Genomic DNA, 54333 nt, shown 5'->3' with positions numbered 1-54333 from the left:
GACGCACACACTTGGCCTATATCGAACCAACTCCAACAAGGTGGGGTTCCGCTATGGCCAGGTTTCTAACTTACGACCTCAACCCAACGCACTACCCTGACATAATCGCGTTGCTGTTAACATGACATATTGACGTTGCCACGACAGTCTCGAATTCGGTAAGGGGTGAAGGGTAAGGGGTAAGGCGTGAATCGCGGACGCAATTGCGGTAGGTTTAGATCGGAGGTGAATCGACGATGTCAGCGATGTCACAGCGGGTTGCGGGGTTCGGCACGACGGTGTTTGTCGAGATAAATAATCTCGCGCGGCAGTATAATGCCGTGAACTTGGGTCAGGGCGCGCCGGATTTTGACGGGCCGCCAGAAGTTTTGGCTGCCGCCGTCGAGGCGGTAAACAGCGCGCTCAATCAATACGCGCCGGGCATCGGTATGGCGAACGTGCGTCACGCTATCGCCCAGCATGCGGCGTGTTTCTACGACCAGAAATTGAATCCAGACACGGAAGTGCTGGTCACCACCGGCGCCACCGAAGGCGTGTTCGCGGCGATTCTTGGGCTGACCGATCCGGGCGATGAAGCGATCGTCTTCGAACCGGTCTACGATACTTACGTGCCGAACATGATCATGGCCGGCGTGACGCCGCGCTACGTGGCGCTGCGCGGCGATGGTTGGGAATTCGATCCGGATGAATTGGCCAAAGCTTTCAACTCGCGCACCCGGGCGATTATCGTCAACACGCCGCACAATCCCACCGGCAAAGTTTTTTCCCGCGCCGAGCTGCGCGCGATCGCCGCGCTGTGTCAGAAGCATGACGTCGTCGCCATCACCGACGAGGTTTATGAGCATATTCTCTACGATGACGCGGTACACACGCGGCTGGCGACGCTGCCGGGGATGGCCGAGCGCACGCTGACGATCAGTAGCTTGGGCAAGACTTTTAGCGTTACCGGTTGGAAGATTGGCTGGGCGATCGGTCCCGCGGCGCTCGTCAACGCAGTTAACCAAGCGCACCAGTTCATCACTTACGCCGTCGCTTCACCGTTACAAGCTGCCGCGGCGACCGCGCTGAATTTGCCGTTCTCGTTTTTCGAGAATCTTCAGGTGAGCTATCAATCGAGACGCGACCGCATGGTCGATGTACTCAAGACAGTCGGTTTCAAAGTTTTCAAACCGAGTGGAAGCTACTTCGTCATGATCGATTGGCGCGGTGTTGCGCCAAAGCATGTGCAAGACGACATGCAGTTCGCCCAGTGGCTGATTCGCGACGTCGGTGTCGCCTGTATTCCCGCCAGCCCGTTCTACCAGGAAAGCGACAAGCATTTGGGCAAACACTTCGCCCGCTTCGCGGTCTGCAAGAAGGACGAGACGCTGGCGGCGGCGGCGGAACGATTGTCGCGGCTGAGTAAGTTCTAACGCAGGAACACACTTCGGAAGTTCGCATAAACTACAAGTTGTTGCGCTTTCGATGCTCTCGCTTCACGGGAGCTGCAAGAACAGCAGATCTACAGCTTGGGCTTATTCGAAAAAGCGATGCGCTTGGACAGGCCGGGGGCGGAGCGGTTATACAATCTCGTGCGCGATCAGTATAACCCGGAGCTGACGCTGTCCGACGCGGTGACCAGCGATCTGCTCGCCGTTGGTACGTTTCGCTCCAAGGGAAATACGGCAATCAATTTGCAGACGGTGCGCGATTGGTCGTTCGCGGAAAAAGCGAAGCGGTAGGCAACAAAGAGTAAGTCAGCGATGGGCGCCTTCACCTCTGTCGCTCCCGCCGCGAGACAGTGTCGCAATACCGTTCATGGTTCGAGAGCCTCACCACGAACGGTATTGCTTGATCGCGAATTGAATTACTTATCCGTTCGCCCTGAGCGTGTCGAAGGGCTCCGAGCGAATTGCGACACGGTAACCCGTAGGATGTGGTGAGTCCGCGAACCGCATCAGGGACTTCGAATTACCAAAGATGCGGTTCCCTCCGGTCACCACATCCTACAAACTGAGAAGTCGTCGGCTCGCGCACGGATGTCATGCTGAGCAACGCGAAGCATCTCGTCTTGATTGTCGCCGACGAAGGCGAGATCCTTCGCTGGCGCTCAGGACGACAGTCAACGCCGGCTTACGCCGCCAAAGGCAAGCCGACGATTTTCGCCGGGTTGTCGCAGCTGACGGTTTTGATTTCTTCCGTGCTGAGTCCGAAGGCTTCCATGTAGGCGCGCATTTGGCGGATGCCTTCCACCGAGTTGGGGAAGAGCGGCTCGCCGCAGTCGCTCGACAATGTCACATGTTCGACGCCGATGCTGCGGATCGCTTTGTACATGTCGAAGGGATCGACGCCGAGGAGCGGCGAGATTTCGCCGTAGGTGAAATTCAAATAAACACCGCTTTTGCCGAGCTCGGTCATTTGCTCGATGCTCAAGTTGACGAAGGGACTGAAGGGATGATCGATGACGGCGCGGGTCTGGCCGGCATTCCGGCACTCTTCGGCGAGAGCGTAAATTTCTGGATGGGTGGCGTGGCCGAAGAACAGCGGCTTGCCGCGCTCGACAAGTAATTTGATGATGTCTTTGATTTCTTGCTTCAATTTGCCGTGTGCATCGAGGGCGTAGTGGCCGACCTTGAGCGCATCTTCCCAGCTCATTGCCGGCGTCAGCTCACCGCGGCCGGCGCTGGCGTCCCACCAGGATTTGCGCCCGCCGATTTTACTCAGCGTGTTGGCGTGCATCGCCACCGGCATCCACACGGCGTCGATGCCGTTGTCCAACTGCTCGCGGATTTTTGCCACCGTCGCCGGCGCCGAGCGGTTGGCGACGTTGCAGCCGGACCAGCACTTAATCGGTTGAATCTTTTCTTCGTCGCACCAGCGTTGTAGTTCTTAGCGCACTTTGCGCACCGACTCGGCGCGCTGCTTCCCGGCGATGGATTTGAACAATATGCCGCGCATGCCGTTTTTCGAAGCCAGTTTGGCCACCGACAACGCATCTTGATGCGCCGCATCGGCGTGGCAATGGATATCGATGGCGCCGGCGACGCCGCCGACCGCCGGCGGATATTACACGCCGCCTTGATAGGCGCGGCGGATCTCATAGGATTTCACGAAGCGGGCTAGGGTGGTGGCGTTGGCGCTTATGGGTTTCTCGCTTTCTTGCTTTGGAAAATCATTACTGACCGGCGAACTACATCATGGGGCTGAATGCTCTGTCAACAATTGGCGATCGCGCACGTGGCTACGGAGGCGCAGCATTTGACCGGGTCGCCGGAATTCACCGCATCGCCGATGTTTCTATGCGGCGTGTTGTCGGAACTGCGGTCGACGATCAGGCGCAACGTTGTCAATTTTTCCAAAAGATTTCCATGTACTGTTTGTTGATCTCGTCGAAGCGCGCCATCATTCTGGGATTCACCGGATGGAGGCGGTAGCCAGCGGTCTTTTTGCGCAGCTCGGAATCGACCTCGGGATTGGCCGGGTAAGTGCCAATGACGTTTGCCGTCAAGCTCTGGCCTTCGCGAGAAAGCAAAAAATCCACGAACAGCTTGGCCGCGTTGGGATGACGCGCCTGGGCGTAGATGCCAAGCAAATGGGTTGACGCCGGGATCGGATTTCTGCCCGGCACCCATTCGATGGGCGCGCCGGCTTTCTGGATCTTCGCGAAGGTTTCCAAATAAGTATTGGCCAGCACCGGGAATTCGCCGGCGGCGAGCAGTTGGGTGAGCAAGTTTTTATTCTCGCGCATGTAGAGATCTTTGGCTGCGAGCTTTTTCATGAAGGCGAGTCCTTCGGCTTCGCCCATGATCTCCAACATCACCGCCATCCAAGAACTGTCGCGGTAGTCCATGGCGATCTGTTTGGGCCGCCAGCGCGGGTGTAGCAGGTCTTCATATTTTTTCGGCGCCGCATCCGGAGAGACTAATTTAGTATTGTAAGCCATGCCCTGGACGCCCAAGTGCAAAATATTCCAGTAGCCGTCTGAGTCCTTGAGCGCTTCGGGATATTTGGCGCGCTCCGGCGAATCGTATTTCATGATCAACTTGGCGCGGGTCAACTCATTCCAAATCGTGAAGGTCGCGCTGATGACGTCGGCTTCATGCTGTTGGGTGCGCGCTTCGAGCTGAATTTTCGGCAAGAGTCGCTGGGTGTTGGCGCGGTACAGCGAGGTTTCGATGAAGGGATATTTTTTCCTGAACTCGGCAAGCAACGCCGTGGCATTCTCCGTCAGCATGCTGACATAGGCGACCAGTTTGCCTTCTTTGCGCGCGGCGTCGATGATTTTCGCGTCGGCAGCCGCGGCCGTGCGTGTGCTCAGCAGTGGGATTGCTATGAAAGCTAGAAAAAATAATTGGCGTTGCCATGATTTCATGGGCGATCCTCTTTTATCGGCTGATTGTTTAGCCGATGGCGCGGAACTGTCAAGGCGATTTTTGAATTATGCTCAACTGCTCATGAAACGGCAATTTCTCATGTCCCCCTCTTTGGAAAAGAGGGGTTAGGGGAGATTTTCTTTTTGGGGTGAAACGCCAAAATTGCAGAGTCTGCGCGATCGGCCGCGAAACGCCCGCACCGCACCGCAACCAAATCCCCCTTGATCCCCCTTTTCCAAAGGGGGAATGGTCCGAATCGACGCTCTGAATCGATCCACAGTCCCGCGAGTCCGAACGTTAGCGAATCAAGCGCGCGCGCGGCAGGGCGAAATAAATTCCTACCATGCTGAGTGCGCCGGCAAGACTTAGCGAAGCGGTGGCCCACTGAGCGCCGATCCACGAGGCCAGGGCGCCGATGAAGATACCGCCGAGGAGCAGGATCACATGAGTCATGTGATAGAGCGCCATGGTGCGGCCGCGAAATTCTTTGGGCGAGTAGGTTTGGATGACAGTTTGCGCCAGAGCGTGGGAGGTGACGTGGACGACGCCGACCAGTCCCATCAACACCACCGAGAGTTTGAACCAAGGCGAGAGCGCGAAGGCGACGATGATAAAGCCGTAGATCGTCACGCCCACCAACATGATGTTGACCCGCGGCACGCGGTCGCCGAAGGAGGCGATCAAGACGGAACTAAACAGCGCGCCGAGGCCCATGGCGCTCAGCAGCAGTCCTTGGCCGGTGGCGCCGACGTGGAGCACGTCGCGGGCGAAGACCGGCAACAGCGTCATGAACGGAATGATAAAGATCGACGCGCAGATGACGATCAACAAACTGGCGCGCACCGCTTCGTTGTGCCAGCTGAATTTCCAGCCCTCGATGATGCTACGGCCGAAGGACTCCTCATGGCCATCTTTGCCGCGGGCTTGCTGCGGCGAGTGCTGCTGGCCGCGCAATTGCCAGGTCCAGATGGTGGCGAGGAAGTAGCAAAGCGCTTGGGCGGTGTAGGCGCCGCCGGTGCCGACCAGCGCGATCAGAAAGCCGGCCACCGCCGGGCCGGCGCTGCGCGCGACGTTAAATATTATCGAGTTGAGACCGATCGCGTTGGTCAAATGCTCGTTGGGCACGGCGTCGCCGACCATAGCGGCGCGCGCCGGCTGCTGAAACGATTGGACGATCGACATGCCGAAGGCCGTGACAAAAACATGCCAGGGTTCGATGCGCTCGGTGAAAATTAAAATCGCGATGATGACGTAGAGCAGGCCGTCGACGATTTGCGCGACCAGTATTTGATTTTTGCGCGAGTAACGATCGGCGGCGCTGCCCGCCAGCGGCGAGAGTAACAGGATGGGAATCGCCTGGACGCCGCGCACCAGACCCAGCTGCAAACTCGAATTGGTCAGCTCGTAAAGCAACCAGCCGCGCGCGACTTGGTCCATCCAAGTCGCCATCGAAGCGAAGATCTGGCCGAACCAGATCAAACGATACTCGCGGTAATGCAGCGCGTCGAAGATGCGCAGCGCGCCTAACAATTGAAAAGCGCTCTTTGGCTGTTCGGCTTGGACCGCGGTTGGCGCCGATTCGTCGAGTGTCGGTTCGATCGCGGGCGGAGAAGTTGATTCGTCGCTCATGCTGGAGTACCGCCCCAGCTATAGCACGCCGAAAAAGAAGCCGTCCAACGATGCCGGCGAAGGTTTTTTCTTCAAGCCCGGGTCAACGGGCGATACTTGATCCGATGCGGATTGTCGGCGTCGGCGCCCAGGCGTGCTTTGCGGTCGGCTTCGTATTCCGAATAGTTGCCGTCGAACCAGACCACTTTGCTGTCACCCTCGAAGGCGAGGATATGGGTGGCGACGCGGCAGAGGTTACTTACGGACCTGGATGAACATTTCAGGCCAGGAGGGAGCTGAATCGAGAATCAGACTCCATTCACTGGGGCAGTTATTATCACAACGATCGCCCCTAGATGTGAACCAGCGGAGCGCTTCATGGTACGAAACCGATATACATGCGTCGCTATCGCCGACCCAATACTGATCGTAGTTCGCAGCGAGCTTGATGAAGTGAAGCCGTGACGGGCCGCCGCCGAGTCGAGAACCTACGGATCGCAGCAAGCGGACCTGGTGCGAATACAAGTTGATAAAAGCGTTCGAATCGGTAATGGGAATCATTGTTTTCTTGATCTTGCCCCAAATACCGAAGTCCCTGAACGGCCGCACTCGATGTCCTTGGGCGGCGTATTGATCGACGTCGTAGGCAACATGGAGCAAAATATAACCGCCAGGTTTGACCACCCGGCGCATTTCCAACAACGCTCGTTCGGGATTGGGGATATGTTCGAGCACGCGGAATGACCAAAGCGCGTCGAAGGTATTATCGGCAAACGGCATGTTGGTTGCGGAGGCTTCGACAAACGGCTTGTGAAAAAATCGACGTGCCGCCCCCGCAATCTCGAGTGCCGTGTAATCCTCGACGATATCCTGGAGCAGTCCACTGCCGGCGCCGACTTCTAAGACCTTCTTATTCGCCAGTCCATACTTCGCAACAAAATGTCGTACTAGCTTAGGAGTCTCCGAAATCAGCGTCGCGCGTTCCGCCGACTCGTTGTACACCGCGTCTTTAGCGCTTTTGGGGTCGTTTATGTAAGCCCTGTCGTAGAAACTTCGTGCTGCCGGATGAAATGATTCGTCGCCCTGCGGGTCGACACTCCAGGGAAACATGATGGCCGTTGCGCTGGTTGTGGCAATCAATAGTGCAGAATAGCTTATGATTAAAAGGCGCCGGATAGGGATCATCTCTCGACCTGAAATATGTCCTCGATCAATCATTGTCCGATTCAGATCTTAGTACATGTCGCAACAATCTTTTCTGTAAATCCCGAGCAACAATCACGCCGTCATCGCGATCAAACACGACGAGCCGTTGGCCCAGTGAAAGTTAGGTAATCCATCCTACGCGCGTGTCAGCGGCCGATACTTGATCCGATGCGGATTGTCGGCGTCGGCGCCCAGGCGCGCTTTGCGGTCGGCTTCGTATTCCGAATAGTTGCCGTCGAACCAGACCACTTTACTGTCGCCTTCGAAGGCGAGGATATGGGTGGCGACGCGGTCGAGGAACCAGCGGTCATGGGAGATGACGACCGCGCAGCCGGCGAAATTTTCCAGCGCTTCTTCCAGCGCCCGCAGCGTGTTCACATCCAAGTCGTTGGTCGGTTCGTCGAGCAGCAAAACATTGGCGCCTTCTTTCAGCATCTTTGCTAAATGCACGCGGTTACGTTCGCCGCCGGACAGGCTGCCGACTTTTTTCTGCTGATCGGTGCCGGAAAAGTTGAAGCGCGCGACGTAGGCTCGCGAATTGACTTCACGGGCGCCGATTTTTAACAAGTCGGCGCCGCCGGTGATTTCTTCCCAAATGTTTTTATTGGCATCGAGGCTGCGGCTCTGATCGATGTAGGCCAGAACGACGGTTTCACCGATGCGGATTTTGCCGCGGTCGGGCTTCTCTTGGCCGGTGACCATGCGAAATAGAGTCGTCTTGCCGGCGCCGTTGGGGCCGATGATGCCGACAATGCCGCCGGGCGGAAGCTTGAAGGTCATGTCTTCGACGAGAAGGTTGTCGCCGTAGGCTTTGCTGACGCCGTCCGCTTCGATCACCACATTGCCCAGGCGTGGGCCGGGCGGAATCGGAATCTCCAAATCTTCGCGGCGCTTCTGCGATTCCTGATCGAGCAGCGCTTCATAGGCCGTGATGCGCGCCTTGCCTTTGGCGCGGCGCGCCGTCGGCGTCATGCGAATCCATTCCAACTCGCGCTGCAAAGTTCTCTGCCGTTCGCTTTCGGACTTTTCTTGTTGACGCAGCCGTTCTTGCTTTTGTTCCAACCACGAAGTGTAGTTGCCTTTGAACGGAATCCCCTGGCCACGATCGAGTTCGAGAATCCAGCCGGCGACGTTGTCCAAGAAATATCGATCATGGGTCACGGCGATGATCGTGCCGGGATAACTTTGCAAATGATGTTCGAGCCAGGCCACCGATTCGGCATCGAGATGGTTGGTCGGTTCGTCGAGCAGAAGAATGTCCGGCTTCTGCAAGAGTAATCGGCACAGCGCGACGCGGCGGCGCTCGCCGCCAGAGAGAATCTTCACCGGCGTGTCCGACGGCGGACAGCGCAACGCGTCCATCGCCATCTCCAACCGCGCGTCTAAATCCCAGGCGTCCAAATGGTCGAGCTTCTCCTGCACTTCGCCTTGGCGCTCAAGCAGCTTGTTCATGTCGTCATCCGACATCTCTTCGGCGAACTTGGCGTTGATCTCTTCGAATTCTTTTAGCAGATTGACGGTTTCTCGCACCGCCTCTTCGACAACCTCGCGCACGGTGCGCGATTCGTCGATTAACGGTTCCTGCTGGAGATAGCCGATCGTATAGCCTGGTGAGAGCATAGCCTCGCCATTAATCTCTTTGTCGACCCCGGCCATGATGCGCAGGAGCGACGACTTGCCTGAGCCATTCAAGCCGATGACGCCGATCTTGGCGCCGTAGAAATAGGAAAGATAAATGTCTTTGAGCACGGCGCGCTTGTCGTAAAACTTGCTGACGCCGACCATCGAATAGATAATTTTATTGGGTTCCGTAGTAGCCATGGATTGAAACGTTTACCTCGAAATAGATTTCCATCCTGCTAACTTGTCAGGTTCGATCAGGTACTGCAAGATTGGCAGCGGTCTGGGAAGAAATAGAACTCTCGCGGCACAGGGAAGAGAATAAGCTATCGGCTTGGTTTCGCGGATGTTGCAACGATCCGGCTGATCGTCGAGTAGTGCAGGTCCAAGTGGCTCGCCAGCTCGGCTTGACTGTAGCCGTGCTCAGTGACGGCTTTCGCGATCAATTGATTCCTGGATTTTTTCTGGCGAGCGCTCTGCGAGAAAATCTTCGCCAAAGCCGGCCGTCCGGCGAATCTTTGCCCCTTGGGAATCTCGCGGATCTTGCGCTTTCCGGTGACGTGATGACGCAGCCCCTCGGCGAAGCCTTCGACGCCGAGCAGGCTCTGCGCTTCGAGATCGTCCCAGATCGATGGACTGCCGATGCCCGCTTGTACGAATTCGCCAAATTTATTTTGCGCGGCGGCTTTTCTCTGACCGAAATGGCTGAGAATCTCATCGATGGTGAGACAACCGTCCGGCTGGCTGTTGCCCGCCGTCGCGCGGTAGCTGGTCCATTTCCACTGGCGCGGCTGGCCGACCATCTTCGCTCGCACCGGGTTGAGCACGACGTAGCGGCACACTTCGAGAAAGTGGCTGTCTTTTTGGACGAGGATGCCTTTGAACCGTCCTTGAAAGATATGGCCGGCGCGTCGATGCCGCTTGTTGAATGCCTGGGTATAAACGCCGTTCAACTGTCTCATGCCCTTGGATAAGTTGCCGTCCGGTGTTTCGATGACCAGATGGTAGTGATTATTCATCAAGCAATAGGCATGGCAAATCCAGTGAAAGCGTTCGTTCACTTGTGCGAGCGTGTTGAGAAACAGTTCTCGGTCAGCGTCGTCTTTATAAATCGCTTTACGGTCGTTGCCGCGGGAAGTGACATGATAAAGCGCGCCGTCGAATTCGATGCGTAAGGGTCGCGCCATGAAGCGAAGTTAGTATAGATTTAAGAAAAAGTCAAAAACAAAGACCTGACCCTGATAGTGCATTCGGTTATCGGTGCAATAACTCAATACTCAAGACCCCGCCGTTTCCTCCTGTGAACGCCTGCCTGGTGTTCAACGGTCCGCTCGCCGAACCGTGTGGCGGCATCTTCATGCGCTACGCGACGCTCGCGTTCGAATTGTCGGCTCGAGGTTGAACGAGCTTGGTCGGGATTCCAATTGTCAGATACGGAATGTTGGCCGCACCCTTCGATAGTGCTCAGGGCGATCGGGCCGCAAAGTACTCAAAAATTTAACTACCGATAGACCGTGTCGATATACCCGCTCCGTTCCAGCTGGTCGAGGATCGAGGTGTCGACGAACATTTCCGGCTTGAACGGTTTTTCTTTGAACTGGCCGTCGATGATGAACTGAATCGCTTTGCTCGACGGTCGCGGCACGCGCAGGAGATTGGGCGCGACATCTTTCCAGCTCGCTTCGAGAACTTCGTTGTCGCTGCTGCGAAAGTATTTCGCCAAAACCTTTTTGCTGTACTCTTTGTCGCTGCCGTAGCGCTGCATGCCGCGGATCAGGGCGCGGACGAAGCGGGTGGCTTGATCGCGGTTCTGCGCGAGATACGACCGCGTGCTGACCAATGCGGCATTCACTGCTTCGAAACCGATCTCGGAAAAATTTATCAATTCCTTCATGTCCATTTTCAAGGCGTGGAGGTAGGCGGGATAGGCCAAGGCGGCGACCTGGACGCTGCCGGCCTGCAAGGCGGCGAAGACTTCCGAGTCGCCGCCGGCGGGCAAGAGCGCTACGTCCTTGCCTGGCTCCAAACCAAATCTGCGCAAGCCCAGCCGCACGAGAAAATCGGAAGTCGCGCCGAAGGCGCTGATGGCGGCGCGCTTGCCTTTGAGATCGCTCGGCTGCTTGATCTCCGGCCGAGCGATCAGATGAAACGGCGACTTGGTGCTCATGCAACCGATGATCACCGAATCGCTACCGGCGACGGTTGCGGCCATGCTTGCCGATGCGCCGGCGTGGATGATCGGCGCGCTGCCGCCGAGCATGGAGGCGACGATGCGCGTGCTGCCGCCGACGCGAATCAGTTCAACATCGAGATTCTCCGCGGCGAAGTAGCCCGCCTCCTTGGCGATCCAGCTCGCCGCGAAGGTGCCGCTCAAACTCGGATAGAGAAAGCGCATGGACTGCGGCGCGCTGGGTGCTTGCCCGGCGTTGACTGTGTTCGCCAACAACCCGATTAACAGCGCCGGAAATATTTTTCTCATCATCATCGGTTACCTTCGTTGCAACTAAGCGCTCGCCTGATTCCAGGGCAGTCTGGCAAGAATCATCGACATGCCGCAGCTGTTGGTTATTCCCGCGAAGACCAGGCCGGCGCCGATCAGCGCCGACAATACGTAACCAGCTGGATGGATTGACGCACCGACGATGACGCCGAGCGCGACGAGCAGCCCCGCGGCAATGCGCACTTGGCGCTCGAGCGAAATCACGCTGCGCTCGCCGCGCACGAGGGGAAGCTTCGCCGATGTCCAGGCGTTGGTGCCGCCATCGACATGGACGACGTAGGTGAAGCCGGCGGCGCGCAGCCGATCGGCGGCTAACTGGCTGCGTGTGCCGGTCTGGCAAATGCAATAGAGCGGCGCGTCGACGCCAAATCGTGTCAGCAGCGCTACCGGATCGAGCCGTTCGAATGGAACGTTGATCGATCCGGCGATGCGCAGACTGGCGAACTCGCCGGGCGTGCGCACGTCGAGGAGAGATAATTTTTCCGAGGCGGCGAGCACGGCCAGTTGCTGCGCCGACACACTGCGCAAATGCGCCGCGCCATCGCTGGCAACTTGCTTGCGGGCGCCGTCCGACCGCGGCAGCGGTGCGCCGCCGGCGAGATTGGCCGGCACCGCTTCTTGGATGCGCGCGTTGAACTGTTTTTCCTCGCCGATGCTGCTGATCCTGCGGCCTTTGTAATCGTGGCCGGGATACACCAACACTTGATCGTCGAGACGAAATAATTTTTCGCCGATGCTCTGCCAGAGATCCTCGGCGCTGCCCATCTGAAAATCGGTCCGGCCGCAGCCACCGATTAGCAGCGTGTCGCCAGTCAACACGCGATCGCGCCACAGATAAGAAACGCTGCCGGAGGTGTGGCCGGGCGTGGCGATGACGAGAATCTCTTCGCGGCCGAAGAGAATGACGTTGCCGTCTTCGAGCATGCGGTCGTAGCCTTGGGCGTGACAATCTTGGGACACCGCGGTTTGCGCGCCCGTGGCCTCTTTGAGCGCCCGCGACGCGGTGATGTGATCGGCGTGGACGTGGGTTTCCAAAACATATTTCAAGGCGAGGTCGTGCTCGCGGATCAGTTTCAGATCGCGTTCGAGCTGCTCGATGACCGGATCGATGACCACCGCCTCGTGGGTCTCGTCGTCGGCGATGAGATAAGTATATGTTGATGAGGTCGGGTCGAACAATTGTTTAAAAAACATGGGCGCCTCCAGCTTTGGAAACTGTCACTGAGGTCATTGGCTGTCAAGCTTGGGTTGGCAGTTTCGAATGTTGTTTGCGCGGCGACATAAGCGTGGATAATTGGCGCGCATTTGATATGAATAGTGAGCGGTTTGGCGTTCGGCAAAAACCGCGGAATGGAATTGGAGGTTAGTTCTCATGCCCATTAGAAGAGGGGCGGATTATATCAAGGCGCTGCGCGACGGCCGGGAAGTTTGGCATGGCGGCAAGCGCATCGACGATGTTACCGTGCATTCGGGATTCACCGGCACGATCAAGACGCTCGCCGATATGTACGACAAGCAGCACACGGCTGAGTATCGCGATGTCATGACTTGTGAGTACGAAGGTGAGCGGATTTCCTATAGCTACCTGCCGCCGAAAAATCATGACGAACTGCTGCGCAAGCGGCGCAATATCGAGTTCTGGGCGCAACAGACCTTCGGCCAGATGGGACGCTATCCTGAGTTCGTCGCCGAACTGATCGTCGGTCTTTTAGATTGGACGCATCTGATCGAGAAGAGCAGCAAACAGTGGGCCGACAACGCGCGCGCTTATCATCGCTATGTCAGCCGCAACGATCTTTGTTTGACCCACGCGCTCACCGATCAATACTACGACCGCACCAAGCCGGTGGGCAAGCAGGAAGATCCCGATCTGATTCTGCACATCGTCGGCGAGACTAAAGAAGGTCCGGTGGTGCGCGGCTTGCGCACGCTGGCGACGTTGGCGCCGATCGCCGATGAGGTGATCGTCTATCCGAACCGGCCGCGGGAGCCGGACGAGCAGGATTACGCCATCGCCTTCGCGATCCCGATGAACACCAAGGGTTTAAAAATTCTCTGCCGCGATCTTTACGCGGAACATGCCGATCCCGAGCGCCAGCCGCTGACCACGCGCTTCGACGAAGTCGACGCGGCGTTGATTTTCGACGACGTGGTTGTGCCGTGGGATCACGTGTTCGTTTACAAAGATCCTAAGCTGCTCGCCGGCATCAACTACATTCACACTTGGGGACAGTATTCGACGATGCTGCGCCTGGTCACCAAGCTCGAAGCGTTTCTCGGCGTGGCGCAAATTCTCACCCAATACGCCAAGCGCAATACCAGCGCGCCATCGCAAATTCTTCTGGCAAGCCTGATTCAAGACATCGAGATTCTGCGCTCGTGCATTCAAGTCGGCGAGTCGCGCGGTTATCGCGCCGGCGGCGGTACCTGGGCGCCGCAGTTGAGTCCGGCCTATCGGGTGCACAGCATCGAAGCCTCGGACCGCGCCGAGCGCACCATGGAAAATCTTTTGACCAGCACGCTGATGCTCAGCGGCGGCGCGTCGGATTTGAAAAACGCCGATCTCGGCCCCTTCGTCGAACGCTACTTTCGCGGTGGCGCGCCGGATACCAAAGAGCATCTGCGCTTGATGGCGGTGGCGGCGGACATGGTGATGACACCCTTCGGCAAGCGCAGCCAACTCTATGAGAGATTGCAAAGCGGCGAAGTCGACCGCATGCGCCAACGGCTCTACGGCCAATATCAAGACAAAGCGCCGGCCGAGCGCATGATGCAATTCGTCAAAGCGATGGACAAGGATTAACCGGGGATTCGAGTCAAAAATTAGGATTATGAAAAAAGCCAATAGCAAAAAAGTTCGACGGCGAATCGTCGTGCGCAACTCGCCGATCCATGGCCGGGGCGTATTCGCCTTGCGGCCGATCACGAAGGGCACGCGGATTCTCGAGTATAAGGGCAAGCTGATCACCGACAAAGAGGCGGACCGGCGTTTCGGCCGGCTGCACGAGAACTCGTCGCACACCATGCTGTTTTCGGTGGACGATGAGTTGGTGATCGATGCGACCCGCGGCGGTAATTCGGCGCGCTGGATCAACCACTGCTGCGCGCCCAACTGCGAGATCGAGGAAAAAAATCATCGGGTGTTTATCGAAGCGCGGCGCGATATCCGTCCCGGCGAAGAGCTTGCTTACGATTACAATCTACAAATCGGCGAGAAGCACACCAAGAAAGCCAAGCGCGAGCATGCTTGTTTGTGTGGCGCCAAGCGCTGCCGAGGCACCATGCTCGGCGAAGAAGAATGAGTTAACCACAAAGAGCACAAAGTTCACAAAATTAGAAGAAATTCGGATTCGGAGCATTAACCGCAAAAGCGTAAAAGACGCAAAAAAAACCAAGAAGAAGTCCAACCGTAGGGGCGCGATTCATCGCGCCCGCCCGCCTCGCAGCAATGAAAATCACCGTAATCGACGACTATCAGGACGCCTTCCGGCGCATGTCATGTTTCGCCCAGCTCGCGGGTCATGAGATAAAAATTTTCACCGACACGGTGAAAGATCCGGCTAAGCTCGCCGAGCGGCTCTACGACGCCGAATGTGTCGTGTTGACGCAGCAGCGTTCGTGGCTGCGCCGGCCGTTGCTTGAGGCGCTGCCGAATTTGCGCTTGATCAGCCAGACGGGAAGAGTGACCGCGCATATCGATCTCAAAGCTTGCAGCGAACGCGGCGTGATGGTTTGCGCCGGCGGCAAGGGGCGGCCGCACTCGACCGCTGAACTAACTTGGGCGTTGATTCTCGCGGCGCTGCGTCATGTGCCGCAGGAAGTGCACGAGCTGCGCGCCGGACGCTGGCAGACGACGTTGGGAGTCGACATTTTTGGCAAGACCTTGGGGGTTTACGCGCTGGGCGGTATCGGTTCCATCGTCGCCAATATCGGTAAAGCTTTCGGCGCGCGGATTCTCTGCTTCGGCCGCGGCGCGTCGTTAGAGCGGGCACGGCTTGCCGGCTACGACGTTGCTATCGGCCGGGAAGAATTTTTTGCTGAGTCGGATATTTTAAGTTTACACTTGCCGATGGTGCGCGAGACCCGCGGCATCATCACGCGGGCGGATTTGGCGCGCATGAAACCGAGCGCGTTGTTGGTTAACACCAGCCGCGCCAAACTGATTGAAGACGGCGCATTGGTTCAAGCTCTGAAAGCGGGCCGGCCGGGATTTGCCGCCGTCGATGTCTACGAAGACGAGCCGATCTTCGACGGCAATCATCCGCTGCTCAAACTAGACAATGCGATTTGCACGCCGCATCTCGGCTTCGTCACCGCCGAGACCTACGAGATTCACTACGGTTTGGCGGTCGAGCAAATCTTGGCGTATGCCGCCGGCAAGCCGATTCATGTTGCCAATCCTGATGTGCTTGTGCGGGGTTGAACTGTCGCGTTCATTTCGTCCACATGGCACCCAATTACCGCCCTGTTTCACCATCACATTTTCGAATGGGCTTCGAACTTCCCCCTTTGGAAAAGGGGGACTGAGGGGGATTTATGTTCCGCGCGCATAAGAAAATCCCCCCTCGTCCCTCCTTTTTTAAAGGGGGGATCACCGGAACCGATGCTTGGATTGGATCAGTTTACTGCGGCGCCATGACACTAGCCATCAGCGATACAACTTGTCTTCCGCCAAGCCGTTGTTGAACCACTGAATGTAGGCTTTGAGTTTGTTTTCGAGCTGGGCTTGGATCTCCGGTTTGTCGCTGACCGGTGTGTCGAGTTGCGCTTGGGCGAAGAGTTGGCTCGGCGCGCCGAGGCGAAATTCTAAATAATAATTTTTGTCGGCGATCCAATAATTACCGCCCTTCTGGCCCAGCGCCAATCCTTCGTAGGCGGTGTCGAAAATCGTGTGGCCGAAGGGCAGCTGCTTGCTGGTCACGATCCCTAGGTAATCTAAAATGCTCGGCGCGATATCGACGTGTTGAACGATGCGGTCGCGGCGCACCGGCGGCAGCTGTCGGCTCGGATGAAAAAACACAATGGGCACGCGGTAGCTATCGATCATGCGCGGCATGATGGATTTCGGCGGGCCGATGTGATCGCCGGTGACAATGAAGAGCGTATTTTTGTACCAGTCCATTTTTTCGGCGGTGGCAAAAAAGTTTTTTAGCGCCAGATCGAAGTAGGCGACGGTTTGCAGAATCGGCTGATCGCCGGTGGGCAGAACGTCGGCGTATTTATCCGGCACTTTGTACGGGTTGTGGGTGCTCAGCGTGAACAGCGCGCTAGCGAACGGCTGGCGGCGCTGCGCCAATTGCTGGGCGAAGTGCTGCATGAAGGGTTCGTCATAGATGCCCCAGATGCCGTCCGAGTCTTGCGGTTTGGGATACTCGTTGAGGCCGTAGTAAGTATCGAAGCCCATGCGCAGCGAGAAGGTATCGAAGGACATGGTGCCGTTCTTGCCGCCGTGAAAAAAACTGGTGTTGTAGCCTTGCTCCTTTAATATCGAACCGAGGCCGTGCAGCCGCTTGGACTGGGTGCAGAAAAAAGTTTCGTCCTTGAGATGGGGCAAGCCGGCGAGGATCGACGGCGGCGCGTCGATGGAGCGTCGGCCGTCGGCGAAGCCGTTGCGAAAGTACACACCGCGCTGCGCTAGGGAATCTAAAAATGGTGTAAAGCTTCGACCGGAGATGCCGGTGCCGGTGAATTCAGCGGATAAACTTTCGACGATAATGATCACGACATTGTCATAGACTTGCGCCGCTCGCTCCGATCGGCGCGGTAGAAAATTTGCTTTAGGAAATTGTTTTCTAAGTTCTTCATCGTTGGCGAAGTAGTGAACCTTGGTCGAACTGCCGGTGTCGCATTTGCGCTGGCTGTTGATGAACGTGTAGGTGGAGTTGAGCGCCAGTTGCGACAAGTTGTCTTTGTCGCCGACCTGGGCCAGCGCCGTGGTGAGCCGGCGTCGCTGCCAGCCGCCACGCCCGCCGATGACGGCGACCGTAAGCACGAGCACTAAGATCAGCCAACTTTTAGCTCGCGAAAAAGCGTCCGACGAATTCGTGACGATGGGCCGCGCCGGTTGCAAATACCAAAGCGCGAGGCCGACCAAGATGCTGATCGCGGTGAGATACCAATAGTGAAACGACAGCTGGCCGATTTGATTAGAGATGTCGTTGCCCATGTCGAGCAGACTTAACGACGCGCGTTGGCCGGTGAACTTATGGTATTCGTAGTCGACGACGTTGAGAATCAGAAACGGCAAGTTGGAAATCACCAACAGCCACTTGAGAAACGTTTGGTAGCCGCGCTTTTCAACCCAGAGGAACGGCAGCATCGACAACACGATAAAAATCGCGTTGGTGCGGCAGATCGCCGCGATGTCGTAGCGCGCGCCGATGAGGAACGCGGTGACTACGTGGTTGATGTCCGACTGGTGAAACAAAGTATAGTTGAAAAGGAGAAAGAGTAATCGGGACACCGTGTAGAGTCCGAACACCAGGCCGAGTCGTAGCGATAATTGTTTGAGTTTAGCGGCGATCACGATTCTGTGCTTCTCTACTTGAGTGTAGGCGTCTTAGCGGCTTGGTTCACGATGACATTTGGCATTGGCTAAGTCAAAGTTTGTTGCGACGGTGGAACAAGTCATTGTCGCGTAGTAGTTATGCCGTAGCGCGCGATTTATACCGTACGGCTCAAGGTCGAGGCGTTCGGCTTCAACGGCTCGTTATCTGCATTCGCGCTGTTCTGATTCAATATTTGGAATTGGCCGATGGCCACTTCGTAGTCGGTTGCGGCTAAGCTGGCATCCGTGGGCACCACGACGGTGTAACCGTGCAGCGTCGCTCCGAGCGGTCGGGGAAAGGGGGTTCTGAGTTTTTTCTTGACGCGTGCGTGCCTGGCGCCAGCCAAAAGTTACTCTGAAGCCGCATGCTGATGTGCCAATCGTAGGCAAACTATCGCCGCAGTCCGCAACCGCCGTCCACCGCCGGTTGCATCGTTAACTATGCGCCGGGCTCGACGGCGCTCCGTCCGGTTACTCTGCTGCCCGGTTCGCCGTTTGCCCGGTTTTGTGGCATATGAAAACGCATGTACTTCGAGATCATCGGAGAGATCGAGAGTATCGAGCCCATCGCCATTGGAACATCGATTCGCGATATTGCGCGACTTCGTAAACGCTACGGCACTGGTCGTTGGCGAAAACTGAAGGGATCAGCCACTGTTCGCCTGAGAAGTGGCGCCGTGCATCGAGCTGAGATACACTGGTACGAAGCCCACGGGATCGGGAAAGTGAAATTTAAGATTAAGCAATTCTTGGATTAGGACATATGAAGCACCAGAAAAAACAGTTTGCGATCTGCGTTCGGAACGAAGGGGCTGAAGATCTAGAGATCAGGAAGATTTACCAAATTCTTCCCGATGCGCGCGCTGCCAAGGATAAGCACATCAGGGTTATTGACGAGTCCGGCGAGGACTACCTCTATCCCGCAGATTGTTTCGTCCCGCTGACGCTTCCACGTGAGGTGGAGCGTGCCCTTTCAGCTCCTACACGTTAAAGCCGAGAGAACGGCTAACCTTCGGGTTGAAAGGACGCGGCGGACCGGGTCTCTCACCCAAAACGTTATGGCTAAGATCAGTGAAGTATTTATGAATGCGAGGGTCTCTAAGCGAGTTAACCAAAGTACGAACTCTCATCGCACTAGCCGGTTTACTGAAACGTGATCATATCCGTACGGCTCAAGGTCGAGGCGTTCGGCTTCAACGGCTGGTTGTCGGCGTTGGCGCTATTTTGATTCAGTATTTGGAATTGGCCGATTGCCACCTCGTAGTCGGTTGCGGCTAAGCTGGCATCCGTGGGCACCACGACGGTGTAACCTCGCAGCGTCGCTCCGACCGACGTATAGACCACCGAGCCGCTGACCTTCCAGCCGGTAAGGATCACGGTCGCAATCCCCTTGGCCTTCAACATCTTGTCTAGGTCTGTGTTGTAGAATCTGTCCTGTCCAATGGACTCAACGATCGGTTCGCCCGGAGCGGGAGCAACCTCAGGCAGCCATTTGGAAACGTTGGGAGCGCGAGTCGAGTACAAGACGAGCACGCCGGCATTTCTCGCCCGCTTCAGCAGCGAGACAATCGCCGGAACCATTACTTCGGTGCAAATCGGTTGTTTTGCGCAAATCGGATCGACGACATCGAAAATCAACAACGCGGTGGTCGCGGGTTTGAGAACAACTCGGACCGGCTCGGGTAGTGCGGGCATCTGTAATGTTATCGTTGCCATATCGTTCCTCCATTGCGCGTAGTTTCAGATGATGGGTTTCGCGGACGCTCAACCCATCCTACTGGCTGACTTTGAATCACGGGTTGTCGGGCGATAAGAAGCAAATCCCCCCATCCCCCCTTTTTCAAAGGGGGGTAATTAAATTCAGAACGTCTTGGTTCCCGCCGCTGGGCGCACGTCGAACATTCTTATCACCGTGCCGATGGTGATGTAGTGGCCGAGCAGGCCGACGCACTCGATGAACTTGGGGTGGCCGAGTTCTTTTTCCATCCTGTTGAGTAGCGAATCCGACAGGAAGTGATCGGTCATCAGCGTGCGGGTGAATTCGACCAAGAGCGCGGTGTGGCCGGTGAATTTGTCGATGGGCGCATGGGCACGGATGGCTTCGATGACTTCGCCGGGCAAGCACTGCTTGGCGCGGATCTCGTGGCGGCTCCAGGCGTAGTGGGCTTCGACTTCTCTGGCGGCGGTGAGGATGATGGTCTCGCGGTCGGCGTCGGGCAAACGAGAATTAAAACGGAAGTAGTCCTCGGTGGCAGCGAAGTGCTGCGCCATCTCCGGCGCGTGCAACAACATCGAGTAGGGACCGCCGCCACCGGTTTTGCCTTCGTGAACTTTGTCCCAGATTTTCTGTTGATCGGCGGTCATGGCTTCGCGCGTGGCGTTGGGTAGTTTGCTCATTGTTTTAACCTTTCGGAATCCAGACTCTGTGGTTTCTGTACTACTATAGCCGACAGTTTGCGCGGCTCGCGCTGCTGTTAGAACACGCGAACCAACTCGGAATCGGATATTCCTCTCGCCAAGGCGTAGAGATGCCAAGTTCGGAAGGCAAAAGATAATATCATAAACCGTGATTGCAATTCCGATTCTCCGACCTTTGCGATCTTGGCGCCTTTGCGAGAGATATTTCGAATCTTGGTTGCGGCGACGCTGCGCTAGAGCCTCTGTGGTGAAATTATTTTGTCATTTGGCGCTAAACTGACAATCCCAACATCTTCAACGCCGCCCGGCCGCCGATGCCGTAAGGGTTACCGAGGGTTTCTTGCATCTCGAAGTGGTTCAAGCTTTCGCCGACCAAGATCTCCACCGGTTTGCCCGCCGCTTTCACCGCGGCGGCGAAGTCGCGGCTCTGGCGCTGGAACTCGGGGGTCTCGCAGGTGCCGTAGCAGACGGTGATGGGCGCGTGCAGCTTGTCGAGGTGGCGAATGGAGCTCAACTTTTCTTCCACCTCGTCGGTGAATTTCACATAATCGCTGCGTTTGGATAACCGCACCGGTTTCAAATCGTACATGCCGCAGAGCAGCACGGCGCCTTTGATGATATCGGGCGGCAGGCCGAAATCTTTTTCCCAATCGGTGACCAAAGCGCAGCCGCTCAAGTGCGAGCCGGAGGAATGGCTGGTGAGGTAAAGGCGATTGGGATCGGCGCCGAAGCTCGGAGCATTTTTATAAACCCAGGCGATGGCGTTGCGCACTTGTTGCGCCATCGGCAGCAAATCGCCGCCGGCCTCGGCGATCTGGATGAAATCGAGCACGACATAGTTGCTGCCGGCGTTGACGAACATCTCGGCGGGAGCGGCGAAGTCTTTGGCCGTGCCGTTGCGCCAGGCGCCGCCGTGGACGTAGACCGTCACCGGCGCGTTGGGCTTCTTGGTTCGGTAGACGTCGAGTTTTTCATGTTCGCTCGGACCGTAGGCGAAGCGCTCGGATGGAAAGCGCTGCACTACCGAAGCCGCGGCGGTGGCGCGCCGTTTGGCGAGTAGCGGTTGGTTGGGCGCGTAAACGGTTTGATCGTAGGCGTCATCGAGTTCTTTCTGATCCAGGTCGAGCCAGACGATGGGGCCTTTGGTGCGTTGAGTTTCAGCTGTCACGGTATTTGTAGCCATTTTTCAATCTCCCGGTTTGCGGTCGGATGCATTCACCACGAAGGCGCGAAGGACGCGAAAGAATCGGAAGAAGGGCAAGGCACGCCTTGCCCCTACGCCGACGTGGATTTCTCTACTGTTGCCTATTGCCTTGTGCCTGTTGCCTACTAATTCACGCCGTAAAATGTTTTGGCATTCTTTCCGAGGATTGCTTCTTTGTCGGCCAGCGTCAGATCTTCACGGCTCATTATATGTTGTAGTTCGACGCGGCAGGATTTGGCGTCGAAACTCTCGTGCGGGAAATCGGTGGCGAAGACGAAAGATTCATTGCCCGCTTCCTTGACCGCGTAACCAAGGCCGTGATCGTCGCCGTCGAAGCCGACGAATATCTTGCCGGCTTTGGCTTGGCGGCGGAAATATTCGCTGGCCATCACGTCGGGTTGCGAGCTGGCCAAGAATTCGCCGTTGATGTCGACTTGCAGATGGTGCGGATAGGAGCGGTCGAGGCGGTCCATGAAGAACGGCACCCAAGTGGCGCCGCCTTCGAGAAAGCCGACGCGCAGCTTGGGAAAGCGATCGAATATACCATAGGACAACATCGCGGCTGCTTGGGCCATGATGCCGAACGGATGGCCGAGGGCATGCACCGGATAGTAAACGCCGATGCTATCCATTCCCAAATGATGTAGCGCGCCGACGTGGACGGCCAACGGTACGTTGAGCTTTTCCGCTTCCTCGTAAATCGGCCAGTAAATTTTCGAGCCGAAGTGGCCTTTGATGCCTTCGCCATTGGACGGCAGCATGGCGCCGGCCATGCCCAGCTCTTTGACCGCGCGGCGCAGTTCTTCGCAGGCGGCTTGGCTGTCTTGGATCGGGATCAGCGCCATGCCTTTGATGCGCGGCGTCACCTTGGTGAATTTTTCATAGAGCCAGTTGTTGTAAGCGCGGCAGGCGGCGATGGCCCAGTCTTCGGCGATTATCCGGCCGACGGCTAAACCGGCGGTGGGATAGACGACGGTCCAATCGATTTCGGTTTCGTCGAGAAAGTCGAGCCATTCTTTGGGACCGACGTCGCCGGTGCGCGAGCGTTTCTCGCCGCCTTCCAAATAGTGAAAGTGAATGTGATCGAAGGCGGGAAAGACTTGGGTGCGATTGCCCGCCGGCATGAATTTGGAAATCTCATCCATACAGGGGCGGTCATTGACATGGCCGTCGGCGTCGATGATTTGCATTAAAATAATTTCCTTTCGCGCGCTGACACAGGCTATAACAAGTTGGCTTTGGCGGTGTCAACGAGAGCGCCTAATAGTTTTGAGTTTTTAGTGTTTAGTTTTTAGTTCCTCGACTCGAAACTAAACAATGATAACTAACAACTGTGAATGGCGTTGACCGGAAAATTGTTCCCGTGATAGTTGAAACGGAGTGATGCGGAGGAGATACCGATGTTTTTGCGTCGATTGTTGATTATTGCCGTTGTTTTCAATGCTACGCAGTCATTCTGCCAAGATGCCAAGCTCATCGACGCGGCGAAAAAAGAGGGCGGCAAAGTCGTCATCTACGGTTCGCTGGAAACGCCGGTGCTGGAAGGCGTGATGCAAGCGTTCCGCAAGAAGACCGGGCTCCAGGCCGAGTATTGGCGCGCCTCGGCGATGAGCGTGATGAACCGGGCGATGACCGAGTACCGCGCCGGCAATCCGCTCTTCGATGTCGTGCTCAACAATTCCGATCCGCTGGTGATTATGGCTCAGGACGGCATGTTGGCGAAATACGATTCGCCGACGGCGAAAAAATATTCCGCCGACCAAATCGATCCACGCTTCGGTCCGGTCACGCGCTACGGCATCGTCGGCGTGGTTTACAACAAGAGTTTAGTTAAACCGGAAGATGCGCCGAAATCAATTGAGGATCTGGTCAACCCGAAATACAAGGGTAAGCTGGTGATGGCCGATCCGACACTGCATGTGACGACGATTCAATGGCTCAGTAGTTTGCACAAGATCATGGCCAAGGAGAAGACGGAAAAATTCATCCGCGACTTGGCCGCTATGAAGCCGGTTCTCGTGGAGTCTATGTTGCCGGCGTCCGAGCGGGTCGCCACCGGCGAAATCCCCATCGGCCTGACCTTCGTCAAGTTTGCCTACAGCGCCGCGCAAAGCGGCGCGCCGCTGGATTACGTGCGGGTCGACAAAATGCTCGGCGATTCGCATTTCGTCGTGTTGAGCAACAAGGCGCCCCATTCAAATGCCGGCAAAGCATTCGTCGATTTTTATTTGGACGACGAGACCATGAAGATTCTCGCCCAGAGCGGCGAGTTCGTGAACCGCAAGGGTATCTATCCGCCGCTGCCCGGCGCGGACAAGATTCAATACGTGCAAATGGAAGTGTTGGAGTCCAAGGCGTTCGAAGAAAAGAAAAAAGAGTTCGGCAAGATCTTTCTGAAATAGGTTGCTTCACGCTTTTGTGTGAATAATGTGCCATGTTCAATCTGTCTTTTTCACCACGAAGGACACGAAGAGCACGAAGGTCGGAATATTATTTATCCGAAACCTTCGTGTCCTTCGTGCTCTTCGTGGTGATAATAGCTTTACGGTATTCCCAGAAGGGCTAAATAATTTACGGAGGCATTTATGGCAGACGCAGTACTCAAGGAAAAAGACGGCGACGTAACCACAATCACACTCAACCGGCCGGAAGACGGCAATCGCCAGACCGACGAAGTTTGGGCGCAGGTGACCGAGATGTTCAACGCCGCGTCGAAGGACTCGCGCGCGGTGGTTTTCAAAGGCGCCGGCGATGACTTCTGCCTCGGCCGCGCGTCGATGGGGGCGCCGACGCCGGTGCTCGAAGCTTACGCCGTGCGCGAGCGTGCCGACACGATATTTAATCTCTACGGCGCGTTTCGTAACTGCAAAGCGCCGATCGTCGGCGTGGTGCAAGGCCGCGCCGCCGGTCTCGGTTGCGCGCTGGCGGCGCTGTGCGACATCACCATCGCCAGCGACAAGGCGAAGTTTTCCTTTCCTGAGATGGCGCACCGGATCATGCCGACCATTGCTTTCTCCGCGTTGGTCGATCGGCTCTCACGCAAGGCTGCGACCTACATGATTTACTCGACCGAGGAGGTCGACGCGCAAACTGCGTTGGCCTACGGTTTAGTCAGCAGCATCGCACCGGCGAGCGAATTAAATGCCAGCGTCGCCAAACTGATCGGCCAGTTTAAGAAGACGCCGCTGCCGGCGATGCTCGCGGCCAAAGAATACGCCAAGACCGCCTTCGAGATGAGCCCGCAAGCGGCCACCGACTTCGCGCGCAACTTGCATGCGACGGTGAATAGTTATTCGAAGATGAAAGAATGAGGGACGGTTAGGGGTGAACAGTAAGGGGTGAGGCGTGTTCGGAGAATTTTAGTTAGCCGATTCTTTTCAGCGTCGCCTTGTACATTTCCTGCCTTCTGACATAGCCCGGAGCGGCGCGGTGCATTTTGGCGATGTCTTCGTCGCTGAGTTCGCGGACGACTCTTGCCGGGGCGCCGACGATGAGTTTGCGCTCGCCAAAGATTTTTCCTTCGGGAACTAACGCGCCGGCGCCGACTAGGCAGTCTTTGCCGATGACGGCGCCGTTCATTACCACAGCTTGAATGCCGATCAGCGCGCCGTCGCCGATAGTGCAACCGTGCAGCATGACCTGGTGGCCGATGGCGACGTTGTCGCCGACCGTCAGAGGAAAGCCGCGGTCGGTGTGCATGACCGCGCCGTCTTGGACGTTGCTGCCGTTGCCGATGGTAATCGAATCGTTGTCGCCGCGAATGACGACGCCGGGCCAGACGCTGGCGTGCTCGCCTAAAATCACTTTGCCAATGATGGTGGCTTCCGCAGCGACGTAGGCCGATGCGGGAATTTGCGGGATGTCGTCGCCCAGTTGGTAAATGGCCATTGGTTCTTCTTATAAAAGTTGACTCAGGAGTTCAAAGCGTTGAAGAACCCCGCGATGCGCGACCATAGGTCGCTACTCGGGGAAACGGGACTCTTCTTTGCCGATTTCCCGAGTAGCCCGAAGGGCTGTATCGCGGGAATCCTGTTACACTCATGTCAAACCAAAAAATTTTCGCCCCAACTTCGCTAAGACTTGCTTTCTCAATTCTGGGCTGGTCTCCGCCACTTCGGGAAATTTATTCATCCATTCGTAAGGACGGCAGGCGTCGATGACGGCGCGGGAATTTAAAAACACTTTCGAGTCGGGGTGAATCATCGGGTCCAGTGCGCTCGACCAACTGCGCTGTTGGATGTCGATGTCTTCGCCGGGATCGCAGCGGGTTGAAAGCGCCCATACGACATCGTCTATTCTCGTCGGGTCGATGTCGTCGTCGACGACGATCGTGAAGCGGTTTTGATAGCCGCCGGAAAAACATTGCGATGCGATCATGCCGGCTTGTTTGACATGACCGGGATAGCGCTGCTTGATCGCCACCACGGTGAATTGTCTCGGTCCCGGCTCGTGGGACCAGACGCCGCGGATTTCCGGCACGCCGGCTTTCTCCAACTCTTCCCAGACATGGGCCGAGCGCGTGATCGCGCGCAGTAGCGTCAACGTGTGCGGCGGGCGCGCCGGGTTGGCGCAGGAGAGGATCGGATTATTTCGGTGCAGGATGTGTTTGACCCGGATGAACGGTTCCATGCTTCTCGGACTGGCGTAGTAGCCGGGCCATTCGCCGAAAGGTCCTTCTTCCTTCAACTCGCCCGGTCGTATCTCGCCTTCCAAAACGATTTCCGCATCGGCTGGATACGGCAAGCCAGTGATGTCGCTGCGGATGACTTTGGTCGGCGTTCCTCTTAATCCGCCGGCGTAATCGAATTCACAGATGCCCGCCGGCACGGGGCAGGCGGCGGCGAACCAATCGAGGGGATCGCCGCCGAGCACAACATTCACCGGCATCGCTTGGTTCTTCTCGAAATATTTCTGCTTGTGGATGAATGCATGCTTGCCGGGGCCGATATAAATGCTCAGCGTGTTCTCATCTTGGGACATGATGCGATAAGTGCCGACGTTGATCCAATCGGAATCGGGATCCTTAGTGATGACCAGATGGCCGGTGCCGATGTAGCGGCCGCCATCTTTTTCGTGGATCAACGGCGCGGGAAATTGCCGTAGATTGACTTGATCGCCGCTCTGAACATTTTCATGCACCGTACCCGTCTTCACTTCCTCCATCGCCAGAGGCTTGGAGTGTTTCATGCGCTCGTGATAGATGCGCGTGAACTGCAAGACATGGTCGAATTCTTCAGTCACGCCGAGGGTGAGCGCGATCCGTTTGGGCGACGCGAAGTGGCCGAACAGCGCGCGATAGCCGGGCGGGTGATCTTTGATCTTGTCGAATACCAGCGCCGGCGCATAGGGCGGATGCTCGCGGTAGAGCACGTCGACGATGGCGCCCATTTCCAAATTCCAATCGATGTTGTCCAGTGTGGTGAGTTCGCCCATGGCGTCGACTTTGTCGAGCCAATCGCGCAGGCCGTCGTAGTTCATTCAAGCTCCTCAAGAGAGGAAAATTAGCCGCAAAGAGCGCAAAGGGCGCAAAGAAAGAGGGCGTATGCAATACGCCCCTACGAGTTCCGTGTTCATTGCATCAAATCGGTTTAACCGTGCCGCGCCGATTCGGTTGATCTTGCCAACGTCAGCGCCACGCCGTCTCGGCGGATGTAGATGTGATAACAGTCTTTTTTTTGGTCAACTCTGCGAGCAAGTTTAACAGCGGCTGTTTGGCATCGAGCTGCGGTTTCGGCGCGCCATTTTGCATCAGCGCGTCGACGGCGTCGGGGCCGGCGTAGACGCGCAGCAAGAGTTCTTCGTCTGAAATGGTCGCGCCGAGTTTTTGCCGGACCTGATGCAAGCTCAGATCGGGCGGCGTCCAGTTTTCCCAGTCCTTGGCGCGCCGGCGCTTCAAAATTTTATCCTTGGCGTTGGCTTCGAGCAGCGCCGGCGCTTCTTTACCCCAGATACCGAGCGCGTATTGAATCACTTGATCGGTGACTTCTTTATAGAGCTCGCCGACAATCACATTGATCGCCGCCTGGCTGACGACGAATTGCGACAGCGGCGTGACCATGATCGGATAGCCGAAGTCGGCGCGCACCCGGGCGGCTTCTTCGAGGGTTTCCGCCAGCTGGTTTTCTTTACCGACCAGTTTGAGTTGGTGGCGCAGATTGGAAATCACGCCGCCGGGAACTTGGTGGCGATACTGCGACTCGTCGTAGGCGAAGGGTTTGCCGATCGCCAAACCTTCGCGCTCGGCCACCGCGGTGAAATGTTTTTCCACCGGCTTGACGGCGTCTTCGTCAACCATCGGCGTGTAGCCCAAGGCGCGCAAATTCTTCGCCATGTTCAAGATCGACGGCTGCGACGAGCCGTTGGCCAGCGGCGGGATCGCGGTGTGCAAAGAAGTGATGCCATGTTTGATCGCTTCGAGATAACACAGCGGCGCTAGGCCGTTGTTGCAGTGGGCGTGGTATTCCACCGGAACTTTGCCGGCGTTTTGCATGATCGCCGGAATCAGCGTTCGCGCCCGTTCCGGCGTGAGTAATCCGCCGACGTCTTTGAAACAGATGCGATAAGGATCGATCGCCACGGCGTCGCGAGTTTTCTGCGCGTAGTAGTCGTCGGTGTGGCGCGGCGAGACCGAGTAAATTAAATTAACCGCCGTGTCCATGCCGATCTGGCGCAGATCGATGACTTCGCCGCGCAGCTCTTCGAAGTCGTTCCAGCAGTTAGACGTGCGCGTCAGCGTGACGCCATACGCGACGACGCGCTCGGCGAATAATTTCATCGCCGACTGCGGCAGCTTTTCCATGGCGCCGGAGCCGTGCAGGCCGCCGTGGTTGCGCAGCCGGGTATTGCGAAATAGTTTGGCGCCCTCGCGCAGCCAGGTCCAGGGATTTTCCTTGTGCTCGCGGACGTATTTTTTCAGGAAGATCGAAACGAAGAATTCGATCGATTCGAAACCGATGCGGTCCATGTCCGCCGCCGCGCCGAGCATGGCGTCGGTTTTCATGTTGAGGGCCCACAGGCTTTGCTGGCCGTCGCGCAGAGTGGTGTCGATGAAGGATATCTCGCTCATAGGGGACAAAGTTGGAGTGTTGGAGTACTGGAGTGGTGGAGTGATGGGTTTCCGATCCCAACACTCCAGTACTCCATCATTCCAACACTCCATTCTTCCACGCTCCATCACTCCATTCTTTCACTTTTTCTCCGGCAGTTGTCTGGTCGCCGCTAGTTCTTTGAGGATCGAATAGTCGACCAGCTTGCTGCGATCGACCGACGGCGCGCGTTTGTCGACGTAGGCGACCATTTTGATGAGATTTTCCAGCGCCGCCTCGGGCGCGACCAGATCGACGGTGGCGCGCTGGCGCATCTGCTCGTAGGCATAGTCCAAAGTTTCGCGCTCGTCGGTGCCAAGAATTCGCTTGAGGACATCCACGGAACCGTCTTTGACTGTGACCATGTACTGAGTCGCTTCCAAGTAGGCTTTGACAAATCGCACCCATTTACCGCGGTTAGCCTTCAATGACGCCGCGGTGACCGTGATCGGTCCGTTCATGAAGGGAGTTTTTTTACCGGTGACTAGATGAAAACCTAGCTGCTTCATTTTCGGTTCGAAGGCGAAGTCCACCGGCGCGGCGTCGATGCCGCCGCGCACCAGCGCCGACAATCTTTCTTGCGAGCCGCCCAGTTGCAGCAAGGTGACATCCTTCGAAGTGTTCAAGCCGGCATCTTCGAGCATGACGCGGAGTATGAGCGAAGACTTGCCGCCGATCCGGTTGATGCCGACTTTTTTGCCGCGTAGCTGCGACAAATCGTCGATGCGCTCTTTGGTCATGATCGTATACGACACCAAATTATCCCAACTGCCGAGAGAAACCACCGGCACGCCCTGTAAATTGGCTTGCACCAAACCGGTGGGGGCGCCGGACGTGGCGTCGATGTCGCCGGAGATCAAGGCTTGATAAGTTGTTGGCTCGCTGTTGATGCGGATGATCTCGGCTTTGAGGCCATTTTTTTCGAAGAAGCCTCGTTCATGGGCGATGAACACCGGATAGGAGACCGTCGGCAAGAGCGGCACGCCGATACGTATGCGATCCTGGGCGAAGGCGGCGGTGCCGATGAGCAAGACGAATAAACCGGTGAGAGCAAAATATTTCTTCATGGCGCTCCTAACATTCCCTGACACTTCCAACCTGTCTCTTGTAGCATGAGCAACGGTTGCCAGCCTATTATTATCGCAGTGCGGCGGCAACGTCGGCGTAACGCGAAGTTGCGCTGCGGCGAGTGCCATTGACATTACGACCCTTAAGCTCTAGGGTGAAACATCTTCATCAGTATACGGCCTTCTGATAGAGGACATTGAAGCATGAAGGCCCCTGTCAGTCTCTCCTTGCGAACAATATCTAAAGGAAAATCCGATCAGCGAGCAGTTTAGCAGTTAGCCCATGTTCGGTAGCCATTTAGCGGTTCAATTCTCAGGGTCAAAGACCAATAACATTCTCTTAGGAGGAGAACATGGGTAACAAATTATATGTCGGCGGCTTACCGTATTCGGTAACCGGCGACCGGCTGCAAGAAATCTTCGCGGAACATGGCACGGTGGAATCCGCCAGCGTGGTGTCCGATAAGTTCACTGGCCAATCGCGCGGCTTCGGCTTCGTCGAGATGAGCTCCAGCGGCGAAGCGCAGAAGGCGATCGAAAGCCTCAACGGCACCCAGCTCGACGGCCGCACCTTGACGGTCAACGAAGCCAAACCGATGGCGAAGCGTGAAGGCTTCGGCGCCGGCGGCGGCAATCGTGGCGGCGGCGGCGGTGGACGCGGCGGCCGCGAGGGTGGCGGCGGCGGACGCAACCGCTGGTAGTTTTTTCTTAATCGAACGAACTAAAAAAAGGGCAACCAGTAGGGTTGCCCTTTTTTATTGCTGGCTAAATGCCATTATTAAATTATTCTCATGGAAAAATTCTTCGCTACCTGCCCGCGCGGTTTGGAATTGCTGCTCGTCGACGAGCTGCGCCAATTGGGCGCCGATAAAGTTCACGCCGTCGGCGGCGGCGTGCAGTTCGCCGGCGAGTTCGTCCTGTGCTATCGCGTCAATCTCGAAAGCCGCATCGCCAGCCGGGTGCTCTGGCAGGTCGCCAGCGGCGCTTATCGCGGCGAAGAGGATGTTTATCGCACTGCTTACGCGCCGGCGTGGACCGATTGGTTGGATCCGGCGCTGACGATTCGCGTCGATGTCTCGGCGACCAAAAGCCCGCTTACCAGTCTCAACTTCATTACGCTTAAAATCAAAGACGCGGTGTGCGATAAAATTCGCGCTCTTTCGAATCGCCGCCCGAGTGTCGACACCCGGGCGCCGGATGTGTCGCTGCAAGGTCATCTGAGCGATCGCGAGTTTACGCTCTATCTCGACACCACGGGCGAGCCGTTGTTCAAACGCGGTCAACGGATCGCCACCGGCGAAGCGCCGCTCAGAGAAAATCTCGCCGCGGGAATTCTTCGCCTAGCGGGTTGGACTCCCGGTGTGCCGCTGCTCGACCCGATGTGCGGCAGCGCAACCATTTTGATGGAAGCGGCGTCCATGGCGCTCGACATCGCGCCGGGATTGGGCCGCCATTTCGCGTTTGAAAAATTCAAGAACTTCGATGCGCCGCACTGGCGCGAGTTGACTCACAAGCGCGGCGCGCGCCGCAAGCCGCGTACTGCCCAGCCGATTTATGGCAGCGATCTTTCCGCCGACGTGCTACGCGCCGCCGGTGCTAACCTCGCTGGCGCGGGTTTGGAGCAAGTCGTCAGTTTGAAATGCGCCAATATCCTTGACATCACGGCGCCGGCCGCCGAAGGCGTCATCGTCACCAACCCGCCCTACGGCGTGCGGCTCGGCGAGCAGCAAGGGTTAGCCGAGCTCTATCCCAAGATCGGCGACGTTTTTAAAAAACAGTTCACCGGCTGGCGCGCTTATCTGCTCAGCGCCGATATGATGTTGCCCAAGCTCATCCGTCTGGCGGTCTCCAAACGTATACCGCTGTTCAACGGCGCGCTCGATTGCCGTTTGTTCGAGTACAAGATGGTGGCTGGCGGGATGCGGAAGAAAAAATCTGAGGAATCGTCGGACCCGACTTGATGCCGAGTCTTTCGCGCTAAATCACCATGCCATCTGGAATGGTCGCGTTCTTGATCACCACGACGATGCCGCTACGGATAACGAAGCCTAGTTCTTCGCGGGTGGCTTCTTGGACGTGGTCTTGGTTGACGATTCGCACGTTGCGGCCGATGCGGGCGTTTTTGTCGACGATCGCTTTTTGTATGGTGCTGTTGGCGCCGACGCCCAGCGGTACTTTGCCGCTCTCCAAAGCTTTCGCCCGTTCGAGCGGCGATTCATAGTAGTCCGCGCCCATTAACAACGCGTTGTCGATGACGCAGCCGGTTTCGATGCGCGAGCGGATGCCGATCACTGAGCGTTTCACCGTGCATTCTTTGATAATGCTGCCCTCGCCGATCATCGATTCGATGACGTGGCTGTCGAGCAATTTGGTCGGCGGCAGATGACGCGAGCGAGTATAGATCGGCGCCTTCTCGTCGTAAAAGCTGAACGGCGGATCGGGCTGGTAGGTGAGCGCTAGGTTGGCATTGTAAAATCCTTCGATGGTGCCGATGTCTTCCCAGTAATCTTTGAAGAGATAGGCCTGGACGTTGCGATCCTTCGCCGCCGCGGGAATAATTTCTCTGCCGAAGTCGGTGCGGTTGGGCGCGTCGTGGAGCAGATCGAGCATCACTTGTTTGTCGAAAACATAAATACCCATGGAGGCGATGTACGGCGATTACTGCGCTTCCGCGGGTGACAGGCCGAGCACCGTGGTGTCGACCGCCATCGCCTTGAGCGCCGCGCCAAGGGGCTTCTCGCTAAACGACAGCACTCGGCCGTCTTGGGCCACGTTCATCAAGCCGAACTCGGACGCACGGTTCTCTTCCACCGGCACCACCGAGAGCGTGATGTCGGCCTTGGTGTCGCGATGGCGCTGGATGAACTCGGCGTAGTTCATGCGGTACAGGTGATCGCCGGACAGAATCAAATATTGATCGACATCCCACTCGGCGAATAGCCAGCGGTATTTGCGCACGGCGTCGGCGGTGCCTTCGAACCAATTGGGGCTCTCCGGAGTTTGCTGGGCGGCCAGGACTTCGACAAACCCTGGCGAGAATCCGGCGCTGGCGCCGGCGTAGGTGCGCGCGATATGGCGGTTGAGCGAAGCGGAGTTGAACTGGGTCAAAACATAGATGCGCTGGATCTCCGAGTTGATGCAGTTGCTGATCGGAATATCGATCAAGCGATACTTGGCGCCCAACGGCACCGCCGGTTTGGCGCGCAGTTTGGTCAGCGGATAAAGCCGGGTTCCCGCGCCGCCGCCCAAAATAATCGCTAAAACTCTTTTCACGTTGAATCTATTTCTAATTCAGTGCTGCGCTGGATTTTTTCTCCGCCACGGTTCGCTTGGCGACGAGAGTAATCAACCGGGCGCGCCGCTGTCAACCAGAGCCGCTGATTTTACCGCCCGTCGATTGTTGTAGAAGGAAATGCTCGCACTCTTTAGCAACGATACTTTGGTGGCGAAGGCGAGGGAAGCGAGCAGGCAAACGATGCCGCCGATCAGCAAGGTGTCCGGCGTGCCGAAATTGTCCGCCAGCACGCCGGCCAACAAACTGCCAAAGGCTTCGACGCCGCGGCGCGCCATGACAAATAGACTGATCACGCGGCCGCGCTTGGCCGAAAAAATAGATGCGATAGTTTCTTGAAGCTAACGAACGCAGGAGTAAATTGACACCGGTCTTTTTAGACGCCAAGTGACCTACTTTCGATCTTTCCGATATTCGCCCTGTGCTGCCAAATGGTTCTCGCTGGCTTTTCTGCGTCACCCTTGCGCCACGTCGTCAAAATCAGGCGGCGATCCGCGCTTGGCAAGCGGCCGTTTCCTGGACCCGATTAGAAAAAGCTGCCGATGGTCCGGAAGCCGTAGCCCGAGTCGAACTAGCAATGGTTGGAAATCAAAAACGAATTCTGCGCAGATACGATGCGAGTGGTCTTTGCTGCTCTAACCAGACCCGGACTCGAACACAATATGAAGGGCATAATAAGCCGGCCCATTGAATCATCTAGCCCACTTTACTTGTTGAGCTCGCGGCCGAGCAGACGGAGTATTTCACTGAATTGGCGCTGCATGGCGATCATTTGCTCGCGCATGTTGAGCGCGACTTCGGCGCCTTCGAGATTGACGCCCATTTCTTCGATGAGTAGGCGGGCGATACGAACGCGGTCGACCTGGTTGAGCGGATAAAACTTTTCGCTGTGGCGGATGATTGGGTAGATGACTTTTTCCTGCTCCAGGCGCTTGACGAACTTGACGTCAACGCCGCAGATTTTTGTCACTTCGGTAATGCGCAGATATTTTCGCGGCATCTTGGCTTCCTCCGCTAAAGTCGCAGATCTTTGCGCACGTCCTCGCCGTAGGCTTGGTCGATCCGGTCGATTACTTCTTGGGCAAGTTCGTCCTTCGGCACACGCACCATCAGCCGCAGATATAAATCGCCGGCGGGAGTTTGGCCGTGGGCGGCGACTCCTTTACCTTTGATGCGCAGTTGTTGGCCGCTCTGTGCGCCGGCGGGAATTTTCACGTTGATCGCTCCAATGGCGGTAGGCACCTCGACGCCGGCGCCGCGCACGGCTTCGCCGACCGTGATCGGCAAGTCCATGGATAAATCTCGACCGGCGCGCGTCAGGATCGGATGGGGCCGAATGCGCGGAGTGATATAGAGATCGCCCGCCGGCCCGCCGCGAATTCCCGCTTCGCCTTTGCCGCGCAAGCGAATGCGCTTGCCGGGATCGGCGCCGGGCGGAATATTGACGCGAATCGTTTCGGAACGGGTGACGCGGCCGCTGCCGCGGCAAACGGCGCACGGGTCGCCAGGGAGTTTGCCGCTTCCCGAGCAGCGCGGACAAGGTTGGCGAAACTGTAACGGCCCGTGGCCGACGGCGACGCTGCCGCTGCCGCCGCATTGCGGACAAGCGGTGGGTGCTGTTCCAGCTTTAGTTCCAGAGCCGAGGCAGGTATCGCAGGCGACCGGCCGTTCGAGCGTGATCGCGGTTTGAAAGCCGCGCACGGCATCGAGGAAGTCGATCTCCATGCGCGATTCGATGTCGGCGCCGCGCTGCGGTCCGGTTTGCGCGCGGGCGCCCTGCCGGAACATACCACCGAAAATATCGCCGAGATCGTCGACGTTGAATTCATGGACACCACCGGCACGCTCCGACTGCTGGCGCCATTGGTCGTAGCTGCGCGCCTTCTCGGCGTCGAATCCAGCGGCCAATCCGGCTTCGCCGAATTCGTCATAAAGCTTGCGCTTTTTTTCGTCGCTCAGGACGTCGTAGGCAACCGATAACTCTTTAAACTTGTTTTCCGCCTCTTTGTTGCCGGGGTTGATATCGGGATGATACTTGCGCGCGAGTTTGCGGTACGCCTTGCGCACATCGTCTTTCGATGCGCCGCGCGGCACGCCGAGTGTTTTGTAATAATCTTGATCCGCCATGGTCGACTACAACTTAACCACAAAGCGACAACTTGCAATGGGCGTAATCGTGTTCGTGCTCGTTAAGATTCGGATCGCGGGTATTGTCGACGAGCTTGGAGCAGCGCTCTGAAGACTGACACGGCAGCGGCCGAGCTCGTGTCGAGGCTGCACCACTCGTACTCTTCGGCGAACAGGCGCACGGTTGGTATAATCTAATATTCCCCGCTGCTTGCGGCGGGCACAACTAAATGGGGTTTTCAAAGGGGGCGAGCATCCCCTTTGGTCGCGAGCGGGGTTCATACCCCGATCGCGAAATGCCGAGTTGATTGCCGTGGATTAGCGGCACCAAATCTCTCAGCGTGTCGTACCAGGCGCGCCGTTCGTCGCGGTCGAAGGGTTGATCGTCTTTGGCGTCAATATCGCGTCGAAGTTCTTGCCAGCGTGACCGAGAGAAGCCGAGCGGAAAGTATTCCGGATAGGTTGCCAGTGTCAAAAATCACGCCCGCGAAAAGTGTTTGCTCTCATCAAATTCTACGATAAAAGGCGGGTCTGAAATGCAGTGGCCGGAGTGTTCAGTCATCATCGAGTCATGAATCGCAACTTTCAGCTAACCTAACATAACAAAACGAAAGTAGGATCACGCATGGCAAATCCAACTTCAATCATCGGTAAGGGTTTAGATCAAGCGCAGGGAGCCGAAAAAGTTAGTGGTCAAGCAGTCTATGGCGCGGACGTTCATTTAACCCGGCGCCGGTTTCTCAGAATTAGCGCCGTTGCATCGGCTGGACTGCTGGGAGGTTTTGCCTCATCGCCCCTGCGTCAGGTCTTCGGTCAAGCTGAAAGATCTCGACTGCCCATTGAGCATGTGATCCTGATCTTTCGCGAGAATCACAGTTACGATAATTATTTTGGCACCTTTCCCGGCGGCAATGGCAAAACCACCAGCTCGCGCTGCGATGACGAAACGCTGGATCCTCCGCATGGACGCCGCGATGCATTGTACGGAGTGATCCGCGGCCCGCGCGGTAACTGTCATTATGTAGAGCAGGACATTCCCAATTACTTTGCCTACGCTCGCGAGTTTGTTTTGTGCGACAATTATTTCGCCGACATTCGCGGTCCATCGCATCCGAACTATTTCATGCTGATGGCGGCGCAGACTCCGAGCCTCGACAATATCTTGGGCGAGCTCAAAGGCAAATATGAAATGACGACCATCGCCGATCGGCTGAGCGACAAAGGCGTGTCCTGGAAGAACTACAACGGCGGCATACCTTTGGTGGCGCTGTTTAAAAATGCCGAGGCGAGCGGCAATATCGTGCCGCTTTCCGGTTTCACTGCGGATGCTTTGGGCGGCAAGCTTCCCGCCATGTCATGGGTAACGCCGAGCCTGCGCGATAGCGAGCATCCGCCGTACAGCGTAAAGCGCGGCGAAAACTGGACCGTGGCGAAGGTCAACGCGGTGATGCAAGGGCCATTATGGCCAAAATGCGCGATCTTTATCGTCTACGACGAGTGGGGCGGCTTCTGGGATCACGTCACGCCGCCCGCCGTGGAAGGAAACGTAAGATACGGCTATCGGATTCCCTGCTTGATACTTAGCCCCTACGCCAAGCGCGGCTATGTTTCCCATACGTTGTATTCGCACATGAGCGTGCTGCGCACGATCGAACGGCTTTTCAACGTGGCGCCGCTTAACGATCTTGATGCCAAGGCCAACGATCTGCTCGACTGCTTCGACTTCCAGCAAGAGCCGCGCGCGCCGTTGATTCTAAAAGAACGACCCGGATGATTGCCTCGGACGCCATCAATATTTCGCTAGCATGACGCCGGTCGCTTAGGCGATTTTATCGAGCCGCGCCGATTCGCGGTCCGGTGCGCTTGGAGAATTTCCCGGAAAATTTCTCGATCCCGCGCCGACGCGCTGTTCAAAGAACACCATTCAAACTCTTCGGCGTAGAGCCGAACAGTTGGCTTGAAACCGTGAACTTTCGGAACTAAATCGCGCAGCGTGTCGTACCAGGCGCGCCGTTCGTCGCGGTCGAAGGGCGTGTCGTCTTTGGCGTCAATGTTGCGGCAGAGTTCTTGCCACTGCGTGATTGGAAAGCCGACTTCGATGCCCTTGGGATAATTGTCGAGGGTCACTAGCCGTGGGCGCGAAAAGTGTTGGCTCTCGTCGAATTCTACGATAAAAGGCGGATCAGAAAGAAAGTAGTCGCAGGACGGCATCTGCGCGCTCTTGATGAAGTCGCGGTGACCGCGCAGATTACCGAGGGCGGCGCGAATTCGTTCCAACGGATTGCCGATGGCTGTGTTCGCGTAGTCCTGCGGGTGGGCCGACCAGGGAAATTGAACATTGGCGTGGCAGCTGCCGTAAACGGCGCTTAACAGTTCGCGCACGCGCTCTTTGCAGGCGCGGCAGTGGGCGGAGTGATCGATGTTCACGGCTCGACGATACTCAGTCAGGGATTTAGATTGAATCACTTCTAACATAGAACGAATCAAACTCTCATCCATGACCACTATCTATCTTTCCTCCACCTACTCAGACCTCAAGGAATATCGTGAGGTCGTTTATCAGGCGCTGCGGCAGAGCGGCTACGACGTGATCGCGATGGAAGACTACGTCGCCACCGACCAGCGCCCCGTGGAAAAGTGTCTCAAGGACGTCGAGAAGGCGGATATTTATGTTGGGCTGCTGGCATTTCGTTACGGTTACATCCCGCCGGCGGGTCACAATAATCCAGACGGGCTGTCGATCACCGAGCTTGAGTTTCGCCACGCCCAAGCGTCAACCAAGCCCTGCCTGTTATTTATCGCTAAAGAAGATGCCGGCATAGCGCTGACCTTGGTCGACAGCTACACCGGCGAGGGCGATAAAGGCGAGCTGATCGGCAAATTCCGCCGCCATGCGCTGACGGCGAAGAGCAGCCGTCTTTTTTCGTCGCCGTACCGATTGGCGAGCTTAGTCCAGGCGGCGCTGGCTGCCCATCTCCGCGACCGCGACAATGGCAACGAACCGGCGCTATCCGCGCCGCCGACTTGGGACGTTGAGAAAAATGGTTCTCCCTATCCCGGTCTGATGCACTTCACGCGCAATTACGCGCCGGTGTTCTTCGGGCGGGAACCGGAAGTAACCGACATACTCGATCGCATGCGCTCGTCCGAAGGCCGATTCATCGTCATCAGCGGCGACTTGGGCGTGGGCAAGTCTTCCCTCGTCGACGCCGGCATTCTGCCGCGCTTGGAACAGTTCGGTCTTAGCGACGGCAAGACTTGCCTGTGCGAACGCATCTTGCCGAGCCAGGGCGACGATCCCTTCGCGGCGTTGATCAACCTGTTGCATCCCTATGCCACCCGCGCCGGTTTGACACCGAAGGACCTATTGATGGAGTGGAAGAACTCGCCGGACTCGCTCCTGCCCCAGCTCCGCAAGATCATTTCCCAAGGCACGGGCCGTGACACGCTGGTGCTGTTCTTGGACCAGATGGAAGAGTTGTTTACGGCTCATGATGCGCAGCTATCGAAGCGATTCTTGACGGCCCTTTACAATGCCGCGTTGGAAGATAACGGGCTTTGGGTGGTGGCGACGATCCGCAGCGATTTTCTCCACTATCTGCACGGCCACGGCGAAATGTTGAAAGTCCTCAACGGCCGCGGCCGTGTCGCCCTCGGTCAGCCTGAGGAGTTCATGATTCGCGATATGATCGTCAAGCCTGCCGAACGCGCCGGGCTCACCTTTACGCCGGGACTGGCGAATCGTTTGGCGCGCGAGGCGGAGAGCAACCCAGGGAGTCTGCCGTTGCTCGCATTCGCACTGCAGCGCCTATTCGAGCGCCGCCAGGGGGGCGAGCTGAGCGAGTCGGTTTATCGGGAATTGGGCGGATTGACCGGCGCCATCTGGGATCACATAGACGAGGTCGAAAAAAAGTTGGCTGACAATTTCGCCGATGGTTTGCCGGCGCTGCTGGGCAAAATTTTTCTTTCTCTGGTTGCGGTGAACGTCGATGGACAGCCGACCCGCCGCCGCGCACTTAAGACGAGCTTTGCCGGCGCTCTCGGAACCATCGTCGATACCCTGATCGATCGCATGTTGCTCCATGCCGAGGGCGAAGGACCGAGCCGCATGGTTTTTGTCGCCCATGAAAAGCTGTTCGACGCTTGGCCTTCCCTGGCTCGTTGGATCGCCGAGAACCGCGACGATTTGGCGATTTTGCGCCAGGCGGAAATCGCCGCCCGTGAGTGGGAGAAACATGGCTACGCGCTCAAGTATCTATGGCATGGCGACCGGCTCAAGCGGCTGCGCCAAAAAGCCGATCGTTTCGGCGCCGAGCAGATAAAAAATTCGGTTAAGACTTTCGCCGCGCCGCAACAAAAGTTGCTGCAACGGTTGGACGACAATTCGCTTTCCCATCAGGAGCGCTTGAGTGTCGGAACTTATCTCGCTGAGTTCGGCGATCCGCGCCCCGGCGTCGGACTTCGTGCCGATGGGCTACCGAACATCGAGTGGATCGATATTCCGCCGGGTAAACTCCAGATCGGGGATGTCAGGCGCGCGTTTGAAGTGAAGCCTTTCCGAATTTCAAAATTCATCGTTACCAACAAACAGTTCGAAACCTTCGTAGACGCCGCAGACGGATATAAAAATAAGCTGTGGTGGAAAGGCATTAAGCAATCCGAGACCCCGGTACCGCCGAGATGGACGGAGAATAACGGCCCACGAGAGACCGTCTCGTGGTACGAGGCCGTAGCGTTTTGTCGTTGGTTGAGCGCTCGGCTCGAATTGAAAATTCGTTTGCCGACCGAGTGGGAGTGGCAGCAAGCGGCGACCAGCGGCGATGCTAAACTTGTCTATCCTTGGCCGGGCGGTTTTGACTCGCGGCGATGTAACAGTTTTGAAAGCGGTCTGAATCGCACCACCGCGGTGGGTGTCTACCCGCATGGGGCAACGGCACAGGGCGTGCTCGATATGGCCGGCAACGTCTGGGAGTGGTGCCTCAATAAGCTTGAACAACCGGGATTCCCGAATGCCGTTTACATCGACGATACGGATGCCCGGCGGGTGATCCACGGCGGTTCCTGGGTCAACGATCCGGGAAGCTTGCGCACGTCGTTCCGCTTCGGCGACAATGCCGGCTTCAGGTTTCGTAACATCGGCTTTCGTCTCGCTCAGGAACTTGAATAATCGCCGCCTGCGGCCAAGTTGTTCCAATCGAGCAATCGAAATGTCCACGCCGGTTGTATCGGCATATGCAATCGATTCGACGCCCCTCGGTTGCTTGGCGAGAATCATTAGAGCTATAATCCGCAAAAATTCGAAATCATTTTAGGAGAATTCAACATGGCAAAATCAACTTCAATCATCGGCGCCGGCGTCGGGCGCGTCGAAGGCGTGGAGAAAGTTAACGGCTCGGCTATCTACGGCGCGGATGTCCATTTGCCCGCCACCTTGTGGGGGAAAATTTTGCGCAGTCCATATCCCCACGCGCGCATCAAGAGCATCGATGTTTCGAAGGCGTGGAAAGTTCCGGGCGTGAAAGCGATCGTTACCGGTAAAGACGAGCCGGATCATTATCAGGGGAAAAGCATTCGGGATATTCCAGTTCTTTGTTGGGATAAAGTTCGTTTCGTCGGCGATCGGGTCGCGGCGGTGGCGGCGGAAGACAAGGACGCGGCCGAAGAGGCGGTGAGTTTGATCGATGTCGAGTACGAACAGCTACCGGGCGTATTCGATGTTCTCGAAGCGATCCAGCCTGGCGCGCCGGTCATTCATGACAACGCGCCGGCCTACGATGGCGCGCCGGCGGATATCATGGCGCCGGCCGGCGGCAATATCGTCAATAAATTAACTTGGGGCAAGGGCGATATCGAGAAAGGCTTCGCCGCCGCGGACATCGTGCTCGAACATACTTTTCGCATGCCGATCCATCATCAAGGCTATCTCGAGCCGCAATCGTTTTTAGTTAAGATCGACGACGACGGCACGGTGAACGCCTGGGCTTCGACCAAGGGACCGTTTGGCACGCGCGGGCAATTCGCCAAAGCGGTCGGCATTCCGCCCAAACAGATTCGCATTCAGGCTGTGCATGTGGGCGCCGACTTTGGCGGCAAGAGCGGCGCCGGTGAGTTGCCGATTTGTTACTTTCTCGCCAAGCGGGCCAAGCGGCCGGTGAAAATCGTTTTGACCCACAGCGAAGAATTGACGGCGATGAATCCCGATCATTACACGGTGATCAAAGTGAAGACCGGCGTGACTCGCGCCGGGCGGATGACCGCGCGCTACTTGCAAGCGATTCACGGCACCGGCGCTTACGCCGGCATGAAGCCGGGGCGCGCCAGCATTGGCGGCGCCGGCGGCGCGACGCCGTATAAAATCGACAACACTTACATGGAAGCGCTGCAAGTTTACACCAACACCGTGCCTTGCGGTTTTTGGCGCGCGCCGGGCGCGATCCAAGCGGTGTTCGCCTCCGAGTCGCACATGGATTTGCTCGCCAAGGAATTAAAAATGGACCCGGCGAAATTTCGCATGATCAATCTGGTCGGCGAAGGCGAAGAAAACGGTTTGGGCAAATCATGGTCCGGCGTCAAGGCGAAGGAAACTTTGAAAGCGGCACTCGACGCGGCGTCGTGGAAATCGCCCAAGCGGCCCAACGTCGGCCGCGGCGTGGCGATGTACGAGCGCGGCACCGGCGCCGGTAAAGTGTGGGTTAACTTAACAGCGGAACTCGATGGCAGCTTGACAGTCTTTACCGTCGCCGGCGATCAGGGCACGGGATTGCAAACCATCCTCTGTCAAACCGTCGCGGCGGAAATGCAGGTGCCCTACGAAAATGTCCGTTGCCGCATCGGCAATACCGCGGATGTTTCTTACAGCGTCGATGTTGGCTTTGGCGGCAGCCGCTCGACCAACATCAATAGCGCCGCGGCGTTTCAAGCGTCGGCTGAGCTGCGCAAAAAACTCAACGCCCAGGCGGCGATCTTGCTCGGTTGCACAGAAGATCAAGTGGCCTACAAGTCGGGGCAGTTTTCCGGCAAGGGCAGCAAGCGCAAGGCGTTGACCTTGAGCGAGGTGGTCAATTCGACCAACGCGCCGATTGCCGTCAGCGTGGAAACCGAAGTGCCGCGCAAAGGTTCGTCGACCTCATTCATCGCGCAGGTGGCGGAGGTAGAAGTCGATCCAGAAACCGGCCGAGTGAAGTTGACGAAATTCGTCAGCGCGCACGACGTCGGCACGATCATCAATCCGCTCGGCCATCAGGGACAGATCGACGGCGAAGCGATCATGGCGATCGGTTCGGGTTTGATGGAGGAACTTCTCGACGACCAAGGTAAGGTGACGACGACCAATCTCGGCGAGTACAAAATTCCCAACATCTTCGACATTCCCAAATTCACCACCGTGCTGGTCAAAGGCAAAAACGGCCCCGGCCCCTACGAAGCCAAAGGCATCGGCGAACACGCCAACGTGACACCGCCGGCGGCGATCGCCAACGCCGTGCAGGACGCTTGCGGTGTGCGGATATTCGACACGCCGGTGTCGGCGGAGAAGGTGTATGGGGCGCTGCGGAAGAAGGCGTGAGGCTTGAGGCGAAACCCCCTCCTTCATCCTCCCCCGCAAGCGGGGGAGGAAAGAGGTGGGGGTGCGGTGTTACACGGGAGCCATCATGATCGATTTGTATTATTGGACCACGCCGAATGGTCACAAGCTGACGATCTTTCTCGAAGAGACTGGCCTGCCTTACAACATCAAGCCGATCAACATCGGTAAAGGCGAGCAGTTCGCGCCGGAGTTTTTGAAAATCTCGCCGAACAACCGGATTCCGGCGATTGTCGATCATGCGCCGGCGGACGAAGGCGAGCCGCTGAGCATTTTTGAATCCGGCGCGATCCTCGAATATCTCGCGACGAAAGCAAGCGCCTATTTGCCGAGCGACGTGCGCCGGCGCGCGGACGTGATGCAGTGGCTGTTCTGGCAAATGGGCGGGCTCGGGCCGATGCTCGGGCAGAATCATCATTTTCGCGGTTACGCGGCTGAGAAAATTACTTACGCCATCGAGCGCTACACGAAAGAAACCGAACGGCTTTACGGCGTGCTCGACGAGCGCTTGGAAGATCGCGAGTTCGTCGCCAGAGATTATTCCATCGCCGACATGGCCTGCTATCCGTGGATTGTTTTGCACGAACGGCAGGGGCAGGACTTGAAGGACTTTCCAAATTTGCAGCGCTGGTTCGAAACGATTCAGAAGCGCCCTGCGGTGGTGCGCGCTTACGCGCTCGCCAAGACGATCAATGTCGGTTCGGCGGGGATGACTGAAGAAGGCAAGAAGATTTTGTTTGGCCAGGGGCGGCGGCAGAAGGCTTAGGCTGAACTCGTTCAAGCCCTTTGGTACGGCCCATTGGGCCTACTCAGGACGGACGGGTTATCTAACTTAGTTCAAGCCGTTTAGGATTCAGAGGGAATCCGTATGAAGCTACGGTGGCTCACGTTGGTGTATGTTTGCTGCATGATTTCCGCGCTTGCCCGCGCCGCGGAACCGCCGGCCAAGTTTCTCTTCGCTTACGGCGCCATCGGTGGCAACGCCATGCCGTTGTGGATCGCCAAGGAGCAAGGGATCTTTCGCAAGTACAATCTTGAGCCGCAGTTGATTTACATCATCGCTGGGCGGGCGATGCAGTCGATGCTCGCCGGCGATATTCAGTTCGGCTTGCTCGGTGCTTCCCACGTGACCAACGCCGTGACCGCCGGCGGCGATATGACCATGCTGCTCGGCATGGAAGACAAATTAAATTATTTTCTGAACGTCCGTCCGGGCATCAAGAGCGCGGAGGATTTAAAGGGTAAGAAAGTCGGCATCGGCACGCCGTCCGGCTCGTTGGCGATGGCTACTTACGTGGGCCTCGATCAAATCGGCTTGGTGCCGCGGCGCGACCGCATCACGCTGTTAAATACCGGCAGCACGCCGGAGCGCATGAGCTCGCTGTTTGCCGGCGCTATCGACGCGGCGTTTTTCAATCCCGAGGTCGAGAAGATGGTGCTCGATCAGGGCTTCCCGATGCTGTTCGATCTCGGTAAAGCGAACGTGCCGTACCAGGCATCGGGTTTGGTGACCTCGCGCAAATATATGCGCGCCAATCCGCTGATCGTGGAAAATCTCGCCAAGGTGGTAGTCGAGGGCGCGGCGTTCGTGCAGAATCCGGCGAACAAAAAAACCGTCGTCGACAGCATCGCGCGCAATCTGCGGCTCGACCGGCCCGATCGCGTGGAGATCGCCTATCGCACCATCGCCGAGACAATTCCACGCAAACCTTGCCCGAGTCTGGCGGGCATCGCTTCGGTATTAAAATTGATGGCCCAACATGGCATCAATCCCAAAGCCGCCGAGCTCAAGCCGGAGGACATCGCCGATATGAGTCTGTGCAAAAAATTTGACGATAGCGGTTTCTTCGCGCGGCTGCAGTAGAAAATTCGGATTCGGAGATTTAACCGCAAAGAACGCAAAGAGCGCAAAAAAGGATATCGGAAGATTTCGCGCCAAGCACGCCAAGATCGCCAAGTCGGAATTTCATTTTTTTCTTCCTTTGCGCCCTTTGCGTGCTTGGCGCGAGAAAAATCCGAATCCCAAATTTGATTCCCGAAAACTGTCACTCGGTTTCCTCACTTCAACTTCGCCCAATGTTTCCAGATTAGCAAAAAGCCGCTGGCGCAGATGATGCCGGCGATGGTGAACATCCAGCGGTAGCCGGCGAGTTCGACGACGATGCCGTTGATTAACGCGCCGGTGCCGTTGCTGAGCGGGAAGGCGGTGGAGAAACTCGCCATGGCGCGGCCGCGCCGTTCGGCTGGCGCGGACTCCATCGCCAATCCAACAATGCAGGCGCTGCCGATGGCGGCGCCCATGTGCCAAAGCGCGCCGCTCACTATGAGCCCGACAAGATTGTTGGCGAACGTCATGGTCAGTAACCCGGCGGTTTCCAGGCCGAAGGCGATGATCAACGAGCGGCCGGCGCCGAGTCTGTCCGAGAAGCGTCCCAAGAGCGGCCGGCTCAAGGCGCTGGTGATACCGACGGCGACGTAGTACCAGGCGAAATGGCTGACGCCGAGTTCGCGGGCGTAGAGCACCACGAAGCTGAAAAAACAGGGCAGGGACAAGTTCAACGTAAAGATCAGCAACGCCGCGGTGAGAATGTGGCGATCGACGACGGTCAAAATTTCGCGCCACCAAGGTTCCGACACGTCTAGTCGCGCTTTGAGAGGGCGGGCTGGCGTGGCACGGGACAGCGCCCAAGCCGCCGCGGCGCCGCTCAACACTAACGTCATGGCGAAGAAAAACACCGCGTGATAACCGCCCAGGGGCGCGTCGATGATCGCCAGGGCGATGGCGGGAAAAATAATCGTCGCGCTCGATTGCACGCCGCCGAAATAGCCGTTGGCTTCGCCGCGCCTGGCCGGCGGCGCCGCGGTGGCCAAGAGCGTGTAGCCGGCGGCGGTCATGCCCGACCAGGCGATGCCGCGCAGGGCGTTGGAAAATAAAATTGCCGCGTTAAACGGCACGAAGCAAAACAGCACGCTCAGCGCTTGGCCGACCATGCCGAGCACCATCACGCCGGTTTCGCTCCAGCGGTCGACCCAGTAGCCGATGATCGGCCGGGAAATCACGCTGGTGACGCCGAAGGCGGCGATCACCAGACCGACGATGAACGGCGAGCCGCCGAGCTGGGTGATGTAAAGCGGCAGTGTCGGTAGCAAAGCAAAGTGCTGGGCGTAACCGAGAAACTCCGCTAAGCAGAGCAGCGCGAAGGGGCGGGTCCAGATGGAATCGGATGGCGGTGCCGTGCGCATTGCCGATTGGTAACACGCCGGAGAGAAAAACTCATGGGCTGGGGAACAATTGGAGTACTGGAGTAATGGAGTATTGGGTTTTCAGAGCGCCCATCACTCCACCACTCCAGTACTCCATCACTCCAATTCTTTACAGTTTGGCGCGTTGTCCAAGGGCAAAAAACAATCCTGCTCCCTGCAGTGCGGCGAGCAGGAGAAACATGCCGACGTAGCCGGCGATGTCGATGGCGCCGCCGGTGATCAGCGAGCCGACGCCGTAGCTAAGCGGATAGGCGATGGAGAAGGTCGCCATTTGTTTGCCGCGCCGTTTGGGATCGGCGCGCTCGACCGCCAACGCCAAGGTCGTCGAACTGCCGATGGCGTTGCCGAGCATATAAATCGCGCCGCAGAAAATCACGCCGATCAAATTCGTCATCATGGCGATCAGCAACAAGGCGATTGTTTGGCAAGCGAAACCGGCGGCAACCGAGCGGGCGCGGCCGATTTTATCGGACAAGCGACCGAGCAGCGGCCGGGCGAACATGCTGATGGCGCCGATGCAGACGAAGTAGGGCGCGAAATTGGCGATGCCCAACTCCTTGGCATAAAGAATGATGAAGTTGGTGAGCGCCGGCAGCGAGATGTTGAGCGAGAGTAATAAGATCGACGGCAGTAATATTTCCGGCTCGATGAAGTGAAAAATTTCTCGCCACCATGGCATCTCCGCTTCAGCAATTTGCGTTGAAATTGGCCGCGCCACCGCCGGCGCCAAGAGCAAGCCCATGAGCGCGCCGGCGACGGAGAACAGCGCTGTGACGATGAAGACCGCGCCGTAACCGCCGAAGGAAGCGTGGAGCAGCCAGAGCGCCAGCGGCGGAAAAAGAATCTGCGCCGAACTTTGCACGCCGCTGTAAAGCCCCGACGCCGCGCCGCGCCGGGCCGCAGGAGCGATGCGCGCCAACAGCGAGTAACCGCCGGTATTCAAACCCGCCCAGCCGACGCCGCGGGCGCCGTTGGCCAGCGCAGCGGCCGGGATCAATGGGATGAAACAGGGAAACACGCTCACGGCTTGAAACAGCAAACCGGCGATCATGACCAGCGATTCGCTGCGCCGGTCGGCCCAACCGCCGGCCAGCGGCCGAACGAGCACGCTTGTAATAGCGAAACATGACAACACGATGCCGACGACGAACGGCGAGCCGCCCAGTTGCGTGACGTAAAGCGGCAGCACCGGCGCGAGCATGAAATGCTGCGCATAGCCGAGCAACTGCGCGGCGCACAGTAACAGGAATGTTTTTGTCCAGATCGTGTCGGAATCGGTCATCGTTGTTCGTGTTCGTGACTCGTGCTCGTTCAGATCGGCTTATTTACCACCAAGGACACGAAGAGCACGAAGGTTGTTTGTAGGGGCGAAAAAGTTTTCGCTCTTACGATGATCGCCGATCCCTTCGTTTGTTTCGTGTAAAGAAAAAAAGCCTCAAACGAACTCATTTCTTCATTTCCGAACTTTGCGTCTTTGCGCCTTTGCGAGAGATATTCCGAGACCGACCGGTGCGCGAAGCGCACCCTACGAAAACCTTCGCGCCCTTCGTGGTGAAAATGTCCTTACCGTTCGTATCATTTCAGCCGCGCCCGATTGACGATCGTAATCAACAAACCGCCGGCGGCGATCGCGGCGCAAACCGCGTACATCGCGAAATAACCGCCCCATTGCACCAAACTGCCGCAGACGAGCGCGCCGACGCCGTTGCTGAGCGGTAACGCAATGGAGAAAGTTGCCATGGCGCGGCCGCGCCGTTCGGGTTTGGCGAGTTCCATGGCGATGGCCAGCGTGGTCGAGCTGCTCATCGCCAAGCCGACCATGTAGAGCATGCCAGAAATTATCAGCGCGATTAAATTCGTCGCGTAGCCGAGCGTAAATAGCGCCAGCGCTTGCAGGATAAAGCAGGCGAGCAGGGCGCGGCCGCGGCCGATGCGATCGGAAACTTTGCCGAGCAACGGCCGGGCGAGAATACTCGTCGTCCCGCTGGCGGCGTAGAACCAGCCGATGTTGTCGATGCCGATGTCGCGGGCGTAGAGCACGAGAAAACTCGCCACCGCGGGAAAGGTGACGTGGGAAAAAAATGACAACACCGAGGCGAGGATAATATCGCGGTCCAAGACATTGAGAATCTCGCGCCACCAGGGCGGCGCGTCGGCGGGCTCGGCATGATGGATTTTTTTCGGCATGTGGCGCTTCAGCATCGTGCTTATGCCGGCGCCGAATGCCGCTAACGCGATGGCGACGGCGAAGACAACATTGAATCCGCCGAACGGTTGGGCGATCAGCCAGAGCGCCACCGCCGGCAATAAGATCGTGCCGCTCGCCTGGACGCCGCTGTAATAACCGGACGCTTCGCCGCGGCGCGCCGGCGGCGCGCTCAAGGCCAACATCGAATAACCCGCCGCGCTCATCGCCGCCCAGCCGAGACCGCGCAGCGCGCTGGCGAACATCAGCGCCGAGATGAAGGGGATGAAACAAAAAAACACCGCGGCGGATAATAATGACGAACCGCAAATCGACACGCCCGGTTCGGACCAGCGGTCGGCCCAGGCGCCAATCAGCGGACGAAACACCACGCTGGTGACGGCGAAGCAGGCGAGCACCAGGCCGACTTGAAACGGCGTGCCGCCCAACGATGTGATGTAGAGCGGAAAAGTCGGTTGCAAGAGGGCATGCTGCGACGAGCCCAAAAATTGCGCGCAGCAAAGCAAGATAAAAGAGCGCGTCCAGAGTGATTGCGATTGAGGTGTGGTCATTGGGCGCAAATGCAATTTAAATTTTCACCACGAAGGCATGGTTCGGCGGGGCTCACCACAGGCTCCGGACGCGAAGGGTTTCGTAGGGTGCGCTTCGCGCACCGGTCGGTCTCGGAATATATCTCGCAAAGACGCCAAGGTACGGAAGTCTTAGGATGTGGTGACCGCAGGGAACCGCATCATTGGTGGCAAATTGCCGTCGCTCGATGATGCGGTTCGCGGATTCACCGCATCCTACCAATCTATGAGCGATTTCCTCTCGTGCTCTTCGTGGTGAGATAAATGTTTTGATCATTTCAAGCTTGCGCGGTTTTTGTAGACGACGATCAGGCCGGGAATGTTTAGCGCGGCGGCGAAGAGAAACATCCAATAATAGCCGGCGAGCTGAATCGCCGCGCCGGTGAGCAGCGAGCCGACGCCGGCGCTGAGCGGGTATGCCATCGAATAAGTCGCGATCACTTGGCCGCGCCGCTCGGGATTGGCGTGTTCGAGAGCTAGGGCCAACGTCGCGGCGGTGCCGATGGCGGAACCGGTCATGTAGAGCGCGCCGGAGACGAGCATGCCGCTCAGTGTCGTGGCGTTGACGACGACGCAAAGCGCCAGCGCTTCGAGGCCCAAGCCGACGGCGATGGCGGCGCCGCGGCCGATCTTGTCCGATGCCCAGCCGAGTAGCGGACGGGCGATCAAACTGGTGGCGCCGCTGACGACGTAGTACCAGCCGAAATGTTCGATACCGAGCTGACGCGCGTAGAGAACGAGAAAACCGGCGACGGCGGGCAATGTCACGTGCAAACCGAACAGTAATCCGGAGGCGAGCAAAATGTCTTTCTCGGGAATTCTGACGATCTTGCGCCACCAAGGTCCGGCGTGATGGTTGCGTTGTTGGCGCGCGGCGTTGCTCGTTCCCTCGCGCAGCATGAGGCCGAGGGCGGCGCCGCAAACGGCGATGGTCATGGAAACCGCGAAGACGACGCGAAAGCCGCCGAAGGGCGCGTCGATCAACCACAGCGCCAGCGCCGGAAGAATAATTGTCGCGCTGCCTTGCGCGCCGCTGTAGTAACCCGAGGCTTCGCCACGGCGCGCCGCCGGCGCCCGTTGGGCGAGCAGCGCGTAACCGCCGGAGTTGACGCTCGCCCAACCGACGCCACGGCAGCTATTGGCGAGCATGGTCGTGCCGACAAAGGGCAGATAGCAGAGCAGCACGCTGGCGCCTTGGATCAGCAGTCCCGAGATCATCACGCCCGCTTCGCTCCAGCGGTCGGACCAGTAGCCGACCAAAGGCCGCAGCAACATGCTGGTGGCGGCGAAGGAAGCCATCACCAGGCCGACAACGAAGGGCGAAGCGCCGAGTTGAGTGACGTAAATCGGAATGGTCGGCTGCAAAACGAAATGTTGCGCGTAACCGAGAAACTGCACGACGCAGAGCAAGACAAAGGCGCGGGTCCAGAGAGGTTCAGTGTGAGGTGCCGACATTGAAATCGTGAAGCTAACGAAAAGTTCCGAGCTTTCTTATACAAGCTTCGCCGCGAAGTCGCTACAATGGGAGGAATTTGTATGTTGGCTCAATTCAAATGGGTGATACGGTATTGATGCAGCCGAGCCGTCATCCCAAGTATCGCGAGAGATTTCATTTTCGTAAGTGGCATACAAGTCGAGATTCTTCGCTGACGCTCAGAATGACAGCTGTGAGAGTTTTACCTTTATGCCAGCTTCGTTCGCTGGTGATGACAGTGAAAACGAATAGGTTAACGCTGCGCAAAAAAATATCGCGTGTCGTTGTTGCATCATACCCGCAACGATTGTTCTCATCCGTCATCGGCTCGCCGACGAGAAACATAATACGTCGAGTACAACAAGATCCGCGCCCGCGCGAAATCGCAAACCTGGCACGGATTGCTATGGTCACGATTTGTAGGGAGAAGAGTTTGAAGGCCGCGCACACGAGCGAAACCGGCGTGAATTCCTCGTGGGAAGTTGTATCGACGAACATGTCCCACGGATACGATTCCCACGGCTCAATGACAACGAGTAATGGCCGCGTATTGTCCCGATGAAAGTCCGACGTTTGCGGGACGTTTCAAGTGGTTCGTTTCTAGCCTTCGATGCATGGTAGCGCGACAGAGTCGCCCCGACAAGATCTCTCAGCCAAATTTGAAGTCTCTCCCAGAGGGAGAGGGTGCTTAAAACTGCTGGACGCATACTTTTCAAACACGTTGCCATCGCATGAAATCTGAACCGCCGCTTTCCTTCACGCCATTCCTGCGCTGGCAGTTCGCGCAAGTTTTCTCGCGGCCCTGGCCGGTGATTCCTTCCGCTTTGGTGATCGCCGTGCTCAATGTTTTTCTTTTCGCTTTCGACCGGCCGTGGACGGCTTCGGATGGGCTGCGCAACTGGGGCGATTCACTTTTTAAGTTTGTCGGTGCGATCGATCAGCCTGAATTGTTGCCGCCGCTGCTGTATTCAGGATCGGTGTTAAATATCGGTTTGCTGCTCGGCGGTTTCGCTGCCGCGCTGCTCAGCCGGGAGTTCGCGATTCGCGGTGCGCCGCCGGTTGAGATCGCCAAAGGCGCCATCGGTGGATTGTTGATGGGTATCGGCGCCATGCTTTCGTTCGGCTGCAACATCGGCGGATTTTTCAGCGCGCTGTCGGCATTGTCGGCCAGCGGTTTGGCGATGATGGCTGGTCTTGTGATCGGCAGTTTCGCCGCGTCGCGATTGATCGTCTGGCAAAGAGTGCGGCAGATCGAAAAAGGCCAGGTTAGTTTTATCTCGCCCTGCGAAGCGCCGCCGCCGGCGCTGGCCGCTTCCTCGGCGTTCAAACTTCAGCCGCGCTTGGGCGTGTTCGTGATCGTGGGCGTGATCGTGGCCGGAAGTTTCTATCAGTTTTTGGGCCATGGTCGGTTGGCATTGTTTTTATATTTCGGTGTGGCCTTCGGCATCGTATTTCAGCGCTCGCGTTTTTGTCTGGTCAACGCTTTTCGCGAGCCGTATTTGAGCGGTCAGAGCGAACACACGCGCGCGGCTGCGTTGGCGTTGACACTTAGCATGATTGGCTTCGCGATTCTCAAGGCCGGCGATTTGAAAGATGCCAGCGAATGGGTTTTCCCGTCGTTTTGGCTCGGCAGTTTTTTCGGCGGGACGATTTTCGGTTTCGGCATGCTGCTCGCCGAGGGCTGCGGCGCGGGGACGATCTGGCGGTGCGGCGAAGGCCATGTGAAACTCTGGATCGCGCTGTCCTTTTTCGCTTTGGGCGCGTCGACGACGCGGATGATTCTACTGCGTACCGATTGGCTGCGTCAGTTGGGCGATGGCGTCTTTTTGCCCAATGTCCTTGGCTGGACGGCGGCGCTTTGGGGTGTGGCGGGCTTGATGGCGGTTTGGTATTTACTCTCGGCGTGGAACGAACGACGCAAACAGGTTGGCGTTTTTCGCTTCTAACTGCTAGACGAACAGGTCATGAGTTCTCCGACATTGAGAGACATTCAATTGATCCCCAACGCTACGTCGGGCATGGTGTCGGGATTGTTGTTGATGCCGGCGGGCGCCAAGGCGCTGCTCGTGCTCGCCCACGGCGCGGGCGCCGGCATGCGCCATAAGTTCATGCAAGAAAGCGCCGTCAAGTTGGCCGAGTTGGGGATCGCGACGCTGCGCTATCAGTTTCCCTATATGGAAAAGCGCATCAAGCGGCCCGATGCCGAGTCGGTGTTGACCGATACCGTGCGCGCGGCGGTGACGACGGCGAAAAAACTCGCCGGTAACTTGCCGCTATTCGCTGGCGGCAAATCCATGGGCGGACGCATGACATCTTTGGCGGCGGCCAAGGAACCGCTGGACGGCGTGCGCGGTTTGATTTATTTCGGCTTTCCGCTTCATGCCATGGGTAAGCCCGGCGCCGAGCGCGGCGCGCATCTCGCCGAGATTAAATTGCCGATGCTATTCTTGCAGGGTTCGCGTGACGGGCTGGCGGATTTGAAATTGCTCAAGCCGCTGTTAAAAAAACTCGGCAAGGCGGTCGACCTGTTCATCATCGAAGGCGGCGATCATTCCTTTCACATGCTCAAGAGCGCCAAGCGGACGGACGATGAAGTGTTGAGCGCCGCGGCGGCGAAGGCGGCGGAGTGGATGGGTTTGAATAGTTTTTAGTGCTGAGTTTTTAGTGTTTAGTTTTCGGCGCCGGATATTTTTGGGAACTGACAACTGACCACTGGCACCTTTATTTTATGTACCCAACCAACGAACAAGAGGCGCTCGTGGCTTTGCGCGGCGACGATCCGGAGTTGGCCGCGACGGCGGAGGCGCTGCTGTGGGGTATTTGGTGCCGGTCGGGAGACTCTGAAGCGGATCGGCTGTTTCGCGCCGGCGTCGATGCCATGCAGGGTCGCCGGCTCGAAGAGGCGGAAGAATATTTTCGCCGGGTGATCGAGCTGCTGCCGGCGTTTGCCGAAGGTTGGAACAAGCGAGCCACGGTTCGCTTCATGCTAAAAAACTTCAGAGGTTCGATCACCGATTGCCAGGAGGCTTTGGCGCGCAATCCCAATCACTTCGGCGCCGCCTCGGGCCAAGGGCTTTGCCATATGGCGGCGAGCCAATTCCGCGAAGCGGCGATCTACTTTCGCCGCGCCTTGGAAATCCACCCGCATCTCGACGCCGTGCGCTACAACTTGGCGATGGCCGAAGCGGAAGGCGGCGGCAGCGGCTATCTGCATTGAAGATTCGGATTCGGAGTATTATCCGCAAAGAACGCAAAGGGCGCCAAATAAAATCCAAGAGGAAATCCGGATGTAGGCGCGTATGGCATACGCCCTGGGGTGGTGGGGTGGCGATCGCTGAGCAAAAAATTTGCTCAGGCGAAGCAAATTCCAATAGCTAATAGATAGTAATACAAAGATCGGGTAGGGGCCGGTCGCGACCGGCCCGTGCTGCGATTGGCAGAATTTCTCAATAAATTATTTCTTGGAGGTTCGATGGCAATTCGAGTGGCTGGGATTTGCGGCAGTTTACGTGGGGCTTCGATTAACAAAGGATTGTTGCGCGCGGCGGCGGAGTTGGCGCCGGCGGGGATGGAAATTCAAATCTACACGCGGCTCGGCGATATTCCGCCGTACAATGACGATGTCTTCGCCCAGGGCGATCCCGAGCCGGTGGCGGATATGAAAAAATTTATCGGCGGCGCCGACGCGCTGTTGATCGTCACGCCGGAATATAACTACGGCGTGCCCGGCGTGTTAAAAAACGCCATCGACTGGGCGTCGCGGCCGAGCGGCAAGTGCGTGCTCAACCGCAAAGCCGCGGCGCTGATGGGTTGTTCTCCCGGATTAGGAGGGACGATTCGTTGTCAGCATGCGTTGCGTCAGACGTTCGTTTTCACCGAAACCCATGTCATGTCGCAGCCGGAGATCAAGATTCCTTCGGCCGCGCCGCTGTTTGACGGCGACTGTAAACTCACGGACGAGAATACCCGCCAGCATGTGAAGAAATTCCTCGAAGCCTTCGCGGTATGGATCGGCCGCTTCAAAGATTAGATCTAGGCGATCCGGCAGGAAAGGTTGTCGAAGTCCTGTCGTGGCAACGTCAATATGTCATGTTAACAGCAACGCGATTATGTCAGGGTAGTGCGTTGGGTTGAGGTCGTAAGTTAGAAACCTGGCCATAGCGGAACCCCACCTTGTTGGAGTTGGTTCGATATAGGCCAAGTGTGTGCGTC

45 protein-coding genes and 2 pseudogenes are annotated in these 54333 nt (G+C 57.3%); 20 read left to right on the top strand and 27 right to left on the bottom strand.

The window, feature by feature from the left end:
• The first annotated feature begins 236 nt into the window (after nt 1–236).
• A complete protein-coding gene (locus EXR70_07330; GenBank protein ID MSP38286.1) occupies nt 237–1412 on the top strand; it encodes an aminotransferase class I/II-fold pyridoxal phosphate-dependent enzyme in 1176 nt (391 codons plus the stop codon).
• 96 nt (nt 1413–1508) lie between these two features.
• Complete coding sequence (locus EXR70_07325; GenBank protein ID MSP38285.1) at nt 1509–1721, top strand: hypothetical protein; 213 nt, start codon at nt 1509–1511, stop codon at nt 1719–1721.
• Between the two features lie 391 nt (nt 1722–2112).
• Here EXR70_07325 and EXR70_07320 read toward each other — a convergent pair whose 3' ends face one another.
• The 8 genes and pseudogenes from EXR70_07320 to EXR70_07285 all read right to left on the bottom strand — a co-directional run bounded on the left by EXR70_07320 (nt 2113) and on the right by EXR70_07285 (nt 12480).
• Nucleotides 2113–2778: a hypothetical protein gene (locus EXR70_07320; GenBank protein ID MSP38284.1), complete on the bottom strand. Its 666-nt coding sequence runs from the start codon at nt 2776–2778 to the stop codon at nt 2113–2115.
• Nucleotides 2779–3325: 547 nt separating this feature from the next.
• Entirely contained in the window at nt 3326–4351 is a 1026-nt protein-coding gene (locus tag EXR70_07315) for an extracellular solute-binding protein (protein MSP38283.1), read from the bottom strand.
• Nucleotides 4352–4649: 298 nt separating this feature from the next.
• On the bottom strand, nt 4650–5981 hold the full coding sequence (locus EXR70_07310) for an MFS transporter (protein ID MSP38282.1): 1332 nt from the start codon (nt 5979–5981) through the stop codon (nt 4650–4652).
• A gap of 234 nt (nt 5982–6215) precedes the next feature.
• Nucleotides 6216–7178 (bottom strand): class I SAM-dependent methyltransferase, encoded by a 963-nt coding sequence (locus EXR70_07305; GenBank protein ID MSP38281.1) that lies wholly within the window; start codon nt 7176–7178, stop codon nt 6216–6218.
• A gap of 123 nt (nt 7179–7301) precedes the next feature.
• Nucleotides 7302–8987, bottom strand: a complete 1686-nt coding sequence (ettA, locus tag EXR70_07300) for an energy-dependent translational throttle protein EttA (protein ID MSP38280.1) — start codon at nt 8985–8987, stop codon at nt 7302–7304.
• A 125-nt stretch (nt 8988–9112) separates the two neighbouring features.
• Nucleotides 9113–9973 carry an addiction module toxin RelE gene (locus EXR70_07295; GenBank protein MSP38279.1) on the bottom strand — a complete coding sequence of 287 codons (861 nt, stop codon included), beginning with the start codon at nt 9971–9973 and terminating at the stop codon, nt 9113–9115.
• A gap of 314 nt (nt 9974–10287) precedes the next feature.
• Nucleotides 10288–11271 carry an ABC transporter substrate-binding protein gene (locus EXR70_07290; protein ID MSP38278.1) on the bottom strand — a complete coding sequence of 328 codons (984 nt, stop codon included), beginning with the start codon at nt 11269–11271 and terminating at the stop codon, nt 10288–10290.
• A 246-nt stretch (nt 11272–11517) separates the two neighbouring features.
• Nucleotides 11518–12480, bottom strand: a pseudogene (locus EXR70_07285) (MBL fold metallo-hydrolase).
• A 178-nt stretch (nt 12481–12658) separates the two neighbouring features.
• Between EXR70_07285 and EXR70_07280 the strand changes: the two are divergent.
• The 3 genes from EXR70_07280 to EXR70_07270 all read left to right on the top strand — a co-directional run bounded on the left by EXR70_07280 (nt 12659) and on the right by EXR70_07270 (nt 15709).
• A complete protein-coding gene (locus EXR70_07280) occupies nt 12659–14089 on the top strand; it encodes a hypothetical protein (protein MSP38277.1) in 1431 nt (476 codons plus the stop codon).
• A 28-nt stretch (nt 14090–14117) separates the two neighbouring features.
• Entirely contained in the window at nt 14118–14588 is a 471-nt protein-coding gene (locus EXR70_07275) for an SET domain-containing protein (protein MSP38276.1), read from the top strand.
• Between the two features lie 146 nt (nt 14589–14734).
• Nucleotides 14735–15709: a D-2-hydroxyacid dehydrogenase family protein gene (locus EXR70_07270; protein MSP38275.1), complete on the top strand. Its 975-nt coding sequence runs from the start codon at nt 14735–14737 to the stop codon at nt 15707–15709.
• Between the two features lie 225 nt (nt 15710–15934).
• Here the strand turns inward: EXR70_07270 and EXR70_07265 are convergent, their stop codons facing one another.
• Nucleotides 15935–17812, bottom strand: a complete 1878-nt coding sequence (locus EXR70_07265; protein MSP38274.1) for an alkaline phosphatase family protein — start codon at nt 17810–17812, stop codon at nt 15935–15937.
• A 545-nt stretch (nt 17813–18357) separates the two neighbouring features.
• On the opposite strand from EXR70_07265, the gene EXR70_07260 reads away from it, so the two are divergent.
• Together EXR70_07260 and EXR70_07255 are read left to right on the top strand one after the other, a co-directional pair.
• Nucleotides 18358–18591, top strand: coding sequence for a hypothetical protein (locus EXR70_07260; GenBank protein ID MSP38273.1), 234 nt, complete (start codon nt 18358–18360; stop codon nt 18589–18591).
• Between the two features lie 5 nt (nt 18592–18596).
• Nucleotides 18597–18824 (top strand): hypothetical protein, encoded by a 228-nt coding sequence (locus tag EXR70_07255; GenBank protein MSP38272.1) that lies wholly within the window; start codon nt 18597–18599, stop codon nt 18822–18824.
• A gap of 152 nt (nt 18825–18976) precedes the next feature.
• Here EXR70_07255 and EXR70_07250 read toward each other — a convergent pair whose 3' ends face one another.
• The 4 genes from EXR70_07250 to EXR70_07235 form a co-directional block, all read right to left on the bottom strand.
• Nucleotides 18977–19549, bottom strand: coding sequence for an isochorismatase family protein (locus EXR70_07250; protein ID MSP38271.1), 573 nt, complete (start codon nt 19547–19549; stop codon nt 18977–18979).
• Nucleotides 19550–19693: 144 nt separating this feature from the next.
• On the bottom strand, nt 19694–20230 hold the full coding sequence (locus EXR70_07245) for a carboxymuconolactone decarboxylase family protein (GenBank protein MSP38270.1): 537 nt from the start codon (nt 20228–20230) through the stop codon (nt 19694–19696).
• Nucleotides 20231–20522: 292 nt separating this feature from the next.
• Entirely contained in the window at nt 20523–21434 is a 912-nt protein-coding gene (locus EXR70_07240) for an alpha/beta hydrolase (GenBank protein MSP38269.1), read from the bottom strand.
• 146 nt (nt 21435–21580) lie between these two features.
• Nucleotides 21581–22645, bottom strand: a complete 1065-nt coding sequence (locus EXR70_07235; protein ID MSP38268.1) for an amidohydrolase — start codon at nt 22643–22645, stop codon at nt 21581–21583.
• Nucleotides 22646–22855: 210 nt separating this feature from the next.
• Between EXR70_07235 and EXR70_07230 the strand changes: the two genes are divergently transcribed.
• Complete coding sequence (locus EXR70_07230; protein MSP38267.1) at nt 22856–23857, top strand: extracellular solute-binding protein; 1002 nt, start codon at nt 22856–22858, stop codon at nt 23855–23857.
• Nucleotides 23858–24040: 183 nt separating this feature from the next.
• Entirely contained in the window at nt 24041–24766 is a 726-nt protein-coding gene (locus EXR70_07225) for an enoyl-CoA hydratase/isomerase family protein (protein MSP38266.1), read from the top strand.
• Nucleotides 24767–24818: 52 nt separating this feature from the next.
• Here EXR70_07225 and EXR70_07220 read toward each other — a convergent pair whose 3' ends face one another.
• The 4 genes from EXR70_07220 to EXR70_07205 form a co-directional block, all read right to left on the bottom strand.
• The gene (locus EXR70_07220; protein MSP38265.1) at nt 24819–25343 is read right to left on the bottom strand and encodes a gamma carbonic anhydrase family protein; all 525 of its coding nucleotides are present in this window, start codon (nt 25341–25343) and stop codon (nt 24819–24821) included.
• Nucleotides 25344–25493: 150 nt separating this feature from the next.
• Nucleotides 25494–26933: a UbiD family decarboxylase gene (locus EXR70_07215; GenBank protein MSP38264.1), complete on the bottom strand. Its 1440-nt coding sequence runs from the start codon at nt 26931–26933 to the stop codon at nt 25494–25496.
• A gap of 148 nt (nt 26934–27081) precedes the next feature.
• Complete coding sequence (locus EXR70_07210) at nt 27082–28629, bottom strand: carboxyltransferase (GenBank protein ID MSP38263.1); 1548 nt, start codon at nt 28627–28629, stop codon at nt 27082–27084.
• A 12-nt stretch (nt 28630–28641) separates the two neighbouring features.
• The gene (locus tag EXR70_07205) at nt 28642–29742 is read right to left on the bottom strand and encodes an ABC transporter substrate-binding protein (protein MSP38262.1); all 1101 of its coding nucleotides are present in this window, start codon (nt 29740–29742) and stop codon (nt 28642–28644) included.
• A gap of 218 nt (nt 29743–29960) precedes the next feature.
• Here EXR70_07205 and EXR70_07200 point away from each other — a divergent pair, with 218 nt between their 5' ends.
• On the top strand, nt 29961–30308 hold the full coding sequence (locus EXR70_07200; protein MSP38261.1) for an RNA-binding protein: 348 nt from the start codon (nt 29961–29963) through the stop codon (nt 30306–30308).
• A gap of 90 nt (nt 30309–30398) precedes the next feature.
• The gene (locus EXR70_07195) at nt 30399–31568 is read left to right on the top strand and encodes a class I SAM-dependent RNA methyltransferase (protein ID MSP38260.1); all 1170 of its coding nucleotides are present in this window, start codon (nt 30399–30401) and stop codon (nt 31566–31568) included.
• A gap of 16 nt (nt 31569–31584) precedes the next feature.
• Here EXR70_07195 and EXR70_07190 read toward each other — a convergent pair.
• The 5 genes and pseudogenes from EXR70_07190 to EXR70_07170 form a co-directional block, all read right to left on the bottom strand.
• A pseudogene (locus EXR70_07190) lies at nt 31585–32880 on the bottom strand (glucose-1-phosphate adenylyltransferase).
• Between the two features lie 72 nt (nt 32881–32952).
• On the bottom strand, nt 32953–33195 hold the full coding sequence (locus EXR70_07185; GenBank protein ID MSP38259.1) for a hypothetical protein: 243 nt from the start codon (nt 33193–33195) through the stop codon (nt 32953–32955).
• Nucleotides 33196–33605: 410 nt separating this feature from the next.
• Nucleotides 33606–33899 (bottom strand): MerR family transcriptional regulator, encoded by a 294-nt coding sequence (locus EXR70_07180; protein MSP38258.1) that lies wholly within the window; start codon nt 33897–33899, stop codon nt 33606–33608.
• A gap of 14 nt (nt 33900–33913) precedes the next feature.
• Nucleotides 33914–35026 (bottom strand): molecular chaperone DnaJ, encoded by a 1113-nt coding sequence (dnaJ, locus tag EXR70_07175; GenBank protein ID MSP38257.1) that lies wholly within the window; start codon nt 35024–35026, stop codon nt 33914–33916.
• A gap of 226 nt (nt 35027–35252) precedes the next feature.
• On the bottom strand, nt 35253–35501 hold the full coding sequence (locus EXR70_07170) for a hypothetical protein (protein ID MSP38256.1): 249 nt from the start codon (nt 35499–35501) through the stop codon (nt 35253–35255).
• A 150-nt stretch (nt 35502–35651) separates the two neighbouring features.
• Between EXR70_07170 and EXR70_07165 the strand changes: the two genes are divergently transcribed.
• A complete protein-coding gene (locus tag EXR70_07165; GenBank protein ID MSP38255.1) occupies nt 35652–36800 on the top strand; it encodes a hypothetical protein in 1149 nt (382 codons plus the stop codon).
• Nucleotides 36801–36826: 26 nt separating this feature from the next.
• Here EXR70_07165 and EXR70_07160 read toward each other — a convergent pair whose 3' ends face one another.
• Nucleotides 36827–37453 (bottom strand): hypothetical protein, encoded by a 627-nt coding sequence (locus EXR70_07160; GenBank protein ID MSP38254.1) that lies wholly within the window; start codon nt 37451–37453, stop codon nt 36827–36829.
• Between the two features lie 70 nt (nt 37454–37523).
• On the opposite strand from EXR70_07160, the gene EXR70_07155 reads away from it, so the two are divergent.
• The 4 genes from EXR70_07155 (at nt 37524) to EXR70_07140 (ending at nt 44472) form a co-directional block, all read left to right on the top strand.
• Entirely contained in the window at nt 37524–40193 is a 2670-nt protein-coding gene (locus EXR70_07155; protein ID MSP38253.1) for a DUF4062 domain-containing protein, read from the top strand.
• A 156-nt stretch (nt 40194–40349) separates the two neighbouring features.
• The gene (locus tag EXR70_07150; GenBank protein ID MSP38252.1) at nt 40350–42590 is read left to right on the top strand and encodes a xanthine dehydrogenase family protein molybdopterin-binding subunit; all 2241 of its coding nucleotides are present in this window, start codon (nt 40350–40352) and stop codon (nt 42588–42590) included.
• 85 nt (nt 42591–42675) lie between these two features.
• Nucleotides 42676–43374 carry a thiol:disulfide oxidoreductase gene (locus EXR70_07145; GenBank protein MSP38251.1) on the top strand — a complete coding sequence of 233 codons (699 nt, stop codon included), beginning with the start codon at nt 42676–42678 and terminating at the stop codon, nt 43372–43374.
• Between the two features lie 102 nt (nt 43375–43476).
• Nucleotides 43477–44472: an ABC transporter substrate-binding protein gene (locus tag EXR70_07140; GenBank protein MSP38250.1), complete on the top strand. Its 996-nt coding sequence runs from the start codon at nt 43477–43479 to the stop codon at nt 44470–44472.
• Nucleotides 44473–44666: 194 nt separating this feature from the next.
• Here the strand turns inward: EXR70_07140 and EXR70_07135 are convergent, their stop codons facing one another.
• The 4 genes from EXR70_07135 to EXR70_07120 all read right to left on the bottom strand — a co-directional run bounded on the left by EXR70_07135 (nt 44667) and on the right by EXR70_07120 (nt 50102).
• Complete coding sequence (locus EXR70_07135) at nt 44667–45851, bottom strand: MFS transporter (protein MSP38249.1); 1185 nt, start codon at nt 45849–45851, stop codon at nt 44667–44669.
• A gap of 130 nt (nt 45852–45981) precedes the next feature.
• Nucleotides 45982–47154: an MFS transporter gene (locus EXR70_07130; GenBank protein ID MSP38248.1), complete on the bottom strand. Its 1173-nt coding sequence runs from the start codon at nt 47152–47154 to the stop codon at nt 45982–45984.
• Nucleotides 47155–47447: 293 nt separating this feature from the next.
• Nucleotides 47448–48629 carry an MFS transporter gene (locus EXR70_07125; GenBank protein MSP38247.1) on the bottom strand — a complete coding sequence of 394 codons (1182 nt, stop codon included), beginning with the start codon at nt 48627–48629 and terminating at the stop codon, nt 47448–47450.
• Nucleotides 48630–48920: 291 nt separating this feature from the next.
• Nucleotides 48921–50102 carry an MFS transporter gene (locus EXR70_07120; protein ID MSP38246.1) on the bottom strand — a complete coding sequence of 394 codons (1182 nt, stop codon included), beginning with the start codon at nt 50100–50102 and terminating at the stop codon, nt 48921–48923.
• A gap of 750 nt (nt 50103–50852) precedes the next feature.
• On the opposite strand from EXR70_07120, the gene EXR70_07115 reads away from it, so the two are divergent.
• From EXR70_07115 to EXR70_07100, 4 genes are all read left to right on the top strand, one after another.
• Nucleotides 50853–52067, top strand: coding sequence for a hypothetical protein (locus EXR70_07115; GenBank protein MSP38245.1), 1215 nt, complete (start codon nt 50853–50855; stop codon nt 52065–52067).
• 18 nt (nt 52068–52085) lie between these two features.
• A complete protein-coding gene (locus tag EXR70_07110; protein MSP38244.1) occupies nt 52086–52772 on the top strand; it encodes an alpha/beta hydrolase in 687 nt (228 codons plus the stop codon).
• A 77-nt stretch (nt 52773–52849) separates the two neighbouring features.
• The gene (locus EXR70_07105; GenBank protein MSP38243.1) at nt 52850–53338 is read left to right on the top strand and encodes a tetratricopeptide repeat protein; all 489 of its coding nucleotides are present in this window, start codon (nt 52850–52852) and stop codon (nt 53336–53338) included.
• Nucleotides 53339–53593: 255 nt separating this feature from the next.
• Nucleotides 53594–54151, top strand: coding sequence for an NAD(P)H-dependent oxidoreductase (locus EXR70_07100; GenBank protein ID MSP38242.1), 558 nt, complete (start codon nt 53594–53596; stop codon nt 54149–54151).
• Nucleotides 54152–54333 lie beyond the last annotated feature (182 nt).

Source organism: Deltaproteobacteria bacterium, from assembly GCA_009692615.1.
Classification (GTDB): Bacteria; Desulfobacterota; Binatia; order UBA9968; family UBA9968; genus DP-20.
This window is presented reverse-complemented; position numbering and strand designations above follow the sequence as displayed.

Excerpts from the sequence above, each read along its gene's own strand:
- EXR70_07120 (MSP38246.1), bottom strand. The coding sequence starts at position 50,102 with ATGTCGGCACCTCACACTGAACCTCTCTGGACCCGCGCCTTTGTCTTG.
- EXR70_07125 (MSP38247.1), bottom strand. The coding sequence starts at position 48,629 with ATGACCACACCTCAATCGCAATCACTCTGGACGCGCTCTTTTATCTTG.
- EXR70_07305 (MSP38281.1), bottom strand. The coding sequence starts at position 7,178 with ATGATTGATCGAGGACATATTTCAGGTCGAGAGATGATCCCTATCCGG.
- EXR70_07250 (MSP38271.1), bottom strand. The coding sequence starts at position 19,549 with ATGGCAACGATAACATTACAGATGCCCGCACTACCCGAGCCGGTCCGA.
- EXR70_07295 (MSP38279.1), bottom strand. The coding sequence starts at position 9,973 with ATGGCGCGACCCTTACGCATCGAATTCGACGGCGCGCTTTATCATGTC.
- EXR70_07110 (MSP38244.1), top strand. The coding sequence starts at position 52,086 with ATGAGTTCTCCGACATTGAGAGACATTCAATTGATCCCCAACGCTACG.
- EXR70_07105 (MSP38243.1), top strand. The coding sequence starts at position 52,850 with ATGTACCCAACCAACGAACAAGAGGCGCTCGTGGCTTTGCGCGGCGAC.
- EXR70_07180 (MSP38258.1), bottom strand. The coding sequence starts at position 33,899 with ATGCCGCGAAAATATCTGCGCATTACCGAAGTGACAAAAATCTGCGGC.
- EXR70_07100 (MSP38242.1), top strand. The coding sequence starts at position 53,594 with ATGGCAATTCGAGTGGCTGGGATTTGCGGCAGTTTACGTGGGGCTTCG.
- EXR70_07140 (MSP38250.1), top strand. The coding sequence starts at position 43,477 with ATGAAGCTACGGTGGCTCACGTTGGTGTATGTTTGCTGCATGATTTCC.
- EXR70_07280 (MSP38277.1), top strand. The coding sequence starts at position 12,659 with ATGCCCATTAGAAGAGGGGCGGATTATATCAAGGCGCTGCGCGACGGC.
- EXR70_07145 (MSP38251.1), top strand. The coding sequence starts at position 42,676 with ATGATCGATTTGTATTATTGGACCACGCCGAATGGTCACAAGCTGACG.
- EXR70_07290 (MSP38278.1), bottom strand. The coding sequence starts at position 11,271 with ATGATGATGAGAAAAATATTTCCGGCGCTGTTAATCGGGTTGTTGGCG.
- EXR70_07150 (MSP38252.1), top strand. The coding sequence starts at position 40,350 with ATGGCAAAATCAACTTCAATCATCGGCGCCGGCGTCGGGCGCGTCGAA.
- EXR70_07195 (MSP38260.1), top strand. The coding sequence starts at position 30,399 with ATGGAAAAATTCTTCGCTACCTGCCCGCGCGGTTTGGAATTGCTGCTC.
- EXR70_07225 (MSP38266.1), top strand. The coding sequence starts at position 24,041 with ATGGCAGACGCAGTACTCAAGGAAAAAGACGGCGACGTAACCACAATC.
- EXR70_07315 (MSP38283.1), bottom strand. The coding sequence starts at position 4,351 with ATGAAATCATGGCAACGCCAATTATTTTTTCTAGCTTTCATAGCAATC.
- EXR70_07230 (MSP38267.1), top strand. The coding sequence starts at position 22,856 with ATGTTTTTGCGTCGATTGTTGATTATTGCCGTTGTTTTCAATGCTACG.
- EXR70_07255 (MSP38272.1), top strand. The coding sequence starts at position 18,597 with ATGAAGCACCAGAAAAAACAGTTTGCGATCTGCGTTCGGAACGAAGGG.
- EXR70_07270 (MSP38275.1), top strand. The coding sequence starts at position 14,735 with ATGAAAATCACCGTAATCGACGACTATCAGGACGCCTTCCGGCGCATG.
- EXR70_07165 (MSP38255.1), top strand. The coding sequence starts at position 35,652 with ATGGCAAATCCAACTTCAATCATCGGTAAGGGTTTAGATCAAGCGCAG.
- EXR70_07310 (MSP38282.1), bottom strand. The coding sequence starts at position 5,981 with ATGAGCGACGAATCAACTTCTCCGCCCGCGATCGAACCGACACTCGAC.
- EXR70_07135 (MSP38249.1), bottom strand. The coding sequence starts at position 45,851 with ATGCGCACGGCACCGCCATCCGATTCCATCTGGACCCGCCCCTTCGCG.
- ettA (MSP38280.1), bottom strand. The coding sequence starts at position 8,987 with ATGGCTACTACGGAACCCAATAAAATTATCTATTCGATGGTCGGCGTC.
- EXR70_07210 (MSP38263.1), bottom strand. The coding sequence starts at position 28,629 with ATGGAGCGTGGAAGAATGGAGTGTTGGAATGATGGAGTACTGGAGTGT.
- EXR70_07260 (MSP38273.1), top strand. The coding sequence starts at position 18,358 with ATGTACTTCGAGATCATCGGAGAGATCGAGAGTATCGAGCCCATCGCC.
- EXR70_07200 (MSP38261.1), top strand. The coding sequence starts at position 29,961 with ATGGGTAACAAATTATATGTCGGCGGCTTACCGTATTCGGTAACCGGC.
- EXR70_07130 (MSP38248.1), bottom strand. The coding sequence starts at position 47,154 with ATGACCGATTCCGACACGATCTGGACAAAAACATTCCTGTTACTGTGC.
- EXR70_07155 (MSP38253.1), top strand. The coding sequence starts at position 37,524 with ATGACCACTATCTATCTTTCCTCCACCTACTCAGACCTCAAGGAATAT.
- EXR70_07240 (MSP38269.1), bottom strand. The coding sequence starts at position 21,434 with ATGGCTACAAATACCGTGACAGCTGAAACTCAACGCACCAAAGGCCCC.
- EXR70_07245 (MSP38270.1), bottom strand. The coding sequence starts at position 20,230 with ATGAGCAAACTACCCAACGCCACGCGCGAAGCCATGACCGCCGATCAA.
- EXR70_07215 (MSP38264.1), bottom strand. The coding sequence starts at position 26,933 with ATGAACTACGACGGCCTGCGCGATTGGCTCGACAAAGTCGACGCCATG.
- EXR70_07275 (MSP38276.1), top strand. The coding sequence starts at position 14,118 with ATGAAAAAAGCCAATAGCAAAAAAGTTCGACGGCGAATCGTCGTGCGC.
- EXR70_07220 (MSP38265.1), bottom strand. The coding sequence starts at position 25,343 with ATGGCCATTTACCAACTGGGCGACGACATCCCGCAAATTCCCGCATCG.
- EXR70_07115 (MSP38245.1), top strand. The coding sequence starts at position 50,853 with ATGAAATCTGAACCGCCGCTTTCCTTCACGCCATTCCTGCGCTGGCAG.
- EXR70_07330 (MSP38286.1), top strand. The coding sequence starts at position 237 with ATGTCAGCGATGTCACAGCGGGTTGCGGGGTTCGGCACGACGGTGTTT.
- EXR70_07235 (MSP38268.1), bottom strand. The coding sequence starts at position 22,645 with ATGCAAATCATCGACGCCGACGGCCATGTCAATGACCGCCCCTGTATG.
- dnaJ (MSP38257.1), bottom strand. The coding sequence starts at position 35,026 with ATGGCGGATCAAGATTATTACAAAACACTCGGCGTGCCGCGCGGCGCA.
- EXR70_07205 (MSP38262.1), bottom strand. The coding sequence starts at position 29,742 with ATGTCAATGGCACTCGCCGCAGCGCAACTTCGCGTTACGCCGACGTTG.